The organism is Candidatus Photodesmus blepharonis (genome assembly GCF_000731795.2).
GTDB classification, from domain to species: domain Bacteria; phylum Pseudomonadota; class Gammaproteobacteria; order Enterobacterales; family Vibrionaceae; genus Vibrio; species Vibrio blepharonis.
This window is the reverse complement of the sequence record NZ_JGVK01000009.1, coordinates 1-57,671: the sequence shown is the minus strand read 5'-3', so window position 1 is coordinate 57,671 and position 57,671 is coordinate 1. Positions and strand designations below refer to the sequence as shown.

Here is a 57,671-nt window from a genome sequence, read left to right as displayed (position 1 = left end):
AACCCTCAGTTACTTTGATAATTGATAAAAAGTCGGTGAATAGCGCAGTTTGGTAGCGCATCTGGTTTGGGACCAGAGGGTCGGGGGTTCAAATCCCTCTTCACCGACCAATTTTGATTTAGTTGTTGCAAATAGATTGTTATAAGTCTACGATCTGTCTTTGCATTACTGTTTACTTTATATTGAGTATGAGTGAGATAGTCCCTGTCTAAATTTGATATGTTTTGGATAGATACTAAAAGTGAGATCCTAAGAAATAAAGTGTGTTGTACATTAATAATACACATGATTTCACTCTCTAAAATTGGTGTTAATATCTTCAATAAAAATAAATCCATGATATAACTTAGAAGACGGAATGACTAAATTAAAGAATGATCGTTATCTGCGTGCACTACTAAAAAAAACTTTAGATTGCACTCCGGTATGGATAATGCGCCAGGCGGGACGTTATTTACCAGAATATCGTGCTATTCGCTCCATGGCAGGAGATTTTATGTCACTTTGCAAAAATGCAGAGCTATCTTCTGAACTAACGATCCAACCCTTACGTCGTTTCCCTCTTGACGCAGCAATTTTATTTTCGGATATTTTGACAATTCCAGACGCAATGGGATTAGGTCTTTATTTTAAGGAAGGTGAAGGTCCTAAATTTCAAAACCCGATTACCTGCAAAGCAGACATTGACAAGATAAAATTACCTGATCCAGAGTGTGAGCTCCAATACGTAATGAATGCGATACGTCAGACTTGTAAGAATCTAGAAGACACAGTACCATTAATTGGTTTTTCCGGTAGTCCTTGGACGCTAGCAACTTACATGATCGAAGGTGGTAGTTCTAGGAACTTTTCAAAAATTAAAAAGCTCATGTACACGGAACCTAAGACTCTTCATCTTTTACTTAAAAAATTATCAGCTACCATTAGCAAGTACCTCAATGCACAAATTCAAGCAGGTATCCACTCTGTAATAATCTTTGATACTTGGGGTGGTATCTTAACACCGTGCAATTATAACCTATTCTCATTACAATACATGCATAAAGTCATCGATGGTTTATCCACAGAAAATGATGGCTGCCGCATACCTGTTACGATATTTGCCAAAAATGCTGGAATGTGGATTGAAAACATAGCTGAAACAGGCTGTGATGCTATTGGTCTGGATTGGACAATAAAAATTTCCGATGCAAAAAAACGCGTAGGGAAAAAAGTTGCCATCCAAGGAAATATGGACCCATCAGTGTTATACGCGAAACCTCAACGCATTCGTAAAGAAGTAGAAAAAATTTTAGAAAACTTTGGGAATGGTACTGGCCATATATTCAGCTTAGGTCATGGGATTCATCCAGATGTATCACCAGAGAATGTAAGCGTGTTTATTGATGCAGTACACGAATTATCGAAAGTGTATCACAGCAAATGAAATTCAGCTTTCATAACCATTTTCTTTTGATTTTTTTTAAAAAAACGTTATGTGGAAAAAAAAAAAATTAGATAATCTTTCTTGTCGTTTATTAAAGTTAGCCACAAAAACAATGAATGGCAAGACCGAAAAGCAACTGCTTAATTTTCGTCCATTTAAGTTGAGATAAACAAACAAAAAACATTTAAAATCAAAAAATTAAAAAAAAAACCAGAAAACTGCTGATAAAGAAGAAAAAAATCTTATTGTAGAAAATCTACATTCTTTTCTTTTTTTTTAGCTTATACACCAAGTTATCCACAGACTAAATTTTGTGCATAAGTCTGTTAGTATACACGGTAAAGAAACATGCAATCCTAATTGAAACAAAGTTTAAACTTTTTGTTGATATCTTGCAGTTATTCCAAGAAGCCAGCTTGGAAAGCAAACCTAGATTAAAACAACCTCAATCTTGCAAAAACAGGAGAAGTGAACAAGACACTCGCCTCACAATAACAGATAAACACAGAAAATGGTTGCGGGGGACGGATTTGAACCGCCGACCTTCGGGTTATGAGCCCGACGAGCTACCAAACTGCTCCACCCCGCGTCTACAACAACTTGACACAGCTATTACACTCTGGAGCGACACACGAGGCTCGAACTCGCGACCTCAACCTTGGCAAGGTTGCGCTCTACCAACTGAGCTAGTGTCGCACTCATAACATTTCTGCTATCTAGGGCCGAGGATTATAAAAGATTTTATCTATGATGCAAGTCCTTCAAGAAAAAAAATATTTTTTACCAATTAAATCAAGATAACTCAAAAGTAGATACAAAACTAGAACGATAGTCAAATACTAAAAATAGTCTGACGATAATATCTGAGTTCAGCAATTGATTCATGAATGTCATCTAACGCTAAGTGCTTACCTTGCTTTGAAAAGTTATCTAATACCTCTGGTTTCCAACGAATTATCAATTCTTTAATTGTACTGACATCAATAGAACGATAGTGGAAATACTCCTCCAATTTAGGCATGTGTTTGTAAAGGAAACGACGGTCCTGTCCAATACTGTTACCACAGATTGGAGATTTCCCTTTTGGAACCCATTTTTGAAGAAACGAAATCGTCTGAAGAGCAGCATCTTGTTCAGAAAATTCACTCTGACGCACCCTCTCAAGTAATCCGCTACTTGTATGAATTGTAGTACACCATTCATCCATTTTTTCAAGTTCAAACTCTAATTGAGCGATAGCAATAACTGGACCTTCAGCCAAAATATTTAGTTTACTATCAGTAATAACTGTAGCGATTTCAATGATTTTATGAATTTCAGAATTTAAACCTGTCATCTCAAGATCAATCCAAACTAAGTTCTGATTGCTACAAAACATAAATAAATTACCTATTTGTTTGATATAACTTGTGAGCACTACATGATTTAATCACAATAAATATTGTTGAGTTATTGCTTATTTTAGCTAAAATACAAGGAAAGTACTTTCGGAATCGTCAAAAAGTATGAAAACCAAGATCAAGCCAGCATGCAATAATGTAGATATCCTTCATTAATCATAGGTTAGTTAATTGTAGAATTAAGCGAATACAGTTATGCTACCATCACATTCCTAACGAATGATAATTTTAAATATATCTTAGCAGATATTCTAACCTGCAGCATGTAAAAAAATTAAGATAGGTGAAACATTAATTTTAAGATGATTTATGGCGCAAATCTGGAAACAAAGCGTCTTGCTACCGCATAAATCACAGTACAGTTTATTAAGGTGTCTACCCGATCATGTAAACAATATCAGGATTTTGAATGATGAATAATATTAGAATTAGATTTCAGTACTGGATCCCACAATTTAGTCTCACACACCTCATCGGTAAACTAGCCTCAGTCAAAGCTCGTAGATTAACTACAATAATGATTCGTTTGTTTATTAAGTACTATAAAATTAACATGGATGAAGTACTTCATACCGATCTTAAATATTTTAAAACACTCAACGATTTTTTCGCTCGTGAATTACGAGAAGGGGTTCGACCTATCACTGAAGGAGAGTCAGTCATTACGTACCCAGTAGATGCGTGCATCAATCAGTTTGGTTTAGTTGATAATGGTAAAATTATTCAAGCCAAAGGACATAATTTTTCGACAACTGAATTACTTGGTGGTGATGCTAAACTAGCTGAAGAGTTTGCTGAAGGTAATTTTGCAACCCTTTATCTTTCTCCTCGTGATTACCATCGTGTTCATATGCCATGCGATGGTGTATTACGAAAAATGATCTACATTCCTGGTGATTTATTCCAAGTGAATGTACTCACATCAGAAAACGTGCCAAACTTATTTGCTCGAAATGAACGTGTAGTATGTATTTTTGATACTAAATTTGGTCGAATGGCACAAATTCTTATCGGTGCTATGATTGTTGGTAGCATTGAACTTGTTTGGGCAGGGATAATCACGCCACCAAGAGGTAACACAATTTATCATTGGAACTACCCAGAAAGAGGTAATAAAGCAATAGCTTTAAAAAAAGGGAAAGAAATGGGATGTTTTCGAATTGGATCAACAGTAATTAACTTATTTGTTAAAAATCAAATTGAGTTTGATGAAACTGTTCAAAATAACACCCATAATGCAATGGGTACATCATATGCGCGAAGAAAAGTTCAGAAGCAATAAACCCCTGTTGTAGGCTTAATCTGTTGGAAAAAGCTTTTTAATATCAAAAAGTGTGATTCGTATACTTAATTTTTGGTACTGCTATCTCGTAAACATCTCACTTGAGAACTTTAACGAAAAAATAGAAATTGCTACTTGATATATAATTTTTAAGCATCACTATTGACCACTATCTCACTTTTTATTTTAGATGAAGATTGAGAACGAATCACGCATTCATGTAAAATCCCGAAACATCATATGTCCACTATACAAATAATACCCAAAACTTTTTTTAAAAAAATCAGAGAATTTAGCAGTGTTAATACAGACTACTACACCTGAACTATTATCACCGGCAGGTAGCCTCAAAAAGATGCGCTATGCTTTCGCTTATGGAGCGGATGCTGTATACGCAGGACAACCGCGTTATAGCCTTCGTGTGCGCAATAATGAATTTAATGAAGAAAATTTGAAGATCGCTATCAACGAAGCTCATGCATTAAATAAAAAACTATATTTAGTTTGTAACATACAACCACATAACTCTAAAATCAAAACCTTTATTCGCGATTTGAAACCAATTATACAGATGAAACCAGATGCTATAATCATGTCTGATCCTGGTTTAATTATGATGATTCGTGAAAGGTTTCCTGAAATTCTAATTCATCTTTCTGTTCAAGCTAATGCAGTAAACTGGGCTACTGTGAAATTCTGGATGAATCAGGGGATTAAACGTGTTGTCCTTTCTCGTGAACTTTCTTTAGAGGAGATTGAAGAGATTCGTCAATTTTGTCCTGAAATAGAACTTGAAGTTTTTGTTCATGGTGCATTATGCATGGCTTACTCTGGCCGTTGTCTATTATCTAGCTATATCAATAAACGTGATCCAAACCAAGGTACTTGTACGAATGCATGCCGTTGGAAATATCGTGTTGAAGAAGCAAAGGAAGATGCTGCAGGTCAGATCATCGAGAAGTTTAGCTCTACTTCAAATGGAAGTACAAAAAAAATTGAAACACAAACAAAATATTCGAACTCAAATAACACTAATCATTCTTGTAAAGCAGCTAACAAGGTAGCTCTACTTTCCGGGGAGTATAACAAAGAAAATAAAATGGCAATATTCGAAGATGAACATGGCACATATATTATGAATTCAAAAGATCTACGCGCAATTCAGCATGTAGATCGCTTGACTAAAATGGGTATTCAATCGCTTAAAATCGAAGGTCGCACCAAATCCTCTTACTATTGTGCTCGGAGCGCCCAAATTTATCGTAAAGCAATCGATGATTCAATACAAGGTAAACCATTTGATAAAAGTCTAATGGATGCCTTAGAGAATCTTGCTCATCGTGGTTACACCGAAGGTTTTTTACGTCGCCATACCCATCATATATATCAACAATATAACTATGGACATTCAAAATCAGATACACAACAATTTGTTGGTGAATTTACAGGTGCATACCAAGGTGAACTTACAGAGGTAAAAGTAAAAAATAAGTTTTTTATAGGTGACAATCTCGAGTTAATGACACCAAAAGGAAACATGGTTTTTACTTTACAATGGATGGAAAATCGCAAATCTAAAAGCATTGAAGAAGCTAAAGGAGATGGCCATTTTGTATTTATCTTTCTTCCTATTTTTTCAAAAAAAATAAATTTAGAATACAGTCTATTAATACGAAACCTAACATAAAAGCCAAAACTACATATCTAAGAGAATAAAAAGTCATGGCGTTACTTATTACTAAAAAATGTATTAATTGCGATATGTGTAGGCAAGAATGTCCAAATGGAGCAATTTCTATGACCAATACAACTTTTCAAATTGCTCCTGAACTTTGTACTGAATGCAAAGGAAGCTACGATAAACCAACTTGCAAATTAGTGTGTCCTATTAATAAATGTATCATTTTAGATCCTAAAAAAATTGAAACTGAAGAGGAACTATTAGAAAAATTTGTCATAATTCGTGGTTTAGTGTAGGGTTCTAGATAAAGATTTATCACTCTGAAAAGTTGCTGTATTTTAAAATATTTCATGCATTGAAGTCGCTGATTGTTATATAACAGCAAGAAAGAGGCGTGCATCTAGCACTATGGATTACTGAACTTTAGAAAAGTTAATTTTGAATGTTCGACTAGTATCAACTTTTTCAGATAAGATGGGTTAGCCCTTTCCGTGCAATGGATTATTGATAACCAAAATTTACTCATAGGCATAGGTGGTGTAGCAATTCTACTACCACTGGTTTCTTATTTAGCAAAACAGAAAATCCGATTGAACTCTCACCTATTAGAGCAACAGCTTATTTCTAACCAAAAAATATATTCAGATCAATTGGAAAAAATCCAAAAAACACTTACTGAAACTGAGAAGAAATTAAGTATTGAACGTGACAAATCAGCATATGAACTGAAAGAGTCTCATGGAAAGTTAATGGCAATGACAGAAAAGTTACGCTCCTTCTCAATAGTGAAACAAGAATGCCAACAGTATGCTGATGATTTAAATGAAATGCGTGAAAATAAATTCCAGCTAGAAACACGGCTCCGAGAACAAGAAGTGTTTCATGAACAAAAGAACAAAGCAAACCTAGAAAAACTTCAATTATTAGAAAAATCAGAAGAACACTTAAAGCAACAATTTAAACACTTAGCGGACGAGTTGTTCGAAGAAAAAACAAATAAAATTGATCAACAAAATAAACAGAGTCTAGAGATAATACTCTCTCCGATTAAAGAACAACTCGAAGGCTTCAAAAAACAAGTAAATGATAATTTCAATCAAGAAGCCAAAGAACGCCATGCACTTGTACATGAATTAAAAAGTCTTCAGCGACTTAACGAACAAATAACTCGCGAAGCTGTAAACCTTACTCAAGCCTTGAAAGGTAACAACAAACAGCAAGGAAACTGGGGAGAAATAGTGTTAGCACGAATTTTAACTGAATCTGGTTTGCGCGAAGGGCATGAATACCAAACCCAAGTGAGTCTACAAAATGAAATAGGCAAAACCTATAAACCGGATATAATTGTTCACCTACCTCAAAATAAACAAGTAATAATTGATTCAAAAATGGTTTTAATAGCATTTGAACGCTACTTCAATGCAGAATCAGACAAAGAAAAAGAGAGTGCTCTGACTAATCACTTATCTGCTTTGCGTACTCATATAAAAGGACTCAGCCTAAAGGATTACAACCAACTAAAAGGGATTCATAGTCTTGATTACGTGTTGATGTTCATCCCAGTGGAGTCTGCCTTTCAGTTAGCAGTACAGGCCGATCCAAATTTAATTAGAGATGCTATAGAAAAAAATATCATTTTGGTTAGCCCAACAACATTGCTAATAACGTTAAGAACTATCCATAATTTGTGGCAAAATGAAAAACAGAGTCAAAATACTCGCATCATTGCTGATAAAGCCAGCAAGCTGTACAACAAAATCAGGTTGTTTGTTGATGACATGGAAAATATTGGACGAGCCTTAGACAAAGCTCATCAAAATTACCAAGACGCAATGAACAAGCTTGCTACAGGACGCGGCAACATAATTCGTCAAGTAGAAAGCTTCAAACAACTTGGTATTGAGGTGAAATGTCCTATTTCTAATAAACTATCTGAACTCTCTAAAAATCAAACTTTACCTAGAGATAAACCATAGGTTCTATCACCTGATTATATACTGAATATCAGAAAAATATAAAGTTGTAGACAAAAAATCTCTAACTATTGAGTTTGATTATTACGTAAGGAGATATCGTTATGTTAGATACACAATCAAATATACCTTCAGAAACGGAGAATACTACGCATTTCGGTTTCAAGTCAGTAACTAAAAAAGAAAAAATCGCGAAAGTAGATAAAGTATTTCACTCGGTAGCAACAAAGTACGACATCATGAATGACTTAATGTCAGGTGGTATGCATCGTTTGTGGAAACGATTTGCAATTGACTGTAGTGGTGCTCGCCCTAATCAAAGCATTCTTGATTTAGGTGGTGGAACTGGAGACTTGGCTATCAAGTTTTCACGCATTGTTGGCGATAAAGGAAAAATCGTTCTAGCGGATATAAATAGTTCTATGCTCAATGTCGGTCGTAATAAATTGCGTGACAATGGAATTGTAAATAATGTTTATTACATACAAGCAAACGCTGAAAATTTGCCATTTCCGAATGATTACTTCAATTGTATTATTCTCAGCTTTTGCTTACGCAATTTAACAAACAAAAATAAAGCACTTCGTTCCATATACCGCGTACTTCAACCAGGTGGTCGATTGCTTATTTTAGAATTTTCTAAGCCAATTTTCAGACCACTCTCAAAAATATATGATATATATTCTTTCTATCTACTCCCAAAGATAGGAAAAATAATAGCTAACGACGAAGAAAGCTATCGTTACCTAGCAGAGTCAATTCGTATGCATCCAGATCAAGAAACTCTAAAAAGTATGATGGAAAAATCTGGTTTTGAAAAAAATAGCTACTACAATTTAACTGGTGGAATTGTTGCGCTACACCGTGGTTATAAATTTTAAGGATAGCTATGTCGCTTAAAATATTAGCCATCGCTATACTCGACACTCTATTAAGTAAATCAATTAACAACAATCCAGAATTGATCGTTCGTTTATTGCCTTTGAAAGGTAAAGTTATTCAAATTCACGCTAAAGAGTTTAATTCAACCCTAACCTTTTTATTCAACCAAAAAATTGATATTTTAGGTAATTACGAAGGCGAATCTGACTGTTATTTAGCACTTGATTTTTCTGCTTTAATACAGTTGCTTAAACAAACTGATGCTATTAATCTCATTAAACAAGATAAAATCTTATATAGAGGCAATATTCAATTAGCACAAAAATTTTTCCAACTAGTGATAGATTGTAAATTGCATGATGTAGAAGAGTGGCTCTCTTATGCTGCCGGTGATGTAGTTTCTCATACTATAGTACAAAACCTGAAAAGCCTTATTTTTTTTATCCAAAAACGAATGGCTAAGAACCAAAATTATCTCTCTCAATTTTTTTCCGAAGAACAGAATTTTTTTCCTGCTCCTCTAGAAATATCCTATTTTTTTGATCAAATTGATCATATCAAAAACAAAGCCACACATCTTGAAATGCGATTGAGTAAACTACTGGAGAATACATGATTCCAACGGAGCTTAAACGATTTTATTACATCATCAAAATTCATCTTGAATACGGTCTAGATGAACTGTTATCAAAACATCAATGCACCAGAATACTTTTAGTACGAAGAGCTTTATTTTGGGTTCAAAACCAACATTCTGATAAATCTTTAGGTGATAGATTATATCTGGCATTACAAGAACTCGGCCCAGTTTGGATTAAATTTGGTCAAATGATATCAACTCGTCGGGATCTTTTTCCTGCGCATATTGTTGATCCTTTATCTCAGTTACAAGACAAAGTGCTTCCGTTTGATGGTTTCATTGCTAAAAAACAAATAGAACAAGCGTTAGGTGGTTCGCTAGAAAATTGGTTTTCTCATTTTGATGTTACGCCGTTAGCTTCCGCTTCAATTTCTCAAGTTCATACTGCTCAGTTAAAAGAATCAAATCGTGAAGTAGTACTAAAAGTGATTCGTCCAAATGTTCGATCTATAATTGATTCTGATCTCAAATTAATGCGTTGCATAGCGAAAATCGTACAGAAAGCACAACCTAATAAAGTGCACCGTTTAAGACTTCTTGAAGTATTTTGCGAGTACGAAAAAGTATTGCTTAATGAGCTTGATTTACGCCGCGAAGCTGCCAACACGATGCGGTTGCGCCGCAATTTTAAAAACAGCGCAGAACTTTATATACCAGAAGTTATTCTTAAGCATAGTAATGAAACTGTAATGGTTTCCGAACGTGTACATGGAATTCATGTTTCTGACATTAAAAAAATAAAAAAAAATGGAACTAATATGCAATTACTAGCGGAACGTGGAGTACACATATTTTTTACTCAAGTGTTCAGAGATAATTTTTTCCATGCCGATATGCACTCTGGCAACATACTGGTTGATACGACAAATCCTGACAATCCTAAGTGGATTGGACTAGACTGCGGTATTGTCGGTACTCTAAACAACGATGATAAACGCTATTTAGCCGAAACTCTCCTGGCGTTTTTTAATCGTGATTATCACCAAGTTGCACAGCTACATATTGACTCAGGTTGGGTCCCATATCAAACTGATGTTGATGAATTTGAATTTGCTATCCAGATCGTATGCGAGCCTATTTTTGCGAAGCCTTTGTGTGAAATTTCTTTTGCGTATGTGCTTTTAAGCCTGTTTAGTATAGCACGCCGTTTCAATATGGAAGTCCAACCTCAGTTAATTTTATTGCAAAAAACCTTGTTATATGTAGAAGGATTAGGCCATCAGTTATGCCCACAACTCAATTTATGGAAAACAGCTAAACCGTTTTTAGAAAAATGGATGAAAGAGCAGACTGGAGCACAAGCAATAATCAACGCAGTGAAAGACCAAGCACCCTTTCTAGCCAAACAACTACCTCAATTACCACAATTACTTTTCATAAGTCTGAAACAAATCAAAGAAATAAATCAGCGTATAGATCAACTTTGTCAAAATTACCGTCAAAGCAAACGTCGGAGAACAACAGGGAAATTCTTGTTCGGAACTGGAGCTATTTTAGTAATATGTTCGATACTATTAATGAACAATTCATATGAAGAACAATTATCTATACTTAGTGGTGTTGTAGGTGTCACGTTTTGGCTTCTTAGTTGGAGAATTTATCGTCAATAGTATAGAATTACTAACGTTGATCTTTCTTACGTTAGCATACAGGAGGAACGCGCGTGAGCGGTATTAGTATTTGGCAACTTCTTATTGTTTTTGTAATTGTTATATGTCTCTTTGGAACTAAAAAATTACGTGGTATTGGAAAAGATTTAGGCGATGCAGTTAAAGCCTTTAGAAATGCAACAGACGAAAATATTATGACCAATAAAAAAGACATAAATGAAGCCGAAATAAGCGAATATGAGAAGTTACAACTTGATAAAAAAAATAAAGGATAGAACTAGCACGTGTTTGATATTGGTTTCGGAGAGTTAGCATTGATTTTTTTTATTGGATTGGTAGTTCTTGGTCCAGAAAGATTTTCCTGCATAATCCGGAAAACATCTGAATTCATGAGCGCAGCAAAAGATACGGTAAACAGTATTAAGCGTGATCTTATATATGAACTTCAAATTAAAGAACTACAAAAAGATTTGAACAAAGCAGAACAGATGGAAATGAAAAATTTACCCCCTAAATTAAAATCCTCGGTTGAAAAGTTAAGAAAAATTGTTCAGGACATCCATCAACCCTATTCAAACAAAGTTAAATACAAAAACGTAAATAACAGAGAGAGTTAATTATCTTTTCCTTTCGTTATAATCGGGTAGATTACCATGCCTTCAACAACTCCTGCGCAATCTCTTCTCGGTCACTTACTAGAGATACGAAACCGGCTACTTAAGTCCACTTTTTTTGTTATTGTCGTGTTCCTAGGCTTGTCTTATTTTTCTAATGATATCTATGAACTTATTTCAGCACCACTAGTGGAACGTCTTCCAGAAGGTACAACTATGATTGCAACAGAAATAACTTCCCCTTTTATTATTCCATTGAAATTAACCTTCACTGTATCTCTCTTTCTATCTATGGCGTTTATTCTATATCAAATCTGGGCATTCATTGCTCCAAGTTTGTATAAATATGAACGTCACTTGATTATACCACTAATGTTTTCAAGTTTGTTATTATTCTATTGTGGTGTAGCGTTCGCGTACTTTTTAATTTTCCCGTTAACGTTCAATTTCTTTGCGGGAATTTCTCTTGAAGGAGTAAAGTTTACAACCGATATTTCAAGTTATCTCGATTTTGTTTTAGCACTATTCTTTGTATTTGGTATAGCATTTGAAATTCCTGTAATAATCGCTTTACTATGTTGGACAGGTTCCATAAATCCGAAGAATTTAAGAAAAAGACGTCCATATGTAATAGTTATCGCTTTTATTATCGGAATGGTACTAACACCACCAGATATAGTTTCACAAACTTTACTAGCCATACCGATATGTTTACTGTTTGAAGTAGGCCTATTACTTTCGCATCTTTATTACGTACGGAAGCGATGAAGATAAAGCAAACGCGAAGATATTCCTAATTTTTGACGGTGTTTTAAATTTTAAATAATCGTTTAGCATTAATCGTAGTAATACTATCCACTTCTGACAATGCTATTTCATTTAGTTCAGCTACGCGATTTGCTATTAGTTGGATGTATGCAGGTTCGTTGCGCTCACCACGATGAGGCGCTGGAGCTAAATATGGACAATCTGTCTCTAACACTACATAGTTTAAATCAAGGTATGGAATAACCCTATCCATCCCACTGTTTTTAAATGTTGATATTCCGCCCAAACCCAAATGGAAACCCAGATCGTTTATTTCCTTAGCTTCTATTACGCTGCTTACAAAAGAGTGAAAAACACCGCTGAGAGAACCATCCTGTTCCTTACTAAGAAGCGCTAAAACCTCCTTAATAGAATTACGAGCATGTATAACTACTGGTAAATTCATTTCTTTTGCCCAATTAATCTGCGTAATAAAAGCCATCTCTTGTTCTGCATAGTTTTTTTTACGATACAGATCTATACCTATTTCGCCTACTGCAATAAAACTATGCCTGCAAAGATAAGTATACATGGTCGCTAAAGACTTCCTAATATTCTGATCCACATAACATGGATGCAACCCTATCATAGGATGACATACCTCTGAATAAGCTGCTACAACTTGCAACATTGGATCAATAGAATTTAAACTGATGTTTGGTAACAAAATTTTATCAACACCCTTTTTTAGAGCACGCTTAACAACCTGAGTGCGATCACTTTTAAACTCAGCAGAATATATGTGGGCATGAGTATCAATCATCGCTGCTTCTCCAGTCTGTTTATTATATGATGATCATTATATGATGAAAGTTCGTGTTAATTCATATTTATTTTTTTGTTGATTATTCTAACACCTAACACTAGAGTGATAGGATCGAGTTAAATCATTTGCTCACAAGGAAAATCGAATGCCTATATCTGTACAAGGATGCTTCCCTAATCGACGTATGCGTCGCATGCGTAAGCATGACTTTAGCCGTCGCTTAATGGCGGAAAACCAACTGTCCGTGAACGATCTAATTTATCCAATTTTTATTTTAGCGGGAAAAAACCGACGTGAGGCAATACAATCAATGCCAAATCTTGAACGTTTATCTATTGATTTAATGCTTGAGGAAGCGCATTATCTGGCAAACTTAGGTATACCTGCTGTTGTTTTGTTCCCCGTAATTGATCAAAGTAGAAAAACCCCATCTGCAAGAGAAGCTTACAATCCAGACGGACTTGTTCAAAATGCAATTCGTTCTCTAAAAAAACACGTTCCTAACATCGGTGTTATCACTGATGTAGCACTTGATCCTTTCACTATACATGGTCAGGACGGAATCCTTGATAAAGATGGCTACGTACAAAATGATGAAACCACGGAAGTATTAATAAAACAAGCGCTTTCTCACGCTAAAGCTGGAGTCGATATTGTATCGCCTTCTGATATGATGGACGGTCGTATTAGCAAAATCCGTGAAGCACTAGAAAGAGCAGGATATATCCATACTCAAATTATGGCCTACTCAGCAAAGTATGCTTCTTCTTACTATGCTCCGTTCCGCGATGCGATAGGTTCCACTCTTAACCTTCAACATCGAAGTAAAAAAGACTATCAAATGGATACTGCAAACAGCAACGAGGCTATCCATGAAGCCGCAATGGATCTGAATGAGGGCGCTGATATGATCATAATCAAACCAGGCATGCCATGTTTGGACATCGTATATCGGATAAAATCTGAACTACAAATTCCTACATTCATTTATCAAGTATCTGGTGAATATGCTATACATAAAGCTGGTATTCAAAATGGCTGGTTAAAAGAACGTGAAATCGTCTTTGAATCTCTGCTATCTTTCAAGCGTGCTGGTGCTGATGGAATTCTAACTTACTTTGCTAAAAGTGCAGCAGAATGGTTGCTTGAAGACAATGCTAAAACAGGTCAATATTTAATTAAGTAATTATTATCATAAATGATACATGAATACTAATACTCATCATCTCATTGGGAAAAAAAGTAAGTAAATTGACTTTTAAAGCTTGTACCGTGAAATAAGTTACGCATATTTGATAGAATCTAGTTTAGTTACTATGATCTTCAAACAGAAAACAAATTTACATTTATAATTCTTTGGATATCAGAAGAGTATGGCCAGTGTTCCAAATAATCCGCTAATTCTAATAGATGGCTCTTGTTACCTTTATCAAGCATTTCACGCCTATCCAGAAAGTATGAATAATGGGGAGATTCCGACTAATGCTCTTTACGGCGTACTCAATATGCTACGCAGCACAATGCTTAAAATTTCATCTGAACGCATTGCCGTGATTTTTGATGCAAAAGGAAAAACTTTTCGCAATAATATATACCCAGCATATAAAGCTAATCGTCCAAGCATGCCAGAAAATCTCCGTTGTCAGATAAAACCGTTGCACAACATAATTCGTGCTATGGGTTTACCGCTTATTTCCATTTCTGGTGTAGAAGCAGATGACGTCATTGGAACTTTAGCAACTCAAGCGTGTAACATTGGTATCCCAGTTGTTATCAGCACTATTGATAAAGATATGTCTCAATTAGTCAATGAGAATATCTTTTTAATAAACACAAAAACTAATACTATTATCGATCGCAAAAATGTGGTAAGAAAATTTGGTATTCCACCAGAACTTATCATCGACTATTTAGCACTAGTAGGAGATAAAATTGACAATGTCCCAGGTGTGCCAGGGATTGGCAATAAAACTGCAAGAGCTTTATTACAGAAAATTGGTGGATTAAAAAAACTGTTTAATCATCTAGATGACATAGAAACACTCAATTTCCGAGGTTCTAAGACTATAGCTGAAAAATTAATAAAGAATAAGGATAGCGCTATGTTGTCTTATGAACTTGCAAGCATTAAATTAGATGTAAAGATAGCAGAAACTCCTGAATCACTTATAAAAACCGCTCCCCATAAGGAAGATCTTCTTAAGTTATATAAACAATTGGCCTTGAAATCATGGTTTAATGAACTAATTGAAAACAAATTAGATTCTAAAGTCATATCAAATAAAAAAGTTAAAACCCAAACCATATTGCTTAACAATAACACAGCTCATATCAGCACCTCAAAAACCACTTTGGAACATAACAGCAACTACCAAACTATCCTTGACAAAAACGCGTTCCTGGAATTACTTAATCAATTGAAAACCGCAGATATATTTTCCTTTGACATGAAGGCTGATGACCTTAACTATATGATCTCCAACCCAATTGGTTTTTCATTTTCAACTGAAGAAGGAATGGCTGCTTATATTCCTGTTGCTCATGATTATCTTAATTCTCCGAAACAACTCAATAGTGCCTGGGTTCTAAGTCAACTTAAACCTATTTTAGAAGATGAGAATCAAGCTAAAGTAGGACACAACATAAAAAATCACGTAAATACATTGGCACGCTATGGCGTTAAACTACGAGGAATAAAACATGACACTATGCTGGCATCTTATGTGTTAAATACTGCTGATAGACATAACATAGATAGTTTAGCACACAGATTTCTGCAATATCGCTGTATTCCATTTACTCAAATTGCAGGTAAAAAAGGAAAAAAACAACTCACATTTAATCAAGTGAACCTTAGATGCGCAACACAATACGCAGCAGAGCGCACTGATCTAATACTACGCCTACACAAACATATTTTAAATAAAATAGAAAGAAATGAAAAACTACAAAACATTTATCAAAATATAGAAATACCACTAATCCTTGTGCTCTCACGTATCGAATGTACTGGTGTTCTTATTGACAATACATTACTCACAACCGAATCAGACAAAATTAAGATTCAACTTAATGAGTTAGAACAAAAAACATACGCAATAACAAAACAAAAATTCAATATAAACTCATCTAAACAACTCCAAATGATCTTATTTGAAAAAATGGGGCTTCCAGTACTTAAAAAAACTCCCTTAGGCATGCCATCAACCAGCGAAGAAGTGCTTCAAGAACTAGCTCTAAATTATCTATTACCCCAATTAGTATTAAAGTACCGAAGTTTAGCAAAATTGAAATCAACCTACACAGATAAGCTGCCAAAAATGATTCATCCTAAAACAGGCCGAATTCATACCTCTTATCATCAAGAAACAACAATAACTGGACGCTTATCTTCAACTGATCCAAACATACAAAATATTCCAGTACGTAATAAACAAGGTCGTCGTATCCGTCAGGCGTTTATCGCACCACATGGATATAAAATTCTTTCAATTGATTACTCACAGATTGAACTGCGCATCATAGCACATTTATCGGGTGATAAAACATTGTCTGATGCGTTTAAACAAGGGAAAGATATCCATACAGCAACTGCAGCTGACATGATAGGAATCAACATAGAACAAGTTTCTTCTAAACAACGCCAGCATGCTAAAACTGTTAATTTTGGTTTAATTTACGGAATGAGCGCATTTGGACTGTCTAAACAACTTCATATACCTTATAAAAAAGCTCAAGAATATATAAATATCTACTTTGAACGCTATTCTGGAGTCATGAAATATATGGAAGAGGTATGTATTACTGCTTTTGATCGAGGGTTTGTTGAAACTGTTTTTAAACGTCGTGTATATTTGCCTAGAATGAAATCTAAAAACAATATATGTAAAAAGGCAGTTGAACGTATGGCTATTAATGCGCCAATACAAGGAACAGCAGCTGACATAATTAAAAAAGCAATGTTACTTGTTGATAAGTGGATACAAGATGCAGGTTGTAATCGTATCAAACTACTAATGCAAGTACACGATGAACTTGTATTTGAAATACAAGAATCAGCTTTAGATGAAATGACATATAAAATACAACAATTGATGGAGTCCGCTACAAAACTAAATGTTCCATTGATTACTAAGGTTGGATATGGCGACAACTGGGATCAAGCCCACTGAAATATATCTAATTAATTCTTCGAATGCTCATAACACTATCCCGTGGAATTAATAATAAATCAATAAATGCCAGTGTCATTATTTGCTCTTTTTTAAAAAATATGGTGAAAACCAAGTGTCAAGCTTATCACGTAAAACCTTAATTCCATATCCTCTTGAAGAAAAGACATCAACTTTTATATCTCCGCCAAAATTTAATATAGCTGATCGAACATTTAACAATCGAAATTTGCGCATACTATTTTTCAATTTATCTGCTTTACTAAGTAGTATTTGAACAGGAACTCCGTGCTTTAATGCTAACAAAAGAATCCTTTTATCCGAAGATTTCAAAGGATGACGAATATCCATTAAAATCACTAACCCTTTTAAACAACGACGTTTTTTTATATATTCCTCTAAAGATTTTTGCCATTTCCCTTTCACTGATAGAGGAACTCGAGCAAAACCGTATCCCGGTACATCCACAATACGACAATCTGCATAAACCTTGAATAAATTTATCAGTTGAGTGCAACCAGGAGTTTTACTAATTTTTGCTAAATTTCTTTGGTTAGTTAAGCAGTTTAATGAGCTCGATTTTCCTGCGTTAGAACGTCCAAAAAAAGCAACCTCGATTCCTTTATCTTTAGGTAAATGATATATACTGGGAGCACTTAGGATAAAACGCGTATTAGGGTAATGAATTTTTACACTCATGTTAGTTTTCTATAAATAGACTTCATTCTAATCAATCGATTACTTCTATGAAATAGCGTAGAATAGCTTTAACGGGAAAGCTCTTTTAGATTGTACCATAGTCAAAAATATCTGACGACAATAAAAACTTAAGAACGGATAAAATCCCATGAAAAAATTCGCCTTGATTTTAAATCTCTTTATCAGTTGCTTTATTTTAGCCAGAGAAAGTGTTGAAGCTGGTAAAATAAAATCTGCAATATGCAGCGCATGTCATGGTGTGGACGGTAACAGTCAATTGACTATGTACCCTAAACTCGCAGGACAGCATGCAAAATACATAGAAAAGCAATTGAAAGATTTCCAGCTTAGTATGAAAAGCAATGGTGAGTCAGGTCGTGCTGATCCAGTGATGGGAGGAATAGCGATATCCTTAAGCACTCAAGATATAGCTGACCTAGCCGTTTATTATTCTTCACTCAAAATGTCCTTTTCAACTACATCTGATAACGCCATCGATAAAGGGAAAATATTATACACAGCAGGAGATCCAAAACGAAGTTTAACCGCTTGCATTGCTTGTCATGGACCACGCGGTAATGGAACGAAACTTTCTGGATTTCCAAAAATCTCTGGACAACATCCTGAATATCTCAAAACGCAGTTACAAAAGTTTCGCAGTGGTTCTCGAAAACACGATATGATGCAAGATATTTCTAAAAAGCTGACTAACGAAGATATCAGTATCTTATCTGAATACATCAGTGGATTGCATTGATATCAAATAATAAGATACTAGTTAACTAAAGCAGCCATAAACAACATAACAATTATTGACTAAAGAATAACAACATGATTGACTGCTCCATGCAAACTCAAAGTTTTAGAAGAACTATAGTACATACTAGCTATGACAGTGTATTTCCTTATCTTGAATTATCAAAATAATAGTTATAAATGGAAAATATGATGACGCCTGAACCATCTTCACCCAACCATAGCACTACATGGGATAGAAAAGTTCTAGAAAAGTATAATTACTCTGGACCTCGTTATACCTCTTATCCAACAGCGTTAGAATTCCGTGAAATAACTGTCAGAGATTACAACATGGCATGCGCTCAACAACCTCAGCGTCCTCTTTCACTGTACATCCACATTCCTTTTTGTCGTAAACTATGCTATTACTGCGCTTGCAATAAGATCATTACTTCTCATTCAAAAAAAGCAATTCAGTATCTTGCTATTTTAGAGAATGAAATCCGTCAGCGCGCAATTTTACTAAAAGGACGTCAAGTTGCACAATTACATTTTGGTGGTGGTACGCCAACATTCTTATCCCAACGACAGATTGCCCATTTAATGTCAATTTTACGTGATCTGTTTCAATTTGAAGAAAAAGCAGACATTAGTATTGAACTTGATCCACGTGAAATTGAACTTTATAGGATTGATCAGTTATATAGTGAAGGATTTAATCGCTTAAGCGTCGGAATTCAAGATTTCAATAAAGAAGTACAAAAATTAGTTAACCGTGAACAAGATTCTGAATTTATCATCACTATGATAAATCAAGCGAAAAAAACAGGTTTCAATTCAATAAATCTAGATTTAATCTATGGTTTACCTAAACAGACAGCAGTGTCTTTTTCAGAAACTCTAGATAAAGTAATTGATGTGCAACCGAACCGGATTTCCATATTCAATTATGCTCATATACCGAGCCTGTTTGCAGGACAGTGCAGAATTAAAGATGAAGATTTGCCAATAGTAGAAGATAAAATAAAAATTTTACAGAACACTATCACTATCCTAACTAAATCAGGTTATCAATTTATCGGCATGGATCATTTTGCTCAACCAGATGATGAGCTAGCGATCGCACAAAGGAAAGGTGTTCTTCATCGAAATTTCCAAGGTTATACAACTCGAGGAGAATGTGATTTAGTTGGTTTCGGTGTATCTGCGATATCAATGATTGGAAATATGTATGTGCAAAATCAAAAAGAACTCAAAAAATATTATACTCAAATGGATAGCGTATCTCACGCTCTATACAAAGGTATCCTTTTAGATGATGATGATTTATTGCGTCGCAAAATCATCCAACAATTAATTTGTAACTTCACGCTAGACAAAAATGCGATCGAGGCTGAATTTAAGATAGAGTTTGATCAATATTTTAAAAAAGATCTAAAATTGTTACAAACCTTCATTACGGATGAACTAGTAAAAATAGATGACGAAAAAATTTATGTCACTTCACGTGGACGTCTGCTTATTCGTAATATCTGCATGTGCTTTGATAAGTATTTACGTAAGAAAAACCACTGTGAAAGGTTCTCTAGGGTAATATAACCAACCCTATCACATGGATCATGTATCCAACACTCAAATCTAGAAGATAGTTTAACATTTAAGTACTCATACTACATTTGAGCTTTTTTCCCCTCCAGCTTTGATTCTATTCGAATAAGCTTTTCTTCCATTTCAGTTAATTTCTTTCGAGCACGTAATAAAACCTGTGTTTGAACATCAAACTCTTCTCGGCTGACAAAATTCAACTTATTTAGTTGACTTTGAAGCATTCGACTAATTTTTTGATCTACATCTATTCCTAGTTCTTTTACTGACGTTGGAATGTAATCATGAATTTGTTTAGCAATTTGCTCTAATTTTCTTGAGTCAAACATATTAAATGAAACTCCCTCCCTTATCGAAAATAAGTAGTAATCACTGCTATTTCGTGAAACATTTAGACACGAAACAAGAAATGGAACTATCATTCTAGAAATCCATTATCTAACCAAGTCTTAGTATAGTCACAATTGAAGATTAATACCAATAATATTCCATTATACATAAGGATAATAAAATGCTGAACTCCATTTCAGATCGTGTTAACGCTATGCGTATTTGGCTCAAAAACCACAATTATGGTGCCATAATTGTGCCTCATGAAGACGAGTACCTGAATGAATACTTACCCACTCATAATGAACGATTACGTTGGCTAACTAATTTTAGTGGCTCTGCGGGTATGGCAGTGATCACTAATAACAAAGCAGCGATTTTTCTTGATGGACGTTATGTCGTTCAAGCACATCACGAAGTTCCTTCTGAAATATTTGAATGCTATCATGTAGCTGAACAATCTGCATTAAACTGGATATTAAAAAATGTTACTCATACCTCTAAAGTGACAATTGATCCACATATGCATAATTCATCATGGTTAGATTATGCACAGATAACACTTGCAAGCACACATAATTTAACAATTTTAAAATATAATCCCATTGATAAAATTTGGTATGATAGACCAAGTGCGACAATTTCTGATATTCAATTAATGAGTATTCAGTCAGTTGGAAAGTCCTGTTTGAAAAAACGCGATGAAATTGCAGATTTAATTAAAAAAATGGGTGCTGATAGCGCAATCATAACAGCGTTGGACTCAATATGCTGGCTACTTAATATCCGTGCTTTGGACATACCACGATTACCTGTGCTGCTATCCCATGTTATTTTACACAATAATAGTAATGTCGAATTCTTCTTAAATTCTAAACGACTGCCGAAAAAATTCAGAGAACATGTAGGTCCTGGCGTAACTGTTTATGCTCCTGGACTAATCCAACAACGCCTTGAGACACTTTCAGGAAAACACATACTAGTTGATCCTAAAACAAGTAATGCTTGGTTTACAATAGTGCTTAAAAAATCGAATGCAAGCATAGTGAAATCTTCAGATCCATGCTTAATACCCAAAGCCATTAAAAATAAAGCCGAAATCGCAGGGATAAAAACCTGCCATATTCGAGATGGAATAGCAATGATACATTTTCTTGCATGGTTAGACGCTGAAATTTCGATTGGTAATCTACACGATGAAGCACTACTCGCTAATAAACTCGATAGTATACGTAAACAAGATCCGACCTTCAAAGATTTAAGCTTCGATACTATATCAGCAGTTGGTCGAAATGCTGCAATGTGTCATTACAATTATAAGACTCAAAGCAAACCAAGTCAGCTTACAAATAATACCATGTATCTAATAGATTCAGGTGGTCAATATTTATATGGCACTACCGACATCACACGTACTGTTGCAGTAGGAAAACCTAGCAAAACAATGATAAAGCAATTTACGCTTGTTTTAAAAGGTCATATTGGAATTGCTCAAGCTAAATTTCCGAAAGGTACTTATGGTTATCAAATAGACATTTTAGCTCGTCAACACCTTTGGTCTGAAGGCTATGATTATGAACATGGTACTGGCCATGGTGTCGGCCATTTTTTAAATGTGCATGAAGGACCACAACACATTTCAAAAAATAGGAGTAGCGTACCCTTAATGAAAAATATGGTTGTTTCAAATGAACCAGGATATTATTGTAATTCTTTTGGCATTCGAATTGAAAATCTAGAGCTAGTTGTAGAGTTGCCAACAAAAGGTGATTTCCCGGTGTTGGCATTCGAAACCCTAACTTTATGCCCCATTGATAAACGCAATATTAACCTTAAAATGCTAACTTCCAGTGAACTTTATTGGCTGAACAATTACCACAAAAAAGTATGGAAAAAAATCAACCCATTTGTTAAAGATGATGTTAAACAATGGCTTAAACAGGCTACTGAACCACTAAAGACAACTGAAAATTAAATCCTAGTTTTTCATTTGAAGTTTCACGTGAAACATTGAATATATGCACTGTCTAATACGACCAATTAAAGTCAACTGCTCTACCAACTGAGCTAACGACCTAATGGTACCCCGCAGTGGGGAGTCAAACCCATGTTTCCACCGAGAAAAGGCGATGTCCTAGTCCTCTCAAAAGTTAAACTTACTCCTTTTGCAACCCGCCCCTATGGTATAATAAGCAGTGTGTATAAAGCCTGGAGACGCATTTGTGTTCTGGGCTATGATCAAACTCTTCAATTAAAGTTTTTTATCAATAAATATAGTTGCCTAATGTACACTGATTGCATACTAATTATGAATTGACTGTGCTGATCCCCTTATCAATAATAGAGAAAGGTGCCATTTAGTCACTTAATTCATTGATAAATTTTTACGATTAAACAACAAGTGCCTACACAGATTCATAGGTTAAAATTATTAAAGCACTCCGCTTGATGTTTTCTTCTCAATTCAGACAGTCATTCTAGCCTCAAATATTTTTACACTTGCTGATTCACTAAATAAAATTATAGCTTACCTCACAAATACTATGTTTTTTGCAAAGCACTTATAGAATGTTTTAGATGTTTAAAACAAAAATTTATTGGCCTTATGTTGGAAATTTGTTTTCCATCTTCTGTACATATCTGGGTATACTCTAAAAATATTCTCACCAAATAATTAATGATAAATTATTTGAAGTCAAACACATTAAAATACGATATGAAAACCTTTCAAGAAATGATCTTAATTTTGCAGAATTACTGGTCTCAAAATGGTTGCGCAATTATTCAACCTATAGATATGGAAGTAGGTGCTGGCACTTCTCATCCGATGACATGTCTGCGCGCACTTGGTCCTGAACCAATGTCAGTAGCCTACGTCCAAGCATCTCGACGCCCTACTGATGGTCGATATGCCCAGAATCCAAACCGTCTACAACACTATTATCAATTTCAAGTGGCTTTAAAACCTTCCCCAGAAAATATCCAGGAATTATATCTAGATTCATTAAAAATTCTTGGTATAGATCCAACTATACATGATATCCGTTTTGTAGAAGATGATTGGGAAAATCCTACCCTAGGAGCTTGGGGATTAGGCTGGGAAGTGTGGATCAACGGTATGGAAATAACACAATTTACCTACTTTCAACAAATCGCTGGATTTGCTTGTAAACCAGTTACCGGTGAGATCACTTATGGTATGGAACGATTAGGAATGTATATACAAAAAGTAGATTCAGTCTACGATCTTATATGGAGTGTAGGAGTAGATGGTTCAAAAAATACCTATGGTGATATTTTTCGCCAAAATGAGATAGAACACTCTGCTTACAACTTTGAATATACGGATATTAATTTTTTATTTATTTTTTTTGAGCAATGCGAAAAGGAATGCAAAGAGCTTCTAAAACTTAAAAATCCGCTTCCTCTTCCAGCATATGAACGTATACTGAAGGCAGGACATACGTTCAACTTACTTGATGCGCGTAAAGCTATCTCTGTAACTGAACGTAAGCGCTATATTTTTCGCATCCGTAATCTAACTAAAGCAGTTGGAGAAGCATACTATATGTCTCGTCAAACTTTAGGTTTCCCAATGTGTAAAAAAGAAAAATTGGATTTAAAAGAATAATGAAAAAAAACTTTCTATTTGAATTAGGTACAGAAGAACTACCTCCAACAACACTTCGGCTTTTAGCTGAAACGTTGGCAAAAAATTTTGAAAAAGAGATGAAAGCTGCTGACTTGAAATACAAAAGTGTGAAATGGTATGCGACACCTCGTCGTCTTGCAGTTAAAGTAATTAGCCTAGCTGAAGCTCAAACAGATAAAATAGTAATTAAGCAAGGACCAACAGTTTCTGTAGCTTTTGATATACACGGAAAGGCCACAAAAGCTGCTTTAGGTTGGATCAAAGATCATGGTATCAGTCTTGAACAAACCGAACGTCTTATGACTAAAAAAGGCGAACGACTACTTTTTAAGCAAAAAGTAAAAGGAAAACCTACTCAAGAGATAATTGTTAACTTAGTAAAAAAAGCGCTAGCTAACTTAACAACAAAAAAGTCGATGCGATGGGGAAATTCTAATATTCAGTTCATCCGTCCAATAAAAACTTTGATTATGCTTCTTAACGATGAGATCGTTGAAGGAGAAATTTTTGGTATTAAATCTAATCGCATTATCCACGGGCACCGTTTCATGGGCGAAAAAGAATTTATAATAGAATCCGCAGATGAGTATCCAGAAATTCTAGAAAAACGTGGAAGAGTTATAGCCGATTATGAAGCACGAAAAAAAATTATTATTTCTGATTCAAAAAAAGCAGCTACAAAAATTGGTGGTATTGCAGACCTAGAAGATCAACTAGTGGAAGAAGTAACTTCTCTCGTTGAATGGCCAGTTGTGCTGACAGCACAATTCGAAGAAAAATTCCTACAAGTGCCTAGCGAAGCATTAGTTTACACTATGAAAACCAACCAAAAATACTTCCCTGTTTACTCTAAAAAAAACGGGGAAAAAAAGCTACTACCGCACTTCATATTTGTTTCTAATATCGAATCTAGAGATCCCCTCCGCGTAATTGAAGGTAATGAAAAAGTAGTCCGTTCACGCCTCACCGATGCTGAGTTCTTCTTTAAAACCGATTGCAAACGCACTCTTATTGATCGTCTTCCTTATTTAGAAAAAATCATCTTTCAAAAACAACTTGGTAGCATTAAGGATAAAACAAATCGGATCACAAAATTGTCTGCTCACATCGCTCAAAAAATTGGTGTCAGCATAACAAAATCCAAGCGTGCTGGATTACTAGCAAAATGTGATTTAATTACATCTATGGTAACTGAGTTTCCCGAGATTCAAGGCATCATGGGGATGCATTATGCAAGACAAAATTCTGAAGATAAACAGGTAGCTCTAGCTCTCTATGAACAATATATGCCTCGTTTTTCAGGAGATCGAATACCAAGTCCTGGAATTTCTTCAGCACTTGCTATGTCAGATAAGCTAGATACTATTGTTGGTATCTTCGGCATCGGTCAAAAACCTCAAGGCTCGGATCCATTTGCATTACGTCGATTATCTTTAGGCGTATTACGGACTATTATTGAAAATGGCTACAATTTAGATCTAGTTGAACTTATCGCCAAAGCTACAGAGCTACTAAGGGATAAAATAACAAACAACAATGTAGAAACTGACGTAATTAAATTTATGCTAGATCGTTTACACGTATGGTACAAGAACTCCGGCTTTAACATCAATATCATTCGATCAGTATCAGCGTGCCATCTAACTAAACCAACTGATTTTGACCAACGAATTAAAGCTATGACTAATTTTTCCAAACTAGAGACAGCTAAATCTTTAGCAACGGCTAACAAACGTGTGAACAACATTCTAGCAAAATTCAATGGTGACTTGCTAGAAGAGCTAGACCAATCTCTTCTCGAAGAAGACGCTGAAAAAACTTTAGCTGAACGAGTAGCAGCAACAAAAAAAGCAATAGAGCCTGAGCTTCAGTTAGGTAACTACCAACAGGCACTGAAGACCGTAGCTAATTTAAACGAGCCAGTGAATACATTTTTAAATGATGTAACGATCATGGTGAATAACGACATGTTGAAAAGGAATCGATTCACATTGCTCAGCAACCTTCGTAACTTATTTCTAACAGTCGCGGATATTTCTCTACTTGATAAGTAATAAAAATATTATACAAATTCACATAGGAAAAAACCACATAATAGAAAAACAACAGCGTGACTCAACATTAAGTTTACTAAAATTTACGTGTAAAAACGCATAAGTACTCCGTCTTTCGTCTACATTCTAACTTTTTTCAATGAAATTTTCACTATTAATCGAAATCTTACGTGGCTGCATAGCCTCTGGAATTTTTCTTTCTAAATCCACATGGAGTAAACCGTTCTCCATTGTCGCACCAATTACTTTTACATAATCAGCCAACTGAAATTGACGATCGAATCCACGTTCTGCAATTCCCTGGTAAATATAATTCGTACTTTCTTCAGTTCTTCTTTCACCACGTACAATTAACATATTTTCTTTCTGTGTAATATCCAACTGTTCTTCACTAAAACCAGCAACTGCCATAGTTATACGATACTTATTTTCATCTTGCTGTGCAATATTATATGGAGGATAACCTGCTTGAGAATTTTTGGTATTACTTGTTTCCATCATATCAAATAAACAATCAAAACCAATTGCATTACGGTATAAAGGGGAGAAATCTATATTTCGCATAAAATACTATCCTCTTCAATTAATAACAAACTGTTCCGGTTTAAAGGCTCAACGCTCACTGCACTCTTAAACACCCTTAAAAGTGAATCTAAAACGCACAATTTCTACATCAAACCGGATGGAGTATACCAGAAAAAATTTTAAAATATCAAGCAGCGTTCCATTACTCTTAATATAAAATCACTAAAAATTGAAAATTCTATACATCTAAATTTACCACTTTGAGAGCATTTTTCTCAATAAAATCACGACGAGGTTCAACTTGATCTCCCATTAAGGTAGAAAATAATTGATCAGCACTGATAGCATCTTCAATTGTTACTTGCATCATACAACGTGTTTCTGGATTCATAGTGGTTTCCCAAAGCTGCTCTGGGTTCATTTCACCTAAACCTTTATAACGTTGTAAATTTAACCCACGACGCGACTCATCTATCAACCAATTCAAAGCCTCAATGAATGTAGTGATACACTGTACACGCTCACCACGTTTAACATAAGCACCATTCTTAATTAAGTCCTTGAATTCCTTTGATAATGAAGACAATTTCAAATATTCTTTAGAATTTATCAGTTCAATGCTTAACAAATACTCATGCATCACACCATGGATACGAACCTTAATTTTAGGTATACTTAAAGCAAGACTAGTCTGATACTCTAATTCAAAGCTATATTGACTAACAGCAGCTTCTTTTTTATTTAATTGCTTAACCAGTTGTTTACTCCAAACTGTAACTATCTCACGGTCATAACATTGTTCCTCTGTCAAACGTGGCATGTAAATAAATTCATGTATTAAGGCCTGTGGATAACGTAGGCTCATTCTTTTCACCAATTTCATACCATCATTATATTGTAGTACTAATTGCTCTAATGCTTTACCTTCTAGTGCTGACGCTTCTTCGCCGACAAACAATGCCGCATGCTCTAACGCAACAGAAATCTGGTATCGACTCATTGCATCTTCATCCTTAATATATCTCTCTTGTTTACCTTTCTTTACTCTATAAAGTGGAGGTTGAGCTATATAAATATAACCGCGTTCAATAAGCTCTGGCATTTGACGATAAAAAAAGGTTAAAAGCAAGGTACGAATATGAGAACCATCAACATCTGCATCAGTCATAATAATTATATTGTGATAACGTAATTTATCTGGATTGTACTCATCACGACCAATGCCACAACCTAACGCAGTAATCAAAGTAGCTACTTCTTGAGATGAAAGCATCTTATCAAAGCGTGCTTTCTCAACATTTAAAATTTTGCCTTTCAGTGGGAGAACTGCCTGATTTTTACGATTGCGCCCTTGCTTAGCACTACCCCCAGCAGAATCTCCTTCTACTATATAGAGTTCTGATAGTACAGGATTTTTTTCTTGACAATCAGACAGCTTGCCAGGCAGACCAGCTAGATCTAACGCACCTTTACGACGAGTCATTTCACGCGCTTTACGTGCAGCTTCACGAGCACGTGCTGCATCGATAATTTTTGAACAAATAATCTTTGCCTCTGTTGGATTTTCAACCAAAAATTCGGATAACTTTTCTCCCATCGCAGATTCAACAGCAGCTTTTACTTCTGATGAAACGAGTTTATCTTTCGTTTGACTTGAAAATTTAGGATCTGGATTTTTTACAGAAATAATTGCAGTTAAACCCTCGCGAGCATCATCACCTGAAATAGTAGATTTCGATTTTTTAGAAAAACCCTCTTTATCTATAAAAGTGTTCATAGTACGGGTTAACGCAGATCGAAAACCAGCAAGGTGAGTCCCACCATCACGTTGAGGAATATTGTTGGTAAAACAATAGATATTTTCCTGAAAACCATCATTCCATTGCATTGCTATCTCAATCGCAATGCCATCCTCACGTTTGTAGTTAAAGTGGAATATTTTTGGAATAATTGGATTTTTATTAAGGTTCAAATGCTGCACAAACGCTTGGATACCACCATCAAATTCAAAATGATCACTTTTATCTTCTTCACGCTCGTCAATCAAGTGTATAGAGACACCAGAATTAAGAAAGGACAGCTCGCGCAAACGCTTCGCTAAAATATCATAATGAAACACGACGCTTGAAAAAGTTTCTTCGCTTGGCCAGAATCTAATTTCTGTTCCTGTTTCGATCGTAGCACAAACTTCAGTTAACGGTGCTTGAGATTTACCATGGTGATAGGTTTGAGTATATGTCTTTCCACCGCGATGAATAGTTAAAACGACTTTTTTGGATAATGCATTTACAACTGAAACACCAACTCCATGTAAACCACCCGACACTTTATATGAATTATTATCAAATTTACCACCTGCATGTAGTACTGTCATAATAACTTCTGCTGCTGAAATTTGTTCTCCCAAATGCATTTCAGTAGGAATACCACGACCATCATCTCGCACTGATACTGATCTATCTTCATAAATAGTCACAATGATATCATTACAATAACCTGCCAATGCCTCATCGATGGAGTTATCCACAATCTCAAAAACCATATGGTGTAAACCAGTACCGTCATCTGTGTTGCCAATATACATACCTGGACGTTTACGTACAGCATCCAGTCCTTTTAATACTTTAATACTCGATGAATCATAATTTTTAGACATGAATTTTTCTCTCTTATCCTTGCTCTATTACACCACTTTTCACATTAAAGATTCTATCATTGCTATCATACATATCAAAAATTTGGCTTTCGGAAATAGAACTAACAAAAACTTGAGATCCTGTCGCTTTTAAACAATCAGCCAGATACTTACGACGCTGACTATCCAACTCAGAAGCAAAGTCATCAATTAAGTAAATGCATGGCTTGCCTGTCATCTGAGTTAAATACTGACCTTGTGCAATACGTAATGCACATACCATCAATTTCAACTGACCACGTGATAGAACATCTTTTGCCGATGTTTTATCTACCTTAATTTTTAAATCTGCTTTATTCGGACCATTTAGAGTATAACCTAGAGATTGATCACGTTCGAAACTTCTCTCAAGAATTTGTTTATATAACATATTTTTCTCCCACCCTTGATAGTACTTCAATTCAATATCAAACTCTGGTAGAAGTAAATTGCATATACATTTTACCATCACATTTATTTTTTCAATGTACTTGCCACGCCATATGCTTATATTTTCAGATAAACGAGCCATCTCTTGATCCCAATAACTTAACTCACGATAATTCGAAACCACTTTTAACAATGCATTACGTTGTTTGTTCAAACGCTTAAAACGACTCCACACACTGTAAAACTCAGATTCGATATGAAATACGCCCCAATCAATAAATGCACGACGATATTTTGGAGCATCGACAAGCAGATCAAATCCTTCTGGATGGATCAACTGCAAAGGCAACACCTGTGCAAGCTGTACCACTTTTTGTCCAGATTGGCCCCTTATTTTGATTTCTTTAGTACCGTTGCGACGCTCATGAATACCAATTGGAATTTCACATTGAAGTGTATTCAAAAAGCGACCATGAACAAATAGTTCGTCACACTCATTTTGTATAACATACCTTGTTAACACACCTTTAAAAGAACGACCATAGCCAAGCATATAAATAGCTTCAAGAAGACTAGTTTTACCACTAGCGTTCGGACCAACAAGAAAATTAAATCCTGTCTCTAACTCAATATCACAAGACTTAATATTACGAAATTGATGAATAATTAAACGAGTTAATGGCATTTAAGAATATGAAAACAAATCTATAAACGAATTGGCATTAATACATACATTGTACTATCATCTTCAAAATCTCGGATAAGCACACTAGAATTAGCATCAGAAATAAACATCAGTATTTTATCGCAACGCAAAGTACTAAGTATATCCAACATATAACTAACATTAAACCCCATCTCTAAAGGATAACCATTGAATGAGATATCTAAAATCTCTTCGGCTTCTTCTCGATCTGAGTTGTTAGCAACGATACGCATCTCAGTGTCAACTAATTTGATTCTCACACAACGAAATTTTTCGCTAGAAAAAATTGCTACACGAGAAAAAGCTTGATGTAAATCATTACATGATGCTTCTAACGTTTTGTTTGTGTTTTTTGGAAAAACACGACGGTAATCAGGAAAGAGACCATCAATCAACTTTGAAGTAAATACAAAATCATTAACTTCAATTCTCAAATTTGAACTACCAATTTGTAATACCACTGGCTTTTCAGGAACAGTAAGTAATTTAACCAATTCATGAACACCCTTGCGAGGCACAATAATCTGCTTTCGCTTAAAATTATCCATGAGCTGTATTTGAGATACAGCCATTCGATGACCATCTGTTGCAATCGTGCGCAAAACACTACCATCAATTTCAAATAGCATGCCGTTAAGATAATAGCGCACATCTTGATTTGCCATCGAAAATTTAGTTTTCTCAACCAAACCACGTAGTTCAGCTTGTGTAAGCGATACCTCAATTTCACTTTTCCAAGCTTCAATATTAGGAAAATCATTAGCTGGCAGCGTCGAAAAAGAAAATTTACTACGACCAGAATGAATATTCAAACGATCACCTTGTAAAATGATACTTAAAACTGAAGTTTGCGATAATCCACGGCAAATATCTAGAAATTTACGAGAAGGTATAGTTGTACTACCTTCTTCAAAAGAATCCTTTAGCACCAATGAGCTAACGATCTCAATTTCAAGATCAGTTGAAGTTATTGATAACATGTTATTCTGAACTTTAACAAGCAAATTACCAAGGATAGGTAAAGCCGGACGACTATTCAGCATGCTAGAAACTTGTTGTAATGGCTTAATTAGTTGATTACGTTCAACAGTAAATTTCATATTTAGTTTTTTAGGATAATTTATTTTAGCTTAGTTGTTAAATTGTACCTTACTAAATCTTTTTAAAATTAAGAAGAAAGAGTACGAATCAAATTTGAATAATCCTCCTTTATATCATGGCTTTCTTCACGAAGCTGCTGTATTTTACGGCAAGCATGTAATACTGTTGTATGATCGCGACCACCAAATGCATCACCAATTTCAGGTAAACTGTGATTTGTCAAATCCTTGGCTAAAGCCATAGCTAATTGACGAGGACGTGCAACAGAACGAGAGCGACGTTTAGAAAGAAGATCAGCTACCTTGACCTTATAGTATTCAGCAACTGTCTTTTGAATATTATCCACAGTTACTAATTTTTCTTGCAGAGCTAACAAATCACGCAGCGCTTCGCGAACGAAATCAATTGTGATAGAACGACCCGTAAAATTAGCATTAGCAATAACACGATTTAACGCGCCTTCCAATTCTCGGACGTTCGAGCGCAACCTCTTTGCAATAAAAAAGGCAACCTCATCTGCAAGAGTAACCTCATGATCCTCTGCTTTCTTCATTAAAATAGCAACTCGAGTTTCCAACTCCGGTGGTTCAATCGCAACCGTTAATCCCCAACCAAAACGAGACTTTAAACGATCTTCAACACCGTTGATTTCCTTAGGATAACGATCAGATGTTAAAATAATTTGTTGATTTCCCTCAAGTAATGCATTAAACGTATGGAAAAATTCCTCCTGCGAACGTTCTTTGTTAGCAAAAAATTGAATATCATCAATAAGTAATGCATCAACACTACGATAGTAACGCTTAAATTCTTCAATCGCATTGTTTTGTAAAGCTTTTACCATATCTTGTACAAAACGCTCAGAATGCATATAGACCACTTTAGCATTAAGCTCATTATCTACAATGGCATTACCCACTGCATGCAACAAATGGGTTTTACCTAAACCAGTACCTCCATATAAAAATAACGGATTGTATGCTGCACCTGGATTATCTGAAACCTGACGTGCTGCTGCTAAACCTAACTGGTTCGATTTACCTTCAACAAAATTATTGAACTTGTGTTTAGGGTTTACATTTGATCGATGATTAATGATAGTCTCGTTTTTATCCCAAGTTTTATGTACAGATCTACTGGCCTGAAGCTGTGCAGGAGCAGACGACATAGCTGCAACATCTGCCAGTGTATGTCTTGGCCTTAGCTTCAGTATCATCGGTCGACTACCAACCTCAAAACGAAGATTTGGAACATCATTACCACAATATTTTTGCAATAAACGATTGATACTATCAATATACTTATCACGTACCCAATCAAGTACAAAGCGATTAGGTGCAAATAAAGTCAGTGTGTTATCATTAAGCTCCGCTTGTAACGGACGAACCCACATACTAAATTCTGTTGTTGGTAACTCGTCTTGAAGCTCCTGCAAACACTGCAACCAAAGAGAAGATGACACGGCAACCTCGCTTGTAATTCATAATGAAAAAATATAATTGATTTTACCTGTTGATAGTTAAGATCACCAGTAATTGAAATACGATCCAGCGAATAAGATCAAAGTTATTCACAATTTTTCTTTATGTAATTACAACAACAAAAACACCACACAATACAAGTAAATTTTCTCTAACCACTTTGAATCAAACGCATAAAAAAATAAACTCCAAATTACAAGTTCAATCATTTACATATCGCAATTTTTTTCTAAAATACAGTCTCTGTCTTTAGAGCCCAAGTAAATGTGATTCAATCCTAAAAACACTGCTACTATCCATAATAATTTAGAAGGTTTGCTAGAATATTGCCTACTTGTTTGCAATTTTTTTTCAAGCAAGTTAGCATTGTACGAGATTTTATTTAAAGTGTGCTTTTGGTTTAGTAGAATATGGTTTCTATATAGGTCTTAATGATTTCCCCACAAAAAATATTGGGAAGGTCCACGCTGTAAACGGTAAAATAAAAAGTAAAACAAGTAAGAAGGTATCAATAATGAAACGCACTTTTCAACCTACAGTTCTAAAGCGCAGTCGTACTCATGGATTCCGTGCACGTATGGCTACTAAAAATGGTCGTAAAATCATTAATGCACGTCGTGCAAAAGGCCGTATACGACTATCAAAGTAGCTATTAACTAATTTTGCATACACATAAATTTGACAAGGAGTTACGTTTATTAACTCCGGAGCATTATCAACACGTTTTTAAGCAAGCTCGCCGTGTGAGTTCGTTGTATTTTACTATAGTTTCTCGTGATAACGCTCTGTCGAAACCAAGATTAGGATTAGCTGTCCCTAAAAAACAAATCAGGACTTCCGTTGCCCGTAATAATTTTAAACGTCTCGCTCGCGAAAGCTTTCGTCAAAACCAGCATAAACTTCCTCATAAAGATTTTGTTGTAATTGCGAAAAAAGATACACAAACTTTAAGCAATAATGAAACCTTCAAACTATTTGATAAACTATGGATTCGCTTCTCTCTCCCCTATCATGGATAACTATTAAGTTTATCTACCTATACAGACTGACGATTAGCCCTCTAATAGCTCCTCGGTGTCAATTTGATCCAACCTGCTCCTTATATGCAATAGAAGCACTAAAAATTCACGGCTTCATAAAAGGAACTTGGTTATTAGTCAAGCGTCTATTAAAATGCCATCCTCTATGTAAAGGGGGGAAAGACCCTGTCCCACAAATCCTACAACAAGACCGAGACAAATAACGATGGATTCTCAACGCAATATCCTTTTAATCTCTTTGGCATTAGTTTCATTTTTATTGTTCCAACAATGGTCAGCATCTAAGAATACAATACACAAAGCAACTGAACAAAGAGAACTCAGTAGCGATACCACATCTCAATCATCCGTTGCTAGTCAGTCTACTCTAGCGGGCGAACTGTTACCATCTACAGACGTAATTAAAGTAACCACCGATGTTTTAACTCTGTTAATTAGTACATTTGGAGGAGATGTAGTGGAGGCAAATCTAAACAAATACTCTGCTGAACTCAATTCCTCAGAAAAATTCACATTGCTAAAAAATACTCCAGATCACAAATTCATCGCCCAAAGTGGTCTAATCGGCCCTCAAGGAATCGATTTAAGCAGTAGTAACCGCCCCCATTATCAAACGAGCAAGAGAAATTTCATATTAGCTGATGGGGAAGATGAAATACGTGTTCCTCTTAGCTATCAAAAAGATGGCTTAAGGTACACCAAAACGTTCATTTTAAAACGTAATCAGTATGCGATCGATGTTGAATTTGATGTAGTTAATAACTCGGATTATAATTCAACTGTCGGTATCTACGCTCATCTACGTCAAAATTTAATGGACTCTGGAGGTAGTATAACACTTCCGACATATCTGGGTGGAGCATACTCAACACAGGATACTCGCTACAAAAAATATAGCTTCAAAGATATGAAAAAAAATAACCTGTCTCTAAATTTGCCTGATGGGGAAGGCTGGATCGCAATGATTCAACATTATTTTGCAGCAGCATGGATCCCAAGATTTGAAGCAAATGCTAATTTATACACTCGCGTAATTAACAATATTGCAGACATTGGTATTCGAATACCTAGTAAAACCATTGCTAGCGGCAAGACTGAGAAATTCATGCTAACACTTTGGGTTGGACCAAAATTACAAAAAGAAATGGAAGCAATAGCAAAAAATCTCGACCTAGTAGTTGATTATGGTTGGCTATGGTTTATCGCAAAACCATTGCATACGTTGCTTTCCTTTATCCAAAGCTTCGTCGGAAACTGGGGAATAGCAATCATCATACTCACCTTTATCGTTCGTGGCGCTATGTATTCTCTAACAAAAGCCCAATATACCTCTATGGCTAAAATGCGAGTTCTTCAACCTAAACTACAAGCGATGCGTGAACGGCTTGGAAACGACCGTCAACGTATGAGTCAAGAAATGATGGAGCTATATAAAAGAGAAAAAGTGAACCCAATTGGAGGTTGTTTGCCGATTATCCTACAGATGCCGATTTTCATCTCTCTCTACTGGGCACTCATGGAATCTGTTGAACTACGTCATTCACCCTTTTTTGCTTGGATTCGTGACCTTTCGTCTCAAGATCCATATTTCATCTTACCTATTTTAATGGGTGCTTCCATGTTTCTCATACAAAAAATGAGTCCAACAACAATAACCGATCCAATGCAGAAAAAAATTATGACGTTTATGCCCATCGTATTTACTTTCTTTTTTCTTTGGTTTCCATCAGGTCTCGTTTTATACTGGTTAGTCTCTAACATTGTTACTCTCATTCAACAAACGTTAATTTACAAAACTTTGTATAAAGAAGGGATTACACTCTAAATTATTAATTCTACATCATGTGGTTTATTCTGAGTAAGCACAATTATGACTAGAGATACTATCGTTGCTCCAGCTACATCACAAGGTCGTGCTGGTATCGGAATTGTGCGCATATCGGGACCTAAAAGCGCAAAAATCGCACTTAAAGTCACTGGAAAAATACTTCAACCTCGTTACGCCGAGTATCTTTCTTTTAAATCTGAAGATGGTGCAGAGTTAGATAAGGGCATTGCCCTGTACTTTCCAGGACCGTATTCATTTACTGGAGAAGATGTGCTGGAACTTCAAGGCCACGGTAGCCCTGTTATGATAGATATGTTAATCAATCGTATTCTAAAAATTCCAAATGTCAGATTAGCTCGCCCTGGAGAATTTTCTGAACGTGCTTTTCTTAATGGAAAAATAGATCTTATTCAAGCAGAAGCAATAGCCGATCTAATCAACGCTACTTCAAAAGAAGCCGCTAGATCAGCATTTAAATCTTTTCAAGGAGAATTTTCCAAACGCATTCAGATTATTTCAAAATCATTAATTAATTTACGCATACATGTTGAAGCTATCATCGATTTTCCTGAAGAGACGATTGACCTTCTAGACACTGACAGAATGTATAATGATTTACAAAAAATTATTGAAAATCTAGAAAAAATACGACAAGAAGCTAATCAAGGAATTATCATCCGTGATGGAATGCAAGTGGTAATTGCTGGCCTCCCTAACGCTGGCAAATCAAGCTTACTTAATGCACTATCAGGAAAAGAATCGGCTATTGTAACTGAAATTCCTGGTACAACACGTGATATTTTACGTGAACACATACATATTGATGGTATGCCGTTACATATACTTGATACAGCTGGACTCTGCAATTCCTCTGATCCAGTTGAAAAAATTGGTGTTGAAAGGGCTTGGAAAGAAATAAAACAGGCCGATCAAATACTTTTTGTAATTGATGCTATATCTCCAAACGCAAGCAACAAAGTTTATCTAGATTTTATTCAAAAGATATCGAGTAACGCTAAGATAACTATTGTTCGCAATAAGATTGATCAAACTGATGAAAATCCTGGCATATCTCACGCTAGATCTCCAACTTTGATTCGTCTTTCAGCCAAAACTGGAGAAGGCATAGATACGCTAAAAAAGCATTTTAAAGAACGTATGAATTTTTTAGGGAGCAATGAAGGAAACTTCATGGCACGTCGTCGGCATATAGATGCTCTAGAACAAGCTTTAAGACATTTGCATAAAAGCCAAAAGAATCTCAGTTGTATCACAGATGATATTTTAGCGGAAGAATTGAGAATATCTCAACAATATCTTAATGAAATTACAGGAAAATTTAGTTCTGACGATTTACTTGAAAAAATTTTCTCCTCATTTTGTATAGGGAAGTAAATAAGCTTTTCTATTCATAGCAATCTTAACAGAAACCAAATAATGATTAGGTGTAAATTCTTTTTTTATTTAAAAGACAACCTGTGAATAACATATATATTATCTGGTAATAATTAAGTCGTTATCCTTTATAATATGTATTTTTTTTATTTCTATGTATAACTCCTTGTTTTGATCCCAGCTAATCCTCATTATGATCACACAAAAGATCACTTAGTATGATCAACTTAAAGTTCATGATCTAATTGATCATATTTGAGTTATCCACAAAAGTAGAAAAACCTAATAATAAATATAATAGATCTATATTAATATATATTATTACACTTAGTGTAAAATCATATTATCGCGCAATAAAAAAAGGTAGAATGTTACTTCTTGAAATTCACTCAATAAGATACTTGAGGTAATATGTGCTTAATAATACAAAGTTTGATGTAATTGTTGTTGGTGGTGGACATGCAGGTACAGAAGCAGCACTCGCCGCAGCACGTATGCAACAACATACGCTGTTACTTACTCATAATATTGATACTATTGGACAAATGTCCTGCAATCCTTCCATTGGTGGTATAGGTAAAAGCCATTTGGTTAAAGAAGTTGATGCGATGGGAGGAGTAATGGCTCAGGCTATTGATCATTCAGGTATTCAATTTAAAATTTTGAATTCCTCAAAAGGTTATGCAGTTCGTGCAACGCGAGCACAAGCTGATCGCTCACTTTATAAAAAGTATATTCGTAATATTTTGGAAAATACTCCTCACTTGTTTCTCTTTCAACAGACTGTTGATGAACTCGTTATTAAAAATGGAAAAATTACTGGTGTTATTACCCAAATTGGTTTCAAACTCAACGCTCCAGCTATTGTATTGACCGTTGGTACATTTCTTAGGGGAAAGCTACATATAGGTATGAAAAACTTCTCAGGAGGTCGCTCAGGAGATCCTGCATCGTTTAATTTAGCCAATTATTTTCAAGAATTACCTTTTAACGTTCAGCGTTTAAAAACAGGCACACCACCACGCATTGATGCACGAAGTGTCGATTTTTCGGTTTTGAAGGTACAGCACGGGGATAGCCCCACTCCTGTGTTTTCCTTTTTAGGGAAAAGTAATCAACATCCAGATCAAGTTCCCTGTTTTGTTGCTCACACTAATAAGAATACTCATAATATAATTCGTTTGAATCTTCATCAGAGTCCTATTTATACAGGCTCAATTAAAGGAATTGGTCCACGCTATTGTCCATCAATTGAAGACAAAATTGTGCGCTTTCCTGATAAAAGGAATCATCAGGTCTTTATTGAACCAGAGGGATTAAATACTCAAGAGCTCTACCCTAATGGAATTTCCACTAGCTTACCATTGGATATCCAAATTCAAATGGTTCAATCGATAGAAGGGTTTGAACATGCCCATATTACTCGTCCTGGTTACGCGATTGAATACGATTTTTTCGATCCTCGTGATCTTAAACAAACATGTGAAACTAAATTGATCCATGGTTTATTTTTCGCTGGTCAGATCAACGGTACTACAGGTTATGAAGAAGCAGCAGCGCAGGGTTTGATAGCCGGTATAAATGCAAGTTTATATAGCCAAGGAAAAGAAGGGTTCAATTTACGACGCGATCAAGCATATATAGGTGTATTAATCGATGATTTATCGACTATAGGTACAAAAGAACCATATCGTATGTTTACATCACGTGCTGAGTATCGTCTGTTGTTACGTGAAGACAATGCTGATATACGCCTCACTGAAAAGGCGCGTGATTTAGGCCTTATTAGTGATGTTCGCTGGCATAGATTTAATGAGAAACTAAATAATATTGAGCTTGAAAGGCAACGTTTAAAAGATATTTGGATTAATCCTAATTCAAAAGAAATCGATAAACTCAACGATCTGTTCAAGCAACCTATATCTCATGAAGTAAACGGTGAGGATTTATTGCGTCGTCCCGAAATTAACTATGCGAAATTAACAGAGTTAGAAAGTTTCACTCCAAAGCTGAAAGATTCACAAGCGTCTGAACAAGTTGAAATTCAAATAAAATATGAAGGTTATATTTTGCGTCAGAGAGATGAAGTTGAGAAGTTACTTCGTAATGAACACACAAAATTACCACTCAATCTTGATTATAAAAAAATGAAAGGGTTATCGAATGAAGTAGTTTCAAAGCTTAGCGCAAGAAAACCTGAAACAATTGGTATTGCTTCAAGAATTCCTGGAATAACGCCCGCAACGATCTCAATTTTACTTATTTATCTAAAAAAACAAGGAATTTTGAAGAAAATCAGGGAAAAATAGAATGAATTTCTTAAGAAAAAGGCTTGATCAACTGTTGGTTAAACTTAATTTAGAAATCAGTGAAGATCAACGGAATCAATTATTTGATTATGTTAAGTTATTAAATAAGTGGAATCAAGTTTATAATCTAACATCAGTGCGCGATCCTATGGAAATGCTGACTAAACATATTCTTGATAGCCTTTCCGTAAATACTTACCTTAAAGGAGAACGTTTGATAGATGTAGGAACTGGTCCAGGTTTACCTGGTATTCCGCTGGCAATTATAAATCCTAATAAGGAATTTGTTTTGTTGGATTCCTTAGGAAAACGCATACGTTTTGTTCAACAAGTTCAATATGAACTTAGCATAAAAAATGTAGTTCCCATTAAAAGTTGTGTCAAAGAGTTTCAACCAGAAGAAAGATTTGATGGCGTACTTAGTCGTGCATTTGCTTCAATGTCCAGAATGGTTGAATGGTGTTATCATTTACCAAAACTGGATTCTGGTGTATTTTTAGCGCTAAAAGGTCAATTACCACGAGATGAGATTCTCGCACTTCCAACATGGTGTTCTGTTGTTGATATAAATTTTTTGGAAATTCCCGAATTAGAAGGTGATCGTCACCTTGTAATTTTATCACGCAAGGTATAACAACGAGGTATGTTTGTGGGAAGAATTGTAGCTATCGCCAATCAAAAAGGTGGTGTAGGAAAAACAACAACTTGCGTTAATTTAGCAGCTTCAATGGCTGCTACTAGACGTAAAGTATTAGTCGTGGACCTTGATCCTCAAGGTAATGCTACTATGGCTAGCGGTGTTGACAAATATCGAGTTGAAGCTACCGTTTATGAGTTACTAGTGGAAGAGGTATCTTTTGAGGAAGTAGTATGTCGAAAAACGTCTGGCCATTATGACCTAATTGCATCTAATAGTGATGTGACTGCAGTTGAAATTAAGTTAATGGAAGTTTTCGCACGAGAAGTGCGTCTTAAACACATTATTGATCCAGTGCGTTGCGATTATGATTTTATTTTTATTGATTGTCCTCCCTCTTTAAATCTTCTTACGATTAATGCTATGGCTGCTGCAGATTCAGTTTTGGTACCTATCCAGTGTGAATACTTTGCTCTTGAAGGTTTAAGCGCATTAATGGATACCATTAGCAAGCTTGTAGCAGTAGTAAACTCGAATCTAAAAATTGAGGGTTTGTTGAGAACTATGTACGATCCACGTAATAGACTTTCAAGTGAAGTATCCGATCAATTGAAAAAACACTTTGGCCAGAAAGTATACCGAACAGTTATTCCTCGTAATGTTCGTTTAGCTGAAGCACCGAGTCATGGTAAATCTGCTATGTATTATGATAAATATTCATCAGGTGCTAAAGCATACTTGGCTTTAGCTGGAGAAATGCTGCGCCGTCAAGAGATACTTGCATAAATTAAGGAATGCGATCATATGTCTAAACGTGGTTTGGGAAAAGGGCTAGAAGCTTTATTGGCTACTAGTTCATTAGTTCATGAAAAACAATATTTGATTTCTCGGAAGGAAAAATTGTCTTCAGATAGCGAACTAGTAGATCTGTCTATTTCGCAGCTTAAGCCAGGAATCTATCAACCTCGTAAGAATATTGTACCAAAGACATTGGAAGAACTAGCAGATTCAATACGATCTCAAGGTATTATCCAACCAATTTTAGTTCGTTTGATCGATCAGGATTACTTTGAAATTATTGCTGGCGAAAGGCGCTGGAGAGCTGCTAAGCAGGTAGGTTTAAAAAAAGTTCCCTGTTTGATCAAAAAGATAGAAGATCGTTCTGCAATCGCTATAGCCTTGATCGAAAATATTCAGCGTGAGAATCTCAATGTCATTGATACAGCGAAAGCTTTAGAACAGTTACAAGATCAATTTAAGTTAACTCATCAGCAAATTGCGCATGCAATCGGTAAATCTCGCGCTGCAGTTAGCAATTTGCTACGTTTAAATCAACTTGATGCATTCGTTAAAGATCTTGTTCAAAAAAAAATGTTAGAAATGGGGCACGCTAGAGCTTTACTTATGCTTGATAGGGAAAAGCAGGCTAAAATTGCAAAGATGGTAGCTAGTAAAAAATTAACTGTTCGCCAAACTGAACAACTTGTTAAAAAATCTCTTCAAGGACCATTTGAACTAGAAAAAACAACACGAGAAAGAGGAGGTATAGATACGCATCAAATTTCATATGGACTCAGTAAAGTACTTGGTGCAAAAGTTTCTATTATTTGTTCTGGAGGAGGAAAGTCAAAAATTACAATTACCCTGGATGGGTATCAGAAATTGGAGAGATTAATTGCCAAACTTAAAGCGTAAACCATTTTTTTATACGAAAGGTATATGTTTAAAATAAATATAATTTTTTATTTAGGATATTTTTGGATTGATTTATGGTATTTTTAGGCCCTGGATGGAAGTTCGCCAGGCGATTGCTGGTAATTCAAGTAGCTTCAGTTACATTTCTTTCGCTCGCCACGACGTTAATCATTGATGGTGACTGGGGGATGGCTTCTATCATCGGTGGCGGTATTTTCATTATCTCTAATGTAGTGTTTGTAGTGTGTGCTTTCTTTTTAGATGGAGCTAATTTCGCCAGATATGTTACCATTTCCTTTTATGCTGGTGAATTGCTTAAATTTATTACTACTGTTACTTTGTTTTCGGTGGTATATGTTTATGTACAAGTAAAGTTGCTTCCATTAAATTTGTCCTATATCTTACTGTCGGGTATTAATATTTTCGCTCCAGCATTCTTTATTGAGCATAGAAAGTAGGATCTATCATGGCTTCTCTAACGGCGTCTGAATATATTGAACATCATTTACAAAATTTATCTTTGGCTAAGTTGGGTGTAGTAGCTGAGGAAGCAAGTTTTTGGAACGTACATATTGATAGTTTGTTTTTTTCGTGGCTAACCGGAACGATTTTCCTTGTAATTTTTTATTCCGTTTCTCGGAAAACAACCGCTGCTGTACCGGGTAAGTTACAGTGCTTTATCGAGATTGTTGTCGAATTTGTTGATAAAAATGTAAGAGATACTTTTCATGGTACTAATTCGCTAATAGCCCCTTTGTCTCTTACCGTCTTTGTTTGGATTTTTCTAATGAATATGATGGATCTTGTTCCTGTGGATTTTTTGCCTTACCCAGCGGAACATTGGTTAGGTATTCCTTATCTAAAGGTAGTTCCTTCAGCTGACGTAAACATTACTATGGCTATGGCTATCGGAGTATTTTTTTTGATGATTTTCTACAGTATTAAGATGAAAGGTTTAAGGGGATTTTTAAATGAGTTAGCTTTGCATCCATTCAATCATCCTATTATGATCCCGTTTAATTTATTAGTTGAAATAGTATCTCTGTTAGGAAAACCTTTATCGCTTGGCATGCGTTTATTTGGAAATATGTTTGCAGGTGAAGTCGTATTTATTCTCTGTGCTGCAATGTTACCCTGGTATTTACAATGGATAGGTTCGTTACCATGGGCTATTTTTCATATTCTTGTTATTACAATTCAAGCTTTTGTGTTTATGATGTTGACAATTGTTTATATGTCAATGGCATATGATAGTGAACAATAACTTTATATATTTTGTGGAGATTAGAAAATGGAAACTGTTTTAAGCTTTTCTGCAATTGCGGTAGCGATTATAGTTGGTATGTGTGCTGTTGGTACAGCAATCGGATTTGCTATTCTTGGTGGTAAATTTTTAGAAGGGGCCGCGCGCCAACCTGAAATGGCTTCTATGTTACAAGTTAAAATGTTTATCATTGCAGGCCTATTGGATGCGGTTCCAATGATTGGTATTGTGATTGCGTTACTATTGACATTTGCAAATCCATTTGTTGGTCAATTATCTAGTTAATATTTTTGCTAGCAGGGTGCTATCTTTCTGATTCATGCTAAGTCTAATTATGAAGGAGAGGCTGTTTTGAATATGAACGCAACTATATTCGGTCAAGCTGTTTCATTTGCAATGTTTGTGTTGTTTTGTATGAAGTACGTTTGGCCGCCGATAATTCAAGCTATTGAAGAGCGTCAAAAAGAAATTTCTAATAGTTTGTTAGACGCAAAGCGTGCTGCTCAAGAGTTAGATTTAGCAAAATTAGAGGCATCTTCAAAAATAGAAGAAGCAAAACAAACGGCAGCTAAGCTTCTTGAACAGGCGAATGAGCGAGGAGCTCAGATCGTTGCTCAAGCATGTAAGGAGGCCAAGATGCAAAAGAAAGAAATGCTTCTTCAAACAAAGGCTGAAATTGAAGTTGAACGTGTTCGTCTTCTTAGTGAATTACAAAAACAAGTTGCTGCTTTAGCAATCTTTGGTGCAGAGAAAATCTTGAAGCGCACTATTGATGATAATGAGCAAAATGATATTTTGAATAGTATTATCAACAAGCTTTAATTTGGAGATGTATGTCTAATTTTAATACAATCGCACGTCCTTATTATAGAGCTGCGTTTGACTTCGCTCTGTCTAATGAGAAGCTAGACGAATGGTCCGAAATGCTTCTCTTTGTTATGAAAATTTCTAATCGCAGGGAAGTTAAGGATTTGATTGCTTGTTCGCTTCCTATACCTCCCTTATCATTAGCAGAAATACTTATCTCGATTTGCGGAGATAGGCTTGATGTACATAGTTGCAATTTAATTAGAATTATAGCAAAAAACGGGCGACTTAAGATTCTTCCAGATATTTGTGAAGGTTTTTTAAATTTGAAAAAAAAATATGAAGGAAAAATAGATGTTGATGTATTGTCAGCAGTTAAGTTTTCCAAAAATCAACATAAAGATATTAGCAACAAACTTAGTCGACGTTTTAATTGTAAGGTTCAGCTGAATTGTAGTGTGGATAAAACTCTGATCGCTGGGATTGTTATTCGAGCAGGAGATTTAGTTATTGATAATTCAGCAAGTGGCTATTTAAGGCGTATGAGTGATATATTGCAATCTTGACGGAGGTTGGAGATGCAACTTAATTCTACAGAAATTAGTGATCTCATTAGGCAACGTATTGAAGCTTTTGATGTCGTTGGTAACGTTCGAAATGAAGGTACCATAATTTCGGTAAAGGATGGTATTATCAGCATATATGGTCTGGTGGATGTCATGCATGGTGAAGTGATTACGCTGTTAGATGGACGTTACTATGCTTTAGCACTCAATTTGAATCGTGATTCAGTTGACGCTGCAGTGATGGGATCTTATACCGAACTGAAGGAAGGTATGAAAGTTACAGGTACTGGTCGTGTTTTTGAAGTACCGGTTGGTCGCGAAATGCTTGGCCGCGTAGTAAATACTTTAGGTAAGCCTATTGATGGAAAAGGTTCAATCAAAACGAAAAATTTTGCTCCCGTTGAGGTTATTGCACCAGGTGTAATTGAGCGTAAATCAGTAGATCAGCCTCTTCAGACTGGTTACAAATCAATTGATTCAATGGTTCCAATTGGTCGAGGCCAACGTGAGCTTATAATTGGTGATCGTCAAACTGGTAAAACAGCTATAGCTGTTGACACTATAATTAATCAGAAAAATTCTGGTGTTTATTCTATCTATGTAGCAATAGGTCAAAAAGTATCGACTGTTGCTAATGTAGTTAATAAGCTAGAAGCTTACGGAGCTTTGCGTAATACTATTGTTGTTGTCGCATCTGCTTCTGAATCTGCAGTTTTACAGTATTTATCACCATATTCTGGTTGCGCGATGGGTGAGTATTTTCGTAATCGTGGGGAAGATGCGTTGATTGTTTACGATGATCTTTCAAAGCAGGCTGTTGCATATCGTCAAGTTTCTTTGTTACTCAAGCGTCCTCCTGGTCGGGAGGCGTTTCCGGGTGATGTTTTTTATCTCCACTCTCGTCTGCTTGAGCGTTCCGCTCGTGTAAATGAGGACTATGTTGAAAGATGTACCAATGGTAGAGTAAAAGGTAGAAGCGGTTCTTTAACTGCTCTTCCTATAGTAGAAACGCAGGCAGGTGATGTTTCGGCATTTGTGCCAACCAATGTTATTTCAATTACTGATGGCCAAATTTTTTTGCAAACGGAATTGTTCAACGCAGGTATTCGTCCAGCGCTAGATCCAGGTATATCAGTTTCTCGTGTAGGCGGATCAGCGCAAACTGAGATCATCAAAAAATTATCAGGGGGAATTCGTACTGCATTAGCTCAGTATCGTGAATTGGCTTCTTTTGCTCAGTTTTCATCCGACCTTGATGAATCAACAAAAAAACAGCTCACGCATGGTCAAAAAGTTACAGAGTTGATGAAACAGAAACAGTACTCTCCAATGTCGGTGTTTGATCAAGCACTTATTATCTTTTCATTAGAGCGTGGTTATCTAGAAGATGTTGAAATTAGTCAACTTCCAAATTTTGAGGTTGCTCTGTTATCTTATGCTCATGACCAACATGAAGATATCATGACTAAAATTAATAGGACTGGTGTATATAATGACGAAATTGAAATTCAGTTTCGAAAATTGCTTGATGGTTTTAAATCAACTCAAATTTGGTGAAATGGTTTGAAGTGTAGATGAATCTATTGATTAATGAAGGGCAAGCATGGCTAGTGTCAAAGAAATACGTGATAAGATCAGCAGTGTTAAAAGTACTCAAAAGATCACTAAAGCAATGGAGATGGTAGCAGCTTCTAAGATGCGTCGTTCTCAAGATGTGATGAGGATGACTCGCCCATATTCTGAAGCCATAAGGGAGGTTGTTGCTCATGTAGCTAGTGCAGCTTTAGAGGATCGTCATATATATCTAGAAGAACGTGATGTTAAACGTGTTGGTTATATCATTGTGTCTACAGATCGTGGTTTATGCGGAGGTTTAAATATTAATTTATTTAAAAAAGCTGTTTGTGACATGCAAGTACGAAGTAAAGATAGCATTGAAATTCAATTGGCCGTTATTGGTTTGAAAGCAATAGATTTTTTTAGCAAAAATAGTTCTATACAGATTATTGCTCAAGTTTCAGGTATAGGCGATACTCCACTACTTAAGGATTTAATCGGTACTATTGGTGTAATGTTGCAGAAATATGGTAAGTCTGAGTTGGACCGTTTATTTGTAGTTTATAACCGTTTTGTTAATACTATGCTACAAGAAGCGGTAATTGAACAACTCCTTCCTTTTCCTAAACTTGAGAGTAAAAAAATGGAGAATGCGTATTCGTGGGATTATATTTATGAACCTAAATCTAAGGTTTTACTGGATGCGTTGTTAATGCGTTATCTAGAATCACGGGTTTATCAGGGAGTAGTTGAAAATCTTGCTTGCGAGCAAGCAGCTCGCATGGTCGCAATGAAATCCGCAAGTGACAACGCAAGTAATTTAATTGAGGACTTAGAACTTGTACACAATAAAGCCCGTCAGGCGATAATAACGCAAGAGTTATCTGAAATTGTATCAGGTGCAGAAGCAGTTTAAATTTATGAATTTAGGGGATTAAATGACTACAGGTAAGATTGTACAAATCATTGGTGCAGTAGTTGATGTGGAGTTTTTGCGTGGGGAGGTGCCAAATGTGTACGATGCCTTAAATGTTCTTGATTCAAAAGAGCGTCTGATTTTAGAAGTGCAGCAACAGCTTGGTGGCGGTCTAGTTCGAACAATCGCAATGGGTGTTTCCGATGGTTTGCGTCGTGGTTTGAGGGTAAAAAATACAGGCAGTCCTATTTCTGTACCAGTAGGTAGTGTAACTCTTGGTCGTATTTTTAACGTTTTGGGTGACGTCATCGATGGACGTGGTGAAGTTGACGCAAAGGAGCGTTATGCTATTCACCGGGAAGCACCAAGTTATGAGGAGCAATCTACTGAAATGCTTCTTTTAGAAACTGGTGTTAAGGTTATTGACTTAATCTGCCCGTTTTCAAAAGGAGGGAAAATAGGCTTATTTGGTGGTGCCGGTGTAGGAAAGACCGTTAATATGATGGAGCTTATCAACAATATTGCATTACAACATTCTGGTTTATCTGTATTTGCAGGGGTTGGGGAACGAACCCGAGAGGGAAACGATTTTTATTTTGAAATGCAAGAAGCTGGAGTTGTAAACATTCAAAATCCTGAACAATCAAAAGTTGCAATGGTTTATGGTCAGATGAATGAACCACCAGGTAATCGTTTGCGTGTTGCATTAACTGGTTTAACAATGGCAGAGCGTTTCCGAGATGAAGGTCGTGATGTACTGCTATTTATTGATAACATTTACCGCTACACGCTTGCAGGAACAGAGGTATCAGCATTGTTGGGTCGTATGCCTTCTGCTGTTGGTTATCAACCGACCCTTTCTGAAGAAATGGGAAAGTTGCAAGAACGTATTACATCAACTAATAGTGGATCCATTACGTCTGTTCAGGCTGTATATGTACCAGCAGATGATTTGACTGATCCATCTCCAGCAACAACGTTTGCACACTTAGACGCAACAGTTGTACTTAACCGCAATATTGCAGCTATGGGATTATACCCAGCGATTGATCCGCTAGATTCCACATCTCGTCAGTTAGATCCTTTAGTGGTAGGTGAAGAGCATTATCGTGTTGCACGTGGCGTTCAGCAGGTTCTTCAGCGTTACAAAGAGCTGAAAGATATAATTGCTATTTTAGGAATAGATGAGTTATCTGAGTCTGATAAGCAGATAGTATCTCGTGCGCGTAAGATCGAACGCTTTTTAACTCAACCTTACCATGTAGCGGAAGTATTTACCGGTGATAAAGGGATTTATGTACCTCTTAAAGAAACTTTGCGTGCTTTCAATGGCCTGTTATCTGGTGAATACGATGATGTTCCGGAACAAGCATTTATGTATTGTGGCACAATTGATGACGTTTTTGTAAATGCTAGAAAGTTAACTGGGTAAACAATATGTCAGTAAGAACTTTTCATCTAAATGTAGTGAGTGCTGAAAGACAACTTTTTTCTAATCGTGTCGAAACTTTTCAGGTCAGTGGTAGTGATGGAGAACTAGGTATTTTTTTCGGTCATGCTCCTCTTTTGAGTGCTATCATTCCAGGAATAGTACGAATAGTAGTGAAGCGAGGTATAGAAGAACATTTTATCTACGTATCCGGCGGTATACTTGAAGTTCAACCTGGCATTTCGACTGTCTTAGCTGACACTGCTATCCGCGGCGAGGAATTAGATATAATTAAGGTTCAAGAGTCTAAGCGCAAAGCTGAGGAAAATATTAATAATTACAATGGGAATATCAATTTTGCAAAAGTGGCTACTGAACTCGCGAATGTTATGGCACAACTACGAGTGATTGAGTTGACTAAAAAGCGTTATTGATTAGGTTTCTAAATGAAATTCAGTGCTGTAGTGCTTGCTGCTGGTGAAGGTGCTCGAATGCAATCTCGTTTGCCTAAGGTTTTACACTTGCTAGCAGGTAAACCGATGGTGAAGCGTGTGATTGATACGTGTAATGCCTTAGGTGCTCAAAATATTTATTTAGTCTATGGTCATGGTGGTGCTTTGATCCAGAAAGTGCTATCGAAAGAGTCTGTTCATTGGGTATTGCAAGGCGAACAGTTAGGTACCGGTCACGCATTATTTCAAGCTTCTTATGAGTTTGGAGACGATGAAACGATATTAGTTCTCTATGGTGATGTGCCATTAGTTACTGAAGAAACTATAACAAATTTGTTAAAAGCTCAGCCTGTTGGTGGAATAGCATTGCTCACCGTGATTCTTGAAGATCCTGTTGGATATGGACGCGTAATTCGTTCTAATCGTTCTGTTGTTGCCGTTATTGAGCAGAAAGATGCGAATGAAGAGCAAAAATTAATTAAGGAAGTAAACACTGGAGTGATGGTTGCCACCGGTAGGGATCTTAAACGTTGGCTCACTTTCATAAATCATAAAAATTCCCAAGATGAGTATTATCTGACAGATATTATTGCCACTGCATATAATGAGGGTAGTATTATTCAAGCTATACATCCAATTAGTTCTATTGAAGTGCAGGGAGTAAATAATCGCCTACAGTTAGTACACCTAGAGCGTGCGTTCCAATTAATGCAAGCAAGTAAATTGTTGGATGAAGGGGTGATGATACATGATATTACACGCTTTGACTTACGTGGTGAGCTCCTTTGTGGAGTCGATTGCGAAATTGATATCAATGTACTTATAGAAGGTAATGTATTTCTTGGAGACAATGTCATAATCGGTGCTGGAAGTGTGCTAAAAGATTGTAAAATAGATAATAACACTATAATTCAACCGTACAGCATTATCGAACGTGCAACAGTTAGTACAAATTGTGTTGTTGGTCCATTTGGTCGTTTACGTCCAGGTTCTGAACTGCTGAATGGTGCTCGAGTTGGCAATTTCGTCGAATTGAAAAACACTCGTTTAGGTGAAGAATCTAAAGCTAACCACTTAACCTATTTAGGTGATACAGAAATAGGTCAGCGTGTCAATGTTGGTGCTGGGGTAATAACGTGTAATTATGATGGTGCAGAAAAACATAAGACAATTATTAGTGATGATGTTTTTGTCGGCTCTGCTTCTCAGCTTATTGCTCCAATTCATATTGCGGATAGAGCGACTATTGCTGCAGGTACGACTCTTACTAAAGATGTGAAGGAAGGTGAGTTAGTAATTACTCGTAGTAAAGAGCGAAAAATATCTGATTGGAAACGTCCATCAAAGAAAAAATGATTTCTGAATCATATCTTTTTATAACTCTATGATTGAACAGTTCTCAAAGCTTTCTAAATGCTTCAGAAAATAAAGAAACTTTTTTCCAGTTGGTATACTCCTTTTTTTGATTAACATAAATTTTACCATCAGTTATCATCATAATAAAAATGATCATTAATCGATCAAAAAATCCATATTTTTGATAGTCAAGAGAACCAGCAAAAACACCTATAAGTTTAGGTTTCCATGGAGATTTTTTAAGAAATGTCTTTATGTAAGTGTTGTTTTCCGGTGTATCTTTTCTTTTTTTTTCTTTTCTTGCAGTTAAATTTACGCAAAAAAAAGCTCCTTTGCTTTCTTGAAGTTGTTCTATGTTCATATTAATAAAGCGATATAATTCTTTTCTTAAATGACCATAATGAACAGAAGCACCAATCAAAACTTTTTCGTATTCAAGTAAGTCTATTTTTTTTGTGTTATGTATATTGAGTGTTTCACATTCTAGATCTATCAATTTTTTATCTATGTAGCGGAGTATTTTTTTCGTTTGTCCTTCGCGACTTGAATAAAGAAACAGAGATTTCATTGTGTGCACTCCTAAGAATCATGCATAAAAGTTAATGGAGTAATTAATTTAAGTTAAATGGACAATCCACCTTATCTAAATTACGAACAAAGAGCATGCTAACACTTTTGTACTTAATCAAAGCAGATAGAAAATAATAAAAAATTCAGATTTTTCCTTTTTTAATCCAAAATTGATACGGTAATTCTTGTGCTTGAAATGAAAGTAGTTCATGATTCATAAAACGGCAGAAATTCGGAATATCGTGTATCATTAATGGATCGTCAGATTTTACCAGCAAAACCTCTCCATTTTGCATTTTTCTTATTTTTCTCCTTATTAGCATGATGCCATCTGGACAACGGAGCCCTGCTGTTTCAAGAGTGTGATTTGTGTGTTTAAGTTTTAACTTCATTATAAAGGAAATGGCTGAATAGGGGTTAATTACAAAAAACGCTTTTAAACTTAATAGTCATTACTAAATTATGATTTTGGATTTATTGTATTCGACACTCTTTTCCATGTTAGTTATCAAAATTGATTTTTTTTCAATTTCAGTGTAATGTTTAATTGCGTCTTTACTGTCTATTGTTGGAAAAGTGCTAGCTACTCTCATCTATACACCCTATCCCCTACTTTGTTTTTTACATTAGAAAAAAATAGTTTTTCTGGAGTCTATTGTTTTTAAAGAAGCTTAAAGTATTGGTCTATAATTGTTTCAGTATGAATTCTCATCTATCATTGTAAAGGTTAGTTGATTGATTTGATAGTTTAAAAGTTTTTAAAAATTGAAGATGAGATTGTTGGTAGTTTTTTACTAGATTATTCAGGTTTATTGATTATGGGTGCAATTAGAGTGTTGATTGTTTTCGGTACTAGACCAGAAGCTATCAAAATGGCTCCAGTAGTAAAAAGGTTAGAGCAAGACAGTCGTTTTGAGGGTGGAGTTTGTGTTACTGGCCAACATAAACAAATGCTTGATCAAGTACTAGATCTCTTTGATATTAGTCCAAGCTATAATTTAGGAGTGATGAAGTCAGGTCAGGATCTAACGGATATTACTTCAACAATTCTTCTAGAATTGCGTGATGTTTTTGAAGATTTTAAACCAGATTATGTTTTAGTGCACGGTGACACTGCCACTACACTTTCCGCTACTTTAGCTGCGTATTACAAGAAAATAAGAATAGGGCATGTTGAAGCAGGTTTGCGAACTAACGATATTTATTCTCCATGGCCTGAAGAGGGAAATCGTAGGATAGCGAGTTGTTTGGCTAATATTCATTTTGCTCCGACTGATATTGCTCAGGCGAACCTTTTAGCTGAAAATATTTCGAAAGATAGTATTGTTGTCACTGGTAATACTGTTATTGATTCCTTGTTTATGGTTCTGAGAAAAATGAAGGAAAATGATGAACTGCGTTACACTTTATCTCAAAGGTTTCATTTCCTTACTGAAGAGCGTCGTATAGTTTTAATTACCAGTCATCGTAGAGAGAGTTTTGGTGATGGTTTAGCAAGAATATGCCAAGCATTAATTAAGCTTGCTGATCATTATACTAATGTTGATTTTGTTTATCCTGTTCACTTCAATCCAAATGTTCGTGAGCCGGTGAATCATTTTCTTTCTAACCGATCGAATATCTTTTTGATTGAACCACAGGATTATCTTCCTTTCGTCTATTTGATGAATCGTTCTAGTATTATTCTTACTGATTCTGGTGGTATTCAAGAGGAAGCCCCATCGCTTGGTAAGCCTGTTTTAGTTATGCGTGATACAACGGAACGTTTTGAAGCTCTTCAATCAGGAACTGTTAAACTTGTTGGAACAAGTGTTGATGTGATTTTTCGAGAAGTTTCAAAGCTATTAAGCGACAAAAAAACTTATGATTTGATGAGCTTGGCACATCATCCTTATGGTAATGGCTCCGCCTCTGAGCGCATCATTCAAGTAATGTGCGATATGAGCAAATAGCTACTTTATCAATTTTAGTTGTTTTAAAAATGTTAAGTTGTATTTCGAGTGGTAGCGGATTGCACTTTTGCAATACCAAATAAAGTGTATTGAAAATATTTTCCGATTTTGATGTGATGCGTAATGAATCCCTTTTATGTGTGGATAATAAACAATATCGATACCGATTCTATTCGCTCGAGTGCAAATATCAACATCTTCAAAATACATAAAGTAGTTTTCATCGAATCCTCCAAGTTTTTGATAGCAAGATATGTTAAAAAGTAGGAAGGAACCCGAAGCCCAATCAACTATTTTTGGAGTAGTAATTTTACTTTTGTTGTAGAAGTCGTTTCTTTTTAAACCAAATATAGATTTGATAGGAGTCAATGGTTTTGGGTACCGTCTAATAGAATTTTCATGTGTTGTGAAAGTTGGATCTTTGAATAAATTTATTGTAGAAACGTTGTTTTTCATTTTAATAGTGACATCAAGTAGTTTATTAATTTCATTTAATTGAATTTGTATATCTGGATTTAATACTAGAAAATAATCGGATTTTTTTATTTTGAATTTTGAGTTTATATGGGTAAAAACTTCGTTATTATTAGTGCCAAAACCCTGGCGTTTCTTTCCTTGTAGCAAGTGTATTCCACTATCTTCGCAGTAGTTTATTAACTCACTAGTAGCTACTGTATTGGATTTAATAAAAACTGTATGAATACTAGCCAAGTTTTTAAGCGTTTCATTAGAATAAATTATTTTGTCATGGTTATGATTTACAACACAGATGAAAAGCGCCATTTTTTATCGAGTCTATATTGGTTGATTCTGAAGTAGTTTAGCTGCATGATGTATTTAAACATAGTTAGAGAACTCTCTGATTATAAGTATTTTTTCAAAAGCATGATAATCCTCTGTGGTTTAAATTGTTAGTTATTTCTTAGGTTGATATCCTGTTGGAGCTTCCAGCAGTATTTGCTTTATGCATTCTATGTCAAATGTATGGCAGCAATTATCAAGCTTTTCTAGAAGATTTACCATTTTCTTGAAACTCAACTTATCTTCTAATGCGGTTAATATTTTTTTGTGTTTGGTTCCTTCAACGTTTGAACCTATAAGTAGTTCTTCGTATAGTTTTTCACCTGTTCTCAATCCTGTAAATGAAATTTCGATATCACCATCTTCATTATTGTCGTCTATATATTCATTCATACCCATTAGGTTAATCATGCGTTTAGCTAAGTCTAAGATTTTGATTGGTTCTCCCATATCAAGTACAAAAACTTGTCCATTATTGCCCATCGCTCCTGCTTGAATTACTAGTTGGGCTGCTTCAGATATAAGCATAAAATAACGAGTTATATCAGGATGTGTGACCGTAACCGGTCCACCTTGTCGGATTTGTCTTTTGAATAGTGGTACTACGGATCCAGATGATCCTAAAACGTTACCGAATCGTACCATAGTGAAGATTGTACTGGTTTTTTTATCAGAAAGTGTTTGTAGTACTAATTCTGCCATCCGTTTGCTTGCTCCCATGATATTTGTTGGACGTACCGCTTTGTCTGTTGAAATGAAAGTGAAGTTTTGTACTTTAGTGGCAATGGCCGCGTTAGCGCAGGATAAGGTACCAAATACGTTATTTTGTATCCCTTCAATAATGTTTTCTTCTACTAGTGGTACATGTTTATAGGCTGCAGCATGGTATATAGTTTCAATGTTGTGTGACGACATTAATTTAATAAGGCGATTTTCCTTTTGTACAGAACCTAATGCTGCAACGATTTTAGTATTAAGTTTAAGGCTATTTTTGACTACTCTAAGTTCTTGGTCAGTTGAATATAAGTTGTATTCATTAAGTTCAAATAGAACAAGAATTGATGGGTTTTGAGTTAAAATTTGTCGGCAAAGTTCTGATCCTATTGATCCTCCAGCACCAGTAACCATGACATTTTTACCTGTGATGTTTTTTTTAAGTAGTTCTTTATCTGGGTCTACAGGAGTTCTACCCAATAGATCAGCTACATCCAAGTCTTTTACTTCTGTAGCAATTGCTCTTCCAGTTGCAATATCTTCAACAGAAGGTACAGATTGCACTTCTATTGGCCAATGTGATAATTTTTCAACTAGTCTAAGACGTTTTCCTTTATTAATGTTATTGATGGCGAGCAAAAGTTTTACTGGTTGGTACAGTAATCTAAGGTTGTCAAATTTACTTGAGTGATAAACTTTTATTCCGAACATAATCTGACCGTCTTTGTTTACATCGTCATCAAGCAATATAGCAGGATGATATTCGTTGCCTTGAATTAGGGCATAGGCAAGATCTCGTCCAGTTGCTCCTGCTCCGTAGATAAAAACATTCGGTTTTTGGCGTTTATAGTAATGATAGTAAAGAGTACGTATTACTATTCTTGGTCCACCCAAAGAAATAATGGCAAGCCCAAAGTAGATAAATGGGACGCTTCGAGGTATAAAAGAATGTAAAAAAAAACTACTAATGGCGAGTGTAAGAGACGAAATGGATATGACTAAAAATATATATTCTACAGTTGGAAGCATCATGTATCTCAGTATTGCTCTATACATATCTAATTTTATAAAGAAATAAATTGTTACACTTAACGTTACTAGCAATGTGGCAATTTCTGCTAGACTTATATGAAATGTTAACGAACCTATACGTAGGGCAATAGCTGTATAGAGTGAAACGATTATGGCGAAAGTGTCATAAACAATATTAATAAGGTATTTATTTTTTCTGGTTATATTGAATAAATAGTGTACTGGAGAGAGCATGAAGTACCTTAACCTAATATAAATATATACTTGTTTAGTTTTATCTGTAGATTTAAATTTTAAATGCTTTGTTTATTGACTTTATTATAGATAGCTTTAGTTTTCATAGCTAGTCTTCATACAAGAGTATTTCTTTTATTAATGTATTTGGATTTCAATTCTTGATGCAAGTATTTTCAAATGTATAGAATAGGTTTTATCGGTTCTATCAAGAGGTCTTAGAGTGAAAATATTAATCACTGGAAGCAGTGGATTCGTGGGTTCACGTATAGTGGAATTAGCAATAGATAAAGGTTTTGAAGTTGTAGCTCAGGTTAGAGGAAAAAATAGAGACCCAGTAAATGGTATTCAAGTTGTTGCTACTGAAATAGACTCTAATACTGATTGGAGTAGCGTTTTTAACGATATATGCTGTGTGGTGCACTGTGCAGCTTGTGTTGTTCAAATGAAGAAGTTGGAGCGGTGTAATGCTCTTGCTTCTTATCGAGCAGTGAACACAGAAGGTACTTTAAATTTAGCCCGTCAAGCCGAACGAGGTGGTGTAAAAAGGTTTGTTTTTATTAGCTCGATTAAAGTTAATGGTGAGTTTACGAAGCGGGGGATACCTTTCAATAGCAAAATTTATTTTAAACAAAATAGAGAGCCTTATGGCGTGAGTAAATTAGAAGCAGAGATTGGATTACGCCATATAGCTAAAGCGACTGGATTAGAAGTGGTTATAATTCGTCCACCATTGGTTTATGGAGAAGGAGTAAAAGGTAATTTTTATAATTTGATGGAATTAATTTATAAGGGATTTCCGTTGCCTTTTGGAGCTGTCTATAATCAGCGTAGCTTGGTATATAGAGATAATTTAGTTGATTTAATTTTGCTTTGTTGTTACAGCAAAGACGCCATAGGGAAAACTTTCTTGGTATCTGATGGACTGGATCTATCGACTACACGCTTGATAGAAATAATTTCAAAGGCAATGGGTAAGCCGTGTAGGCTTTTTCCCATCCCCGTAACATGGATAGAGTGGGGAGCTAAAATGCTTGGTTGGCATCAGATATTTCAAAAAATTTTGGGTAATCTTCAGGTTGATATTTCTGATACTAAGCGAATGTTAAGTTGGGAACCTCCTATTTCTTATGAGGAAGGTATTGTTAGAACTGTCGATTCATATTTAAATGACAGAGTGTTACCTTAATTTAAGATCTCTTGTTGGAAGATATACGATGATTCGTTTTTTAGATTTTTTTTTATCGTTTATAGGGTTGGTTATTTTGTTTCCAATCTTTATACTAGTTTTCGTAGTTAGTTATTTTTTTACAGTATCTCCAATTTTTCTACAAACTCGGGTTGGTAAAAATCAAAAAGCGTTTACGCTGATTAAATTTCGTACGATGCCTGTGGAAACACAATCAATTGCTACTCATTTTGTTGATTTGAACTCTGTAACTAAGCTAGGTATTTTTCTAAGAAAGACTAAGCTCGATGAGCTTCCTCAACTCATTAATGTTCTAAGAGGAGAGATGAGTTTGGTAGGTCCTAGGCCATGCTTACTTAGTCAAATAGAGCTTATTAAAGAACGTGAGCTTAGAGGGGTATTTTCTGTTTCTCCAGGTATTACGGGGCTAGCACAAATAAAAAATGTTAATATGTCAACTCCAAAAAAACTTGCTAAAATAGACCAAAGGATGATTCAGACTATGTCTTTAAAACTATATTTATATTATATATTACTAACAGTCTTTAGCAAAGAAGATTTCTGATAGCGTCAACTGACTATATTAAAAAGGAAAAAGGCTACTGTATAAGTTGTGAGTAATATAGTTTACTTTAGTGGTGAGGTATCTGAGTTTTATTTTTCAAAAATTATATTCAGATTATAATGACCTAAGTCAACAATGTAGTAAGCGAAAAAAAA

52 protein-coding genes, 3 tRNA genes and 1 pseudogene are annotated in these 57,671 nt (G+C 35.4%); 41 read left to right on the top strand and 15 right to left on the bottom strand.

Features of this window, described 5'->3' with window-relative positions:
* Positions 1-33 precede the first annotated feature (33 nt).
* Together CF67_RS01860 and hemE are read left to right on the top strand one after the other, a co-directional pair.
* A tRNA-Pro gene (locus CF67_RS01860) sits at positions 34-110 on the top strand.
* Between the two features lie 248 nt (positions 111-358).
* Positions 359-1,426: a uroporphyrinogen decarboxylase gene (hemE, locus tag CF67_RS01855; protein WP_034413660.1), complete on the top strand. Its 1,068-nt coding sequence runs from the start codon at positions 359-361 to the stop codon at positions 1,424-1,426.
* A 512-nt stretch (positions 1,427-1,938) separates the two neighbouring features.
* Here hemE and CF67_RS01850 read toward each other — a convergent pair.
* The 3 genes from CF67_RS01850 to orn all read right to left on the bottom strand — a co-directional run bounded on the left by CF67_RS01850 (position 1,939) and on the right by orn (position 2,804).
* Positions 1,939-2,015, bottom strand: a tRNA-Met gene (locus tag CF67_RS01850).
* Positions 2,016-2,046: 31 nt separating this feature from the next.
* A tRNA-Gly gene (locus CF67_RS01845) sits at positions 2,047-2,122 on the bottom strand.
* 136 nt (positions 2,123-2,258) lie between these two features.
* Positions 2,259-2,804 carry an oligoribonuclease gene (gene orn / locus CF67_RS01840; RefSeq protein WP_034413658.1) on the bottom strand — a complete coding sequence of 182 codons (546 nt, stop codon included), beginning with the start codon at positions 2,802-2,804 and terminating at the stop codon, positions 2,259-2,261.
* Positions 2,805-3,238: 434 nt separating this feature from the next.
* On the opposite strand from orn, the gene asd reads away from it, so the two are divergent.
* The 10 genes from asd to tatC all read left to right on the top strand — a co-directional run bounded on the left by asd (position 3,239) and on the right by tatC (position 12,276).
* Entirely contained in the window at positions 3,239-4,108 is an 870-nt protein-coding gene (gene asd, locus CF67_RS01835) for an archaetidylserine decarboxylase (protein WP_034413654.1), read from the top strand.
* A gap of 355 nt (positions 4,109-4,463) precedes the next feature.
* Positions 4,464-5,795 carry a prephenate-dependent tRNA uridine(34) hydroxylase TrhP gene (gene trhP, locus CF67_RS01830; protein ID WP_052538029.1) on the top strand — a complete coding sequence of 444 codons (1,332 nt, stop codon included), beginning with the start codon at positions 4,464-4,466 and terminating at the stop codon, positions 5,793-5,795.
* A gap of 35 nt (positions 5,796-5,830) precedes the next feature.
* On the top strand, positions 5,831-6,085 hold the full coding sequence (locus CF67_RS01825) for a YfhL family 4Fe-4S dicluster ferredoxin (RefSeq protein WP_034413648.1): 255 nt from the start codon (positions 5,831-5,833) through the stop codon (positions 6,083-6,085).
* Between the two features lie 195 nt (positions 6,086-6,280).
* A complete protein-coding gene (gene rmuC, locus CF67_RS01820) occupies positions 6,281-7,765 on the top strand; it encodes a DNA recombination protein RmuC (protein WP_034413645.1) in 1,485 nt (494 codons plus the stop codon).
* Positions 7,766-7,866: 101 nt separating this feature from the next.
* Positions 7,867-8,643, top strand: coding sequence for a bifunctional demethylmenaquinone methyltransferase/2-methoxy-6-polyprenyl-1,4-benzoquinol methylase UbiE (gene ubiE, locus CF67_RS01815; protein ID WP_034413641.1), 777 nt, complete (start codon positions 7,867-7,869; stop codon positions 8,641-8,643).
* Positions 8,644-8,651: 8 nt separating this feature from the next.
* The gene (locus tag CF67_RS01810; protein ID WP_034413638.1) at positions 8,652-9,260 is read left to right on the top strand and encodes a ubiquinone biosynthesis accessory factor UbiJ; all 609 of its coding nucleotides are present in this window, start codon (positions 8,652-8,654) and stop codon (positions 9,258-9,260) included.
* Positions 9,257-10,894 carry a ubiquinone biosynthesis regulatory protein kinase UbiB gene (ubiB, locus tag CF67_RS01805; RefSeq protein WP_034413635.1) on the top strand — a complete coding sequence of 546 codons (1,638 nt, stop codon included), beginning with the start codon at positions 9,257-9,259 and terminating at the stop codon, positions 10,892-10,894. Before CF67_RS01810 ends, ubiB begins: the two co-directional genes overlap by 4 nt.
* Positions 10,895-10,947: 53 nt before the next feature.
* Entirely contained in the window at positions 10,948-11,169 is a 222-nt protein-coding gene (gene tatA / locus CF67_RS01800; RefSeq protein WP_034413631.1) for a twin-arginine translocase TatA/TatE family subunit, read from the top strand.
* 9 nt (positions 11,170-11,178) lie between these two features.
* The gene (tatB, locus tag CF67_RS01795) at positions 11,179-11,511 is read left to right on the top strand and encodes a Sec-independent protein translocase protein TatB (RefSeq protein ID WP_034413627.1); all 333 of its coding nucleotides are present in this window, start codon (positions 11,179-11,181) and stop codon (positions 11,509-11,511) included.
* Between the two features lie 36 nt (positions 11,512-11,547).
* Entirely contained in the window at positions 11,548-12,276 is a 729-nt protein-coding gene (gene tatC / locus CF67_RS01790) for a twin-arginine translocase subunit TatC (RefSeq protein WP_034413624.1), read from the top strand.
* A 43-nt stretch (positions 12,277-12,319) separates the two neighbouring features.
* On the opposite strand, the gene CF67_RS01785 is transcribed toward tatC, so the two are convergent.
* Positions 12,320-13,078, bottom strand: coding sequence for a TatD family hydrolase (locus CF67_RS01785; protein ID WP_034413622.1), 759 nt, complete (start codon positions 13,076-13,078; stop codon positions 12,320-12,322).
* Positions 13,079-13,226: 148 nt separating this feature from the next.
* Here CF67_RS01785 and hemB point away from each other — a divergent pair, with 148 nt between their 5' ends.
* The gene (gene hemB / locus CF67_RS01780; RefSeq protein ID WP_034413618.1) at positions 13,227-14,267 is read left to right on the top strand and encodes a porphobilinogen synthase; all 1,041 of its coding nucleotides are present in this window, start codon (positions 13,227-13,229) and stop codon (positions 14,265-14,267) included.
* A gap of 187 nt (positions 14,268-14,454) precedes the next feature.
* Positions 14,455-17,253 (top strand): DNA polymerase I, encoded by a 2,799-nt coding sequence (gene polA, locus CF67_RS01775; RefSeq protein WP_034413616.1) that lies wholly within the window; start codon positions 14,455-14,457, stop codon positions 17,251-17,253.
* Positions 17,254-17,331: 78 nt separating this feature from the next.
* Here polA and yihA read toward each other — a convergent pair whose 3' ends face one another.
* Entirely contained in the window at positions 17,332-17,952 is a 621-nt protein-coding gene (gene yihA, locus CF67_RS01770) for a ribosome biogenesis GTP-binding protein YihA/YsxC (protein ID WP_034413613.1), read from the bottom strand.
* A gap of 148 nt (positions 17,953-18,100) precedes the next feature.
* Here yihA and CF67_RS01765 point away from each other — a divergent pair, with 148 nt between their 5' ends.
* Both CF67_RS01765 and hemN read left to right on the top strand, forming a co-directional pair.
* Positions 18,101-18,709, top strand: a complete 609-nt coding sequence (locus CF67_RS01765) for a c-type cytochrome (RefSeq protein WP_034413610.1) — start codon at positions 18,101-18,103, stop codon at positions 18,707-18,709.
* Positions 18,710-18,900: 191 nt separating this feature from the next.
* The gene (hemN, locus tag CF67_RS01760) at positions 18,901-20,289 is read left to right on the top strand and encodes an oxygen-independent coproporphyrinogen III oxidase (protein ID WP_034413607.1); all 1,389 of its coding nucleotides are present in this window, start codon (positions 18,901-18,903) and stop codon (positions 20,287-20,289) included.
* Between the two features lie 71 nt (positions 20,290-20,360).
* Here the strand turns inward: hemN and CF67_RS01755 are convergent, their stop codons facing one another.
* Complete coding sequence (locus CF67_RS01755) at positions 20,361-20,624, bottom strand: accessory factor UbiK family protein (RefSeq protein ID WP_034413689.1); 264 nt, start codon at positions 20,622-20,624, stop codon at positions 20,361-20,363.
* A 182-nt stretch (positions 20,625-20,806) separates the two neighbouring features.
* Here CF67_RS01755 and CF67_RS01750 point away from each other — a divergent pair, with 182 nt between their 5' ends.
* The 3 genes from CF67_RS01750 (at position 20,807) to glyS (ending at position 26,331) form a co-directional block, all read left to right on the top strand.
* Positions 20,807-22,600, top strand: a complete 1,794-nt coding sequence (locus CF67_RS01750) for an aminopeptidase P family protein (protein ID WP_034413605.1) — start codon at positions 20,807-20,809, stop codon at positions 22,598-22,600.
* Between the two features lie 702 nt (positions 22,601-23,302).
* Positions 23,303-24,256: a glycine--tRNA ligase subunit alpha gene (glyQ, locus tag CF67_RS01745; protein ID WP_034413603.1), complete on the top strand. Its 954-nt coding sequence runs from the start codon at positions 23,303-23,305 to the stop codon at positions 24,254-24,256.
* Positions 24,256-26,331: a glycine--tRNA ligase subunit beta gene (glyS, locus tag CF67_RS01740; protein WP_034413601.1), complete on the top strand. Its 2,076-nt coding sequence runs from the start codon at positions 24,256-24,258 to the stop codon at positions 26,329-26,331. The genes glyQ and glyS overlap by 1 nt, the downstream gene beginning before the upstream one ends.
* 126 nt (positions 26,332-26,457) lie before the next feature.
* Here the strand turns inward: glyS and CF67_RS01735 are convergent, their stop codons facing one another.
* The 5 genes from CF67_RS01735 to dnaA form a co-directional block, all read right to left on the bottom strand.
* Positions 26,458-26,895: an Hsp20 family protein gene (locus CF67_RS01735; protein WP_034413599.1), complete on the bottom strand. Its 438-nt coding sequence runs from the start codon at positions 26,893-26,895 to the stop codon at positions 26,458-26,460.
* Positions 26,896-27,094: 199 nt separating this feature from the next.
* Positions 27,095-29,512 (bottom strand): DNA topoisomerase (ATP-hydrolyzing) subunit B, encoded by a 2,418-nt coding sequence (gene gyrB / locus CF67_RS01730; protein ID WP_034413597.1) that lies wholly within the window; start codon positions 29,510-29,512, stop codon positions 27,095-27,097.
* Positions 29,513-29,525: 13 nt separating this feature from the next.
* The gene (gene recF, locus CF67_RS01725) at positions 29,526-30,605 is read right to left on the bottom strand and encodes a DNA replication/repair protein RecF (protein WP_034413594.1); all 1,080 of its coding nucleotides are present in this window, start codon (positions 30,603-30,605) and stop codon (positions 29,526-29,528) included.
* 20 nt (positions 30,606-30,625) lie between these two features.
* Positions 30,626-31,726, bottom strand: a complete 1,101-nt coding sequence (gene dnaN, locus CF67_RS01720; protein ID WP_034413591.1) for a DNA polymerase III subunit beta — start codon at positions 31,724-31,726, stop codon at positions 30,626-30,628.
* Between the two features lie 68 nt (positions 31,727-31,794).
* A complete protein-coding gene (dnaA, locus tag CF67_RS01715; RefSeq protein ID WP_034413588.1) occupies positions 31,795-33,189 on the bottom strand; it encodes a chromosomal replication initiator protein DnaA in 1,395 nt (464 codons plus the stop codon).
* A 533-nt stretch (positions 33,190-33,722) separates the two neighbouring features.
* Between dnaA and rpmH the strand changes: the two genes are divergently transcribed.
* The 19 genes and pseudogenes from rpmH to glmU all read left to right on the top strand — a co-directional run bounded on the left by rpmH (position 33,723) and on the right by glmU (position 50,459).
* The gene (gene rpmH, locus CF67_RS01710) at positions 33,723-33,857 is read left to right on the top strand and encodes a 50S ribosomal protein L34 (protein ID WP_034413585.1); all 135 of its coding nucleotides are present in this window, start codon (positions 33,723-33,725) and stop codon (positions 33,855-33,857) included.
* 13 nt (positions 33,858-33,870) lie between these two features.
* On the top strand, positions 33,871-34,227 hold the full coding sequence (gene rnpA, locus CF67_RS01705; protein ID WP_034413583.1) for a ribonuclease P protein component: 357 nt from the start codon (positions 33,871-33,873) through the stop codon (positions 34,225-34,227).
* Complete coding sequence (yidD, locus tag CF67_RS01700) at positions 34,194-34,451, top strand: membrane protein insertion efficiency factor YidD (RefSeq protein WP_081847417.1); 258 nt, start codon at positions 34,194-34,196, stop codon at positions 34,449-34,451. Before rnpA ends, yidD begins: the two co-directional genes overlap by 34 nt.
* A 2-nt stretch (positions 34,452-34,453) precedes the next feature.
* A pseudogene (yidC, locus tag CF67_RS01695) lies at positions 34,454-36,110 on the top strand (membrane protein insertase YidC).
* Between the two features lie 8 nt (positions 36,111-36,118).
* A complete protein-coding gene (gene mnmE, locus CF67_RS01690) occupies positions 36,119-37,471 on the top strand; it encodes a tRNA uridine-5-carboxymethylaminomethyl(34) synthesis GTPase MnmE (protein WP_034413580.1) in 1,353 nt (450 codons plus the stop codon).
* 413 nt (positions 37,472-37,884) lie between these two features.
* Positions 37,885-39,780: a tRNA uridine-5-carboxymethylaminomethyl(34) synthesis enzyme MnmG gene (mnmG, locus tag CF67_RS01685; protein WP_034413577.1), complete on the top strand. Its 1,896-nt coding sequence runs from the start codon at positions 37,885-37,887 to the stop codon at positions 39,778-39,780.
* Position 39,781: 1 nt separating this feature from the next.
* The gene (gene rsmG, locus CF67_RS01680) at positions 39,782-40,414 is read left to right on the top strand and encodes a 16S rRNA (guanine(527)-N(7))-methyltransferase RsmG (RefSeq protein ID WP_034413574.1); all 633 of its coding nucleotides are present in this window, start codon (positions 39,782-39,784) and stop codon (positions 40,412-40,414) included.
* A gap of 15 nt (positions 40,415-40,429) precedes the next feature.
* Positions 40,430-41,203, top strand: coding sequence for a ParA family protein (locus CF67_RS01675; protein WP_034413687.1), 774 nt, complete (start codon positions 40,430-40,432; stop codon positions 41,201-41,203).
* A gap of 18 nt (positions 41,204-41,221) precedes the next feature.
* Positions 41,222-42,112 carry a ParB/RepB/Spo0J family partition protein gene (locus CF67_RS01670; RefSeq protein WP_034413571.1) on the top strand — a complete coding sequence of 297 codons (891 nt, stop codon included), beginning with the start codon at positions 41,222-41,224 and terminating at the stop codon, positions 42,110-42,112.
* A 74-nt stretch (positions 42,113-42,186) separates the two neighbouring features.
* Positions 42,187-42,570, top strand: coding sequence for an ATP synthase subunit I (locus CF67_RS01665; RefSeq protein ID WP_034413569.1), 384 nt, complete (start codon positions 42,187-42,189; stop codon positions 42,568-42,570).
* Positions 42,571-42,578: 8 nt separating this feature from the next.
* Positions 42,579-43,376, top strand: coding sequence for a F0F1 ATP synthase subunit A (gene atpB / locus CF67_RS01660; protein WP_034413566.1), 798 nt, complete (start codon positions 42,579-42,581; stop codon positions 43,374-43,376).
* Positions 43,377-43,403: 27 nt separating this feature from the next.
* Complete coding sequence (gene atpE / locus CF67_RS01655; RefSeq protein ID WP_034413565.1) at positions 43,404-43,661, top strand: F0F1 ATP synthase subunit C; 258 nt, start codon at positions 43,404-43,406, stop codon at positions 43,659-43,661.
* A 66-nt stretch (positions 43,662-43,727) separates the two neighbouring features.
* Positions 43,728-44,198, top strand: a complete 471-nt coding sequence (locus tag CF67_RS01650; protein ID WP_034413557.1) for a F0F1 ATP synthase subunit B — start codon at positions 43,728-43,730, stop codon at positions 44,196-44,198.
* Positions 44,199-44,209: 11 nt separating this feature from the next.
* A complete protein-coding gene (locus tag CF67_RS01645; RefSeq protein ID WP_034413555.1) occupies positions 44,210-44,749 on the top strand; it encodes a F0F1 ATP synthase subunit delta in 540 nt (179 codons plus the stop codon).
* 12 nt (positions 44,750-44,761) lie between these two features.
* Complete coding sequence (atpA, locus tag CF67_RS01640; protein ID WP_034413553.1) at positions 44,762-46,306, top strand: F0F1 ATP synthase subunit alpha; 1,545 nt, start codon at positions 44,762-44,764, stop codon at positions 46,304-46,306.
* A gap of 46 nt (positions 46,307-46,352) precedes the next feature.
* Positions 46,353-47,222: a F0F1 ATP synthase subunit gamma gene (atpG, locus tag CF67_RS01635; protein ID WP_034413551.1), complete on the top strand. Its 870-nt coding sequence runs from the start codon at positions 46,353-46,355 to the stop codon at positions 47,220-47,222.
* 22 nt (positions 47,223-47,244) lie between these two features.
* The gene (gene atpD, locus CF67_RS01630; protein ID WP_034413549.1) at positions 47,245-48,654 is read left to right on the top strand and encodes a F0F1 ATP synthase subunit beta; all 1,410 of its coding nucleotides are present in this window, start codon (positions 47,245-47,247) and stop codon (positions 48,652-48,654) included.
* A 5-nt stretch (positions 48,655-48,659) separates the two neighbouring features.
* On the top strand, positions 48,660-49,085 hold the full coding sequence (locus CF67_RS01625; RefSeq protein ID WP_034413548.1) for a F0F1 ATP synthase subunit epsilon: 426 nt from the start codon (positions 48,660-48,662) through the stop codon (positions 49,083-49,085).
* 12 nt (positions 49,086-49,097) lie between these two features.
* Positions 49,098-50,459, top strand: a complete 1,362-nt coding sequence (glmU, locus tag CF67_RS01620; RefSeq protein WP_034413546.1) for a bifunctional UDP-N-acetylglucosamine diphosphorylase/glucosamine-1-phosphate N-acetyltransferase GlmU — start codon at positions 49,098-49,100, stop codon at positions 50,457-50,459.
* A 43-nt stretch (positions 50,460-50,502) separates the two neighbouring features.
* On the opposite strand, the gene hemG is transcribed toward glmU, so the two are convergent.
* Both hemG and tusA read right to left on the bottom strand, forming a co-directional pair.
* On the bottom strand, positions 50,503-51,027 hold the full coding sequence (gene hemG, locus CF67_RS01615; protein ID WP_034413545.1) for a menaquinone-dependent protoporphyrinogen IX dehydrogenase: 525 nt from the start codon (positions 51,025-51,027) through the stop codon (positions 50,503-50,505).
* 145 nt (positions 51,028-51,172) lie between these two features.
* Positions 51,173-51,421, bottom strand: a complete 249-nt coding sequence (tusA, locus tag CF67_RS01610) for a sulfurtransferase TusA (RefSeq protein WP_034413542.1) — start codon at positions 51,419-51,421, stop codon at positions 51,173-51,175.
* A gap of 426 nt (positions 51,422-51,847) precedes the next feature.
* Here tusA and wecB point away from each other — a divergent pair, with 426 nt between their 5' ends.
* Positions 51,848-52,981: a non-hydrolyzing UDP-N-acetylglucosamine 2-epimerase gene (gene wecB / locus CF67_RS01605; RefSeq protein ID WP_034413539.1), complete on the top strand. Its 1,134-nt coding sequence runs from the start codon at positions 51,848-51,850 to the stop codon at positions 52,979-52,981.
* Here the strand turns inward: wecB and CF67_RS01600 are convergent, their stop codons facing one another.
* The gene (locus CF67_RS01600; protein ID WP_034413536.1) at positions 52,982-53,764 is read right to left on the bottom strand and encodes a glycosyltransferase family protein; all 783 of its coding nucleotides are present in this window, start codon (positions 53,762-53,764) and stop codon (positions 52,982-52,984) included. It abuts the gene before it with no gap.
* A 132-nt stretch (positions 53,765-53,896) separates the two neighbouring features.
* On the bottom strand, positions 53,897-55,762 hold the full coding sequence (locus CF67_RS01595) for a polysaccharide biosynthesis protein (protein ID WP_034413534.1): 1,866 nt from the start codon (positions 55,760-55,762) through the stop codon (positions 53,897-53,899).
* 223 nt (positions 55,763-55,985) lie between these two features.
* Here CF67_RS01595 and CF67_RS01590 point away from each other — a divergent pair, with 223 nt between their 5' ends.
* Both CF67_RS01590 and CF67_RS01585 read left to right on the top strand, forming a co-directional pair.
* A complete protein-coding gene (locus CF67_RS01590) occupies positions 55,986-56,951 on the top strand; it encodes an NAD-dependent epimerase/dehydratase family protein (protein ID WP_034413531.1) in 966 nt (321 codons plus the stop codon).
* A 28-nt stretch (positions 56,952-56,979) separates the two neighbouring features.
* Positions 56,980-57,516, top strand: coding sequence for a sugar transferase (locus CF67_RS01585; RefSeq protein ID WP_034413528.1), 537 nt, complete (start codon positions 56,980-56,982; stop codon positions 57,514-57,516).
* Positions 57,517-57,671 lie beyond the last annotated feature (155 nt).

Coding starts and splice junctions, on each gene's coding strand:
- tatC (WP_034413624.1), top strand. CDS start 11,548: ATGCCTTCAACAACTCCTGCGCAATCTCTTCTCGGTCACTTACTAGAG.
- asd (WP_034413654.1), top strand. CDS start 3,239: ATGAATAATATTAGAATTAGATTTCAGTACTGGATCCCACAATTTAGT.
- glyS (WP_034413601.1), top strand. CDS start 24,256: ATGAAAAAAAACTTTCTATTTGAATTAGGTACAGAAGAACTACCTCCA.
- glmU (WP_034413546.1), top strand. CDS start 49,098: ATGAAATTCAGTGCTGTAGTGCTTGCTGCTGGTGAAGGTGCTCGAATG.
- trhP (WP_052538029.1), top strand. CDS start 4,464: ATGCGCTATGCTTTCGCTTATGGAGCGGATGCTGTATACGCAGGACAA.
- CF67_RS01625 (WP_034413548.1), top strand. CDS start 48,660: ATGTCAGTAAGAACTTTTCATCTAAATGTAGTGAGTGCTGAAAGACAA.
- atpB (WP_034413566.1), top strand. CDS start 42,579: ATGGCTTCTCTAACGGCGTCTGAATATATTGAACATCATTTACAAAAT.
- mnmE (WP_034413580.1), top strand. CDS start 36,119: ATGACTAGAGATACTATCGTTGCTCCAGCTACATCACAAGGTCGTGCT.
- atpA (WP_034413553.1), top strand. CDS start 44,762: ATGCAACTTAATTCTACAGAAATTAGTGATCTCATTAGGCAACGTATT.
- rpmH (WP_034413585.1), top strand. CDS start 33,723: ATGAAACGCACTTTTCAACCTACAGTTCTAAAGCGCAGTCGTACTCAT.
- CF67_RS01735 (WP_034413599.1), bottom strand. CDS start 26,895: ATGCGAAATATAGATTTCTCCCCTTTATACCGTAATGCAATTGGTTTT.
- wecB (WP_034413539.1), top strand. CDS start 51,848: ATGGGTGCAATTAGAGTGTTGATTGTTTTCGGTACTAGACCAGAAGCT.
- yidD (WP_081847417.1), top strand. CDS start 34,194: ATGGATTCGCTTCTCTCTCCCCTATCATGGATAACTATTAAGTTTATC.
- yihA (WP_034413613.1), bottom strand. CDS start 17,952: ATGAGTGTAAAAATTCATTACCCTAATACGCGTTTTATCCTAAGTGCT.
- ubiB (WP_034413635.1), top strand. CDS start 9,257: ATGATTCCAACGGAGCTTAAACGATTTTATTACATCATCAAAATTCAT.
- CF67_RS01765 (WP_034413610.1), top strand. CDS start 18,101: ATGAAAAAATTCGCCTTGATTTTAAATCTCTTTATCAGTTGCTTTATT.
- hemG (WP_034413545.1), bottom strand. CDS start 51,027: ATGAAATCTCTGTTTCTTTATTCAAGTCGCGAAGGACAAACGAAAAAA.
- atpE (WP_034413565.1), top strand. CDS start 43,404: ATGGAAACTGTTTTAAGCTTTTCTGCAATTGCGGTAGCGATTATAGTT.
- CF67_RS01810 (WP_034413638.1), top strand. CDS start 8,652: ATGTCGCTTAAAATATTAGCCATCGCTATACTCGACACTCTATTAAGT.
- hemE (WP_034413660.1), top strand. CDS start 359: ATGACTAAATTAAAGAATGATCGTTATCTGCGTGCACTACTAAAAAAA.
- CF67_RS01785 (WP_034413622.1), bottom strand. CDS start 13,078: ATGATTGATACTCATGCCCACATATATTCTGCTGAGTTTAAAAGTGAT.
- CF67_RS01750 (WP_034413605.1), top strand. CDS start 20,807: ATGCTGAACTCCATTTCAGATCGTGTTAACGCTATGCGTATTTGGCTC.
- glyQ (WP_034413603.1), top strand. CDS start 23,303: ATGATAAATTATTTGAAGTCAAACACATTAAAATACGATATGAAAACC.
- gyrB (WP_034413597.1), bottom strand. CDS start 29,512: ATGTCTAAAAATTATGATTCATCGAGTATTAAAGTATTAAAAGGACTG.
- polA (WP_034413616.1), top strand. CDS start 14,455: ATGGCCAGTGTTCCAAATAATCCGCTAATTCTAATAGATGGCTCTTGT.
- ubiE (WP_034413641.1), top strand. CDS start 7,867: ATGTTAGATACACAATCAAATATACCTTCAGAAACGGAGAATACTACG.
- rsmG (WP_034413574.1), top strand. CDS start 39,782: ATGAATTTCTTAAGAAAAAGGCTTGATCAACTGTTGGTTAAACTTAAT.
- hemN (WP_034413607.1), top strand. CDS start 18,901: ATGACGCCTGAACCATCTTCACCCAACCATAGCACTACATGGGATAGA.
- CF67_RS01755 (WP_034413689.1), bottom strand. CDS start 20,624: ATGTTTGACTCAAGAAAATTAGAGCAAATTGCTAAACAAATTCATGAT.
- recF (WP_034413594.1), bottom strand. CDS start 30,605: ATGCCATTAACTCGTTTAATTATTCATCAATTTCGTAATATTAAGTCT.
- CF67_RS01585 (WP_034413528.1), top strand. CDS start 56,980: ATGATTCGTTTTTTAGATTTTTTTTTATCGTTTATAGGGTTGGTTATT.
- CF67_RS01645 (WP_034413555.1), top strand. CDS start 44,210: ATGTCTAATTTTAATACAATCGCACGTCCTTATTATAGAGCTGCGTTT.
- hemB (WP_034413618.1), top strand. CDS start 13,227: ATGCCTATATCTGTACAAGGATGCTTCCCTAATCGACGTATGCGTCGC.
- CF67_RS01665 (WP_034413569.1), top strand. CDS start 42,187: ATGGTATTTTTAGGCCCTGGATGGAAGTTCGCCAGGCGATTGCTGGTA.
- CF67_RS01825 (WP_034413648.1), top strand. CDS start 5,831: ATGGCGTTACTTATTACTAAAAAATGTATTAATTGCGATATGTGTAGG.
- CF67_RS01670 (WP_034413571.1), top strand. CDS start 41,222: ATGTCTAAACGTGGTTTGGGAAAAGGGCTAGAAGCTTTATTGGCTACT.
- dnaN (WP_034413591.1), bottom strand. CDS start 31,726: ATGAAATTTACTGTTGAACGTAATCAACTAATTAAGCCATTACAACAA.
- CF67_RS01595 (WP_034413534.1), bottom strand. CDS start 55,762: ATGCTCTCTCCAGTACACTATTTATTCAATATAACCAGAAAAAATAAA.
- tusA (WP_034413542.1), bottom strand. CDS start 51,421: ATGAAGTTAAAACTTAAACACACAAATCACACTCTTGAAACAGCAGGG.
- atpG (WP_034413551.1), top strand. CDS start 46,353: ATGGCTAGTGTCAAAGAAATACGTGATAAGATCAGCAGTGTTAAAAGT.
- CF67_RS01600 (WP_034413536.1), bottom strand. CDS start 53,764: ATGGCGCTTTTCATCTGTGTTGTAAATCATAACCATGACAAAATAATT.
- atpD (WP_034413549.1), top strand. CDS start 47,245: ATGACTACAGGTAAGATTGTACAAATCATTGGTGCAGTAGTTGATGTG.
- orn (WP_034413658.1), bottom strand. CDS start 2,804: ATGTTTTGTAGCAATCAGAACTTAGTTTGGATTGATCTTGAGATGACA.